Annotated in this window: 53 protein-coding genes and 1 pseudogene (2 of these 54 only partly in view); 29 read left to right on the plus strand and 25 right to left on the minus strand. The window is 63.1% G+C overall.

Translation table 11 applies throughout. From position 1 onward, the window contains the following. On the minus strand, window positions 1-389 hold the 5' portion of the coding sequence (locus tag FQ746_RS05865) for a cytochrome ubiquinol oxidase subunit I (protein ID WP_144107988.1). 1,024 nt of this gene lie to the left of the window's left edge; only the first 389 of its 1,413 coding nucleotides appear in the window; the start codon lies at window positions 387-389; the stop codon falls past the left edge of the window. A 315-nt stretch (window positions 390-704) separates the two neighbouring features. Beyond that, a pseudogene (locus tag FQ746_RS05870) lies at window positions 705-872 on the minus strand (helix-turn-helix domain-containing protein); the annotation flags it as partial. Window positions 873-1,239: 367 nt separating this feature from the next. Here FQ746_RS05870 and FQ746_RS05875 point away from each other — a divergent pair. From FQ746_RS05875 to FQ746_RS05885, 3 genes are all read left to right on the plus strand, one after another. Further along, on the plus strand, window positions 1,240-2,127 hold the full coding sequence (locus FQ746_RS05875) for an NAD-dependent epimerase/dehydratase family protein (RefSeq protein WP_144107990.1): 888 nt from the start codon (window positions 1,240-1,242) through the stop codon (window positions 2,125-2,127). A 29-nt stretch (window positions 2,128-2,156) separates the two neighbouring features. Then, window positions 2,157-3,455 (plus strand): MFS transporter, encoded by a 1,299-nt coding sequence (locus tag FQ746_RS05880; protein WP_144107991.1) that lies wholly within the window; start codon window positions 2,157-2,159, stop codon window positions 3,453-3,455. A 90-nt stretch (window positions 3,456-3,545) separates the two neighbouring features. Continuing rightward, entirely contained in the window at window positions 3,546-5,129 is a 1,584-nt protein-coding gene (locus tag FQ746_RS05885; RefSeq protein ID WP_144107992.1) for an aldehyde dehydrogenase (NADP(+)), read from the plus strand. Window positions 5,130-5,230: 101 nt separating this feature from the next. Here FQ746_RS05885 and FQ746_RS05890 read toward each other — a convergent pair whose 3' ends face one another. The 3 genes from FQ746_RS05890 to kdgD form a co-directional block, all read right to left on the minus strand. After that, on the minus strand, window positions 5,231-5,974 hold the full coding sequence (locus tag FQ746_RS05890) for a FadR/GntR family transcriptional regulator (protein WP_144107993.1): 744 nt from the start codon (window positions 5,972-5,974) through the stop codon (window positions 5,231-5,233). Between the two features lie 124 nt (window positions 5,975-6,098). Then, window positions 6,099-7,463, minus strand: a complete 1,365-nt coding sequence (locus FQ746_RS05895) for an MFS transporter (RefSeq protein ID WP_144107994.1) — start codon at window positions 7,461-7,463, stop codon at window positions 6,099-6,101. A gap of 146 nt (window positions 7,464-7,609) precedes the next feature. After that, window positions 7,610-8,527, minus strand: a complete 918-nt coding sequence (kdgD, locus tag FQ746_RS05900) for a 5-dehydro-4-deoxyglucarate dehydratase (protein WP_144107995.1) — start codon at window positions 8,525-8,527, stop codon at window positions 7,610-7,612. A gap of 256 nt (window positions 8,528-8,783) precedes the next feature. On the opposite strand from kdgD, the gene garD reads away from it, so the two are divergent. From garD to FQ746_RS05935, 7 genes are all read left to right on the plus strand, one after another. Continuing rightward, on the plus strand, window positions 8,784-10,373 hold the full coding sequence (gene garD / locus FQ746_RS05905; RefSeq protein ID WP_144107996.1) for a galactarate dehydratase: 1,590 nt from the start codon (window positions 8,784-8,786) through the stop codon (window positions 10,371-10,373). 56 nt (window positions 10,374-10,429) lie between these two features. Then, entirely contained in the window at window positions 10,430-11,272 is an 843-nt protein-coding gene (locus FQ746_RS05910) for an NAD-dependent epimerase/dehydratase family protein (RefSeq protein ID WP_144107997.1), read from the plus strand. Between the two features lie 53 nt (window positions 11,273-11,325). Then, on the plus strand, window positions 11,326-12,204 hold the full coding sequence (locus FQ746_RS05915) for an SMP-30/gluconolactonase/LRE family protein (protein ID WP_144108102.1): 879 nt from the start codon (window positions 11,326-11,328) through the stop codon (window positions 12,202-12,204). Window positions 12,205-12,693: 489 nt separating this feature from the next. Then, window positions 12,694-13,689, plus strand: coding sequence for a TRAP transporter substrate-binding protein (locus tag FQ746_RS05920; RefSeq protein WP_144107998.1), 996 nt, complete (start codon window positions 12,694-12,696; stop codon window positions 13,687-13,689). Between the two features lie 70 nt (window positions 13,690-13,759). Further along, window positions 13,760-14,239 (plus strand): TRAP transporter small permease, encoded by a 480-nt coding sequence (locus FQ746_RS05925; protein ID WP_144107999.1) that lies wholly within the window; start codon window positions 13,760-13,762, stop codon window positions 14,237-14,239. Between the two features lie 7 nt (window positions 14,240-14,246). Next, the gene (locus FQ746_RS05930) at window positions 14,247-15,599 is read left to right on the plus strand and encodes a TRAP transporter large permease (protein WP_144108000.1); all 1,353 of its coding nucleotides are present in this window, start codon (window positions 14,247-14,249) and stop codon (window positions 15,597-15,599) included. Window positions 15,600-15,642: 43 nt separating this feature from the next. Then, on the plus strand, window positions 15,643-16,842 hold the full coding sequence (locus FQ746_RS05935; RefSeq protein WP_144108001.1) for a porin: 1,200 nt from the start codon (window positions 15,643-15,645) through the stop codon (window positions 16,840-16,842). Here the strand turns inward: FQ746_RS05935 and FQ746_RS05940 are convergent. Continuing rightward, complete coding sequence (locus tag FQ746_RS05940; RefSeq protein ID WP_144108002.1) at window positions 16,830-17,747, minus strand: urea transporter; 918 nt, start codon at window positions 17,745-17,747, stop codon at window positions 16,830-16,832. The two genes, FQ746_RS05935 and FQ746_RS05940, sit on opposite strands and share 13 nt — an antisense overlap. Window positions 17,748-17,957: 210 nt before the next feature. Here FQ746_RS05940 and FQ746_RS05945 point away from each other — a divergent pair, with 210 nt between their 5' ends. After that, window positions 17,958-18,512 carry a putative glycolipid-binding domain-containing protein gene (locus FQ746_RS05945; protein WP_144108003.1) on the plus strand — a complete coding sequence of 185 codons (555 nt, stop codon included), beginning with the start codon at window positions 17,958-17,960 and terminating at the stop codon, window positions 18,510-18,512. On the opposite strand, the gene FQ746_RS05950 is transcribed toward FQ746_RS05945, so the two are convergent. From FQ746_RS05950 to FQ746_RS05965, 4 genes are all read right to left on the minus strand, one after another. Continuing rightward, a complete protein-coding gene (locus tag FQ746_RS05950) occupies window positions 18,487-19,455 on the minus strand; it encodes an alpha/beta fold hydrolase (protein ID WP_144108004.1) in 969 nt (322 codons plus the stop codon). The two genes, FQ746_RS05945 and FQ746_RS05950, sit on opposite strands and share 26 nt — an antisense overlap. Next, complete coding sequence (locus FQ746_RS05955) at window positions 19,452-20,333, minus strand: metal-dependent hydrolase (protein WP_144108005.1); 882 nt, start codon at window positions 20,331-20,333, stop codon at window positions 19,452-19,454. Before FQ746_RS05955 ends, FQ746_RS05950 begins: the two co-directional genes overlap by 4 nt. A gap of 103 nt (window positions 20,334-20,436) precedes the next feature. Further along, complete coding sequence (locus FQ746_RS05960; protein ID WP_144108006.1) at window positions 20,437-21,348, minus strand: SDR family NAD(P)-dependent oxidoreductase; 912 nt, start codon at window positions 21,346-21,348, stop codon at window positions 20,437-20,439. Continuing rightward, the gene (locus FQ746_RS05965; protein ID WP_144108007.1) at window positions 21,345-22,949 is read right to left on the minus strand and encodes a flavin-containing monooxygenase; all 1,605 of its coding nucleotides are present in this window, start codon (window positions 22,947-22,949) and stop codon (window positions 21,345-21,347) included. Before FQ746_RS05965 ends, FQ746_RS05960 begins: the two co-directional genes overlap by 4 nt. 264 nt (window positions 22,950-23,213) lie before the next feature. Here FQ746_RS05965 and FQ746_RS05970 point away from each other — a divergent pair, with 264 nt between their 5' ends. Both FQ746_RS05970 and FQ746_RS05975 read left to right on the plus strand, forming a co-directional pair. Continuing rightward, on the plus strand, window positions 23,214-23,504 hold the full coding sequence (locus FQ746_RS05970) for a hypothetical protein (protein WP_144108008.1): 291 nt from the start codon (window positions 23,214-23,216) through the stop codon (window positions 23,502-23,504). 15 nt (window positions 23,505-23,519) lie between these two features. Further along, a complete protein-coding gene (locus FQ746_RS05975) occupies window positions 23,520-23,831 on the plus strand; it encodes a hypothetical protein (protein ID WP_144108009.1) in 312 nt (103 codons plus the stop codon). Between the two features lie 40 nt (window positions 23,832-23,871). Here the strand turns inward: FQ746_RS05975 and FQ746_RS05980 are convergent, their stop codons facing one another. The 4 genes from FQ746_RS05980 to FQ746_RS05995 form a co-directional block, all read right to left on the minus strand. Continuing rightward, window positions 23,872-24,756 carry a MerR family transcriptional regulator gene (locus tag FQ746_RS05980; RefSeq protein ID WP_144108010.1) on the minus strand — a complete coding sequence of 295 codons (885 nt, stop codon included), beginning with the start codon at window positions 24,754-24,756 and terminating at the stop codon, window positions 23,872-23,874. A 30-nt stretch (window positions 24,757-24,786) separates the two neighbouring features. Continuing rightward, window positions 24,787-25,377: an N-acetyltransferase family protein gene (locus tag FQ746_RS05985; RefSeq protein WP_409932370.1), complete on the minus strand. Its 591-nt coding sequence runs from the start codon at window positions 25,375-25,377 to the stop codon at window positions 24,787-24,789. Window positions 25,378-25,479: 102 nt separating this feature from the next. After that, window positions 25,480-25,704: a hypothetical protein gene (locus FQ746_RS05990; RefSeq protein ID WP_144108012.1), complete on the minus strand. Its 225-nt coding sequence runs from the start codon at window positions 25,702-25,704 to the stop codon at window positions 25,480-25,482. Between the two features lie 97 nt (window positions 25,705-25,801). After that, complete coding sequence (locus FQ746_RS05995; protein WP_144108013.1) at window positions 25,802-26,692, minus strand: DMT family transporter; 891 nt, start codon at window positions 26,690-26,692, stop codon at window positions 25,802-25,804. A 114-nt stretch (window positions 26,693-26,806) separates the two neighbouring features. On the opposite strand from FQ746_RS05995, the gene FQ746_RS06000 reads away from it, so the two are divergent. Beyond that, the gene (locus tag FQ746_RS06000; RefSeq protein WP_260853910.1) at window positions 26,807-28,249 is read left to right on the plus strand and encodes a PLP-dependent aminotransferase family protein; all 1,443 of its coding nucleotides are present in this window, start codon (window positions 26,807-26,809) and stop codon (window positions 28,247-28,249) included. A 40-nt stretch (window positions 28,250-28,289) separates the two neighbouring features. Here FQ746_RS06000 and FQ746_RS06005 read toward each other — a convergent pair whose 3' ends face one another. The 3 genes from FQ746_RS06005 to FQ746_RS06015 form a co-directional block, all read right to left on the minus strand. Beyond that, a complete protein-coding gene (locus FQ746_RS06005; protein ID WP_144108014.1) occupies window positions 28,290-29,378 on the minus strand; it encodes a TAXI family TRAP transporter solute-binding subunit in 1,089 nt (362 codons plus the stop codon). An 88-nt stretch (window positions 29,379-29,466) separates the two neighbouring features. Beyond that, entirely contained in the window at window positions 29,467-30,633 is a 1,167-nt protein-coding gene (locus FQ746_RS06010) for a hypothetical protein (RefSeq protein ID WP_260853911.1), read from the minus strand. A 432-nt stretch (window positions 30,634-31,065) separates the two neighbouring features. Beyond that, window positions 31,066-32,607, minus strand: coding sequence for an MDR family MFS transporter (locus FQ746_RS06015; protein WP_186310653.1), 1,542 nt, complete (start codon window positions 32,605-32,607; stop codon window positions 31,066-31,068). 68 nt (window positions 32,608-32,675) lie between these two features. On the opposite strand from FQ746_RS06015, the gene FQ746_RS06020 reads away from it, so the two are divergent. Then, the gene (locus FQ746_RS06020) at window positions 32,676-33,395 is read left to right on the plus strand and encodes a TetR/AcrR family transcriptional regulator (RefSeq protein WP_144108105.1); all 720 of its coding nucleotides are present in this window, start codon (window positions 32,676-32,678) and stop codon (window positions 33,393-33,395) included. Window positions 33,396-33,683: 288 nt separating this feature from the next. Continuing rightward, complete coding sequence (locus tag FQ746_RS06025) at window positions 33,684-34,196, plus strand: response regulator (protein ID WP_144108016.1); 513 nt, start codon at window positions 33,684-33,686, stop codon at window positions 34,194-34,196. A 51-nt stretch (window positions 34,197-34,247) separates the two neighbouring features. Here FQ746_RS06025 and FQ746_RS06030 read toward each other — a convergent pair whose 3' ends face one another. Further along, window positions 34,248-34,877: a Fur family transcriptional regulator gene (locus tag FQ746_RS06030; protein ID WP_144108017.1), complete on the minus strand. Its 630-nt coding sequence runs from the start codon at window positions 34,875-34,877 to the stop codon at window positions 34,248-34,250. Window positions 34,878-34,927: 50 nt separating this feature from the next. After that, on the minus strand, window positions 34,928-35,554 hold the full coding sequence (locus FQ746_RS06035; RefSeq protein WP_144108018.1) for a glutathione S-transferase family protein: 627 nt from the start codon (window positions 35,552-35,554) through the stop codon (window positions 34,928-34,930). Between the two features lie 235 nt (window positions 35,555-35,789). On the opposite strand from FQ746_RS06035, the gene FQ746_RS06040 reads away from it, so the two are divergent. Continuing rightward, window positions 35,790-37,493, plus strand: coding sequence for an ATP-binding domain-containing protein (locus FQ746_RS06040; RefSeq protein WP_144108019.1), 1,704 nt, complete (start codon window positions 35,790-35,792; stop codon window positions 37,491-37,493). A gap of 22 nt (window positions 37,494-37,515) precedes the next feature. Here the strand turns inward: FQ746_RS06040 and FQ746_RS06045 are convergent, their stop codons facing one another. Beyond that, on the minus strand, window positions 37,516-38,463 hold the full coding sequence (locus FQ746_RS06045; protein WP_144108020.1) for a phosphoribosyltransferase: 948 nt from the start codon (window positions 38,461-38,463) through the stop codon (window positions 37,516-37,518). A gap of 141 nt (window positions 38,464-38,604) precedes the next feature. Between FQ746_RS06045 and FQ746_RS06050 the strand changes: the two genes are divergently transcribed. Next, on the plus strand, window positions 38,605-39,183 hold the full coding sequence (locus FQ746_RS06050; RefSeq protein WP_144108021.1) for a molybdopterin-dependent oxidoreductase: 579 nt from the start codon (window positions 38,605-38,607) through the stop codon (window positions 39,181-39,183). Further along, window positions 39,153-41,012 carry a hybrid sensor histidine kinase/response regulator gene (locus FQ746_RS06055; protein WP_144108022.1) on the plus strand — a complete coding sequence of 620 codons (1,860 nt, stop codon included), beginning with the start codon at window positions 39,153-39,155 and terminating at the stop codon, window positions 41,010-41,012. The genes FQ746_RS06050 and FQ746_RS06055 overlap by 31 nt, the downstream gene beginning before the upstream one ends. 154 nt (window positions 41,013-41,166) lie before the next feature. On the opposite strand, the gene FQ746_RS06060 is transcribed toward FQ746_RS06055, so the two are convergent. Continuing rightward, window positions 41,167-42,021 carry a helix-turn-helix domain-containing protein gene (locus FQ746_RS06060; protein ID WP_144108023.1) on the minus strand — a complete coding sequence of 285 codons (855 nt, stop codon included), beginning with the start codon at window positions 42,019-42,021 and terminating at the stop codon, window positions 41,167-41,169. A gap of 498 nt (window positions 42,022-42,519) precedes the next feature. Further along, a complete protein-coding gene (locus tag FQ746_RS06065) occupies window positions 42,520-42,837 on the minus strand; it encodes a hypothetical protein (protein WP_144108024.1) in 318 nt (105 codons plus the stop codon). An 18-nt stretch (window positions 42,838-42,855) separates the two neighbouring features. On the opposite strand from FQ746_RS06065, the gene FQ746_RS06070 reads away from it, so the two are divergent. From FQ746_RS06070 to zwf, 3 genes are all read left to right on the plus strand, one after another. Further along, a complete protein-coding gene (locus FQ746_RS06070; RefSeq protein WP_144108025.1) occupies window positions 42,856-44,196 on the plus strand; it encodes an NAD(P)/FAD-dependent oxidoreductase in 1,341 nt (446 codons plus the stop codon). Between the two features lie 86 nt (window positions 44,197-44,282). Continuing rightward, window positions 44,283-44,531, plus strand: coding sequence for a hypothetical protein (locus tag FQ746_RS06075; RefSeq protein ID WP_144108026.1), 249 nt, complete (start codon window positions 44,283-44,285; stop codon window positions 44,529-44,531). Between the two features lie 265 nt (window positions 44,532-44,796). Beyond that, a complete protein-coding gene (gene zwf / locus FQ746_RS06080) occupies window positions 44,797-46,278 on the plus strand; it encodes a glucose-6-phosphate dehydrogenase (protein WP_144108027.1) in 1,482 nt (493 codons plus the stop codon). An 86-nt stretch (window positions 46,279-46,364) separates the two neighbouring features. Here zwf and icmH read toward each other — a convergent pair whose 3' ends face one another. From icmH to tssJ, 3 genes are all read right to left on the minus strand, one after another. After that, window positions 46,365-47,150, minus strand: coding sequence for a type IVB secretion system protein IcmH/DotU (gene icmH / locus FQ746_RS06085; protein ID WP_144108028.1), 786 nt, complete (start codon window positions 47,148-47,150; stop codon window positions 46,365-46,367). Then, window positions 47,147-48,493: a type VI secretion system baseplate subunit TssK gene (gene tssK / locus FQ746_RS06090; RefSeq protein WP_144108029.1), complete on the minus strand. Its 1,347-nt coding sequence runs from the start codon at window positions 48,491-48,493 to the stop codon at window positions 47,147-47,149. Before tssK ends, icmH begins: the two co-directional genes overlap by 4 nt. Before the next feature lie 109 nt (window positions 48,494-48,602). After that, window positions 48,603-49,193 (minus strand): type VI secretion system lipoprotein TssJ, encoded by a 591-nt coding sequence (gene tssJ, locus FQ746_RS06095; RefSeq protein WP_409932373.1) that lies wholly within the window; start codon window positions 49,191-49,193, stop codon window positions 48,603-48,605. A gap of 431 nt (window positions 49,194-49,624) precedes the next feature. On the opposite strand from tssJ, the gene FQ746_RS06100 reads away from it, so the two are divergent. The 7 genes from FQ746_RS06100 to tssG form a co-directional block, all read left to right on the plus strand. Continuing rightward, window positions 49,625-50,314, plus strand: coding sequence for a tetratricopeptide repeat protein (locus FQ746_RS06100; protein ID WP_144108031.1), 690 nt, complete (start codon window positions 49,625-49,627; stop codon window positions 50,312-50,314). 37 nt (window positions 50,315-50,351) lie between these two features. Beyond that, window positions 50,352-50,900 (plus strand): type VI secretion system contractile sheath small subunit, encoded by a 549-nt coding sequence (gene tssB / locus FQ746_RS06105; RefSeq protein ID WP_144108032.1) that lies wholly within the window; start codon window positions 50,352-50,354, stop codon window positions 50,898-50,900. A 14-nt stretch (window positions 50,901-50,914) separates the two neighbouring features. Then, window positions 50,915-52,405 carry a type VI secretion system contractile sheath large subunit gene (tssC, locus tag FQ746_RS06110; protein ID WP_144108033.1) on the plus strand — a complete coding sequence of 497 codons (1,491 nt, stop codon included), beginning with the start codon at window positions 50,915-50,917 and terminating at the stop codon, window positions 52,403-52,405. Between the two features lie 70 nt (window positions 52,406-52,475). Then, a complete protein-coding gene (locus FQ746_RS06115) occupies window positions 52,476-52,979 on the plus strand; it encodes an Hcp family type VI secretion system effector (protein ID WP_144108034.1) in 504 nt (167 codons plus the stop codon). A 90-nt stretch (window positions 52,980-53,069) separates the two neighbouring features. Further along, a complete protein-coding gene (tssE, locus tag FQ746_RS06120; protein WP_144108035.1) occupies window positions 53,070-53,549 on the plus strand; it encodes a type VI secretion system baseplate subunit TssE in 480 nt (159 codons plus the stop codon). 100 nt (window positions 53,550-53,649) lie between these two features. Further along, entirely contained in the window at window positions 53,650-55,488 is a 1,839-nt protein-coding gene (tssF, locus tag FQ746_RS06125; protein WP_144108036.1) for a type VI secretion system baseplate subunit TssF, read from the plus strand. Next, window positions 55,452-55,925, plus strand: the 5' portion of a protein-coding gene (gene tssG, locus FQ746_RS06130) for a type VI secretion system baseplate subunit TssG (RefSeq protein WP_144108037.1). Its footprint extends 630 nt past the window's final position; the window shows 474 of its 1,104 coding nt (coding positions 1-474); it begins with the start codon at window positions 55,452-55,454; the stop codon falls past the right edge of the window. The genes tssF and tssG overlap by 37 nt, the downstream gene beginning before the upstream one ends.

Here is a 55,925-nt window from a genome sequence, read left to right on the forward strand (position 1 = left end):
AAGTGCGCGCGCGGACCGACGCGCTGCCAGCCGAACAGCATGATGCCGAGAAAACCCGCTTCGAGGAAAAACGCGGTCATGACTTCGTACATCAGCAACGGACCGGTGATGGGCCCCGCGAAGCTGGAGAAGCCGGACCAGTTGGTGCCGAATTCGTAGCTCATGACGACGCCGGAGACGACACCCATGCCGAAGGCGACTGCGAAGATTTTCGACCAGAACAGGCAAAGATCTTTGTAGTAGGCCTTGCCGGTTTTCAGCCAGCGCCATTCGAGCACGGCGATGAAACTGGCGAGACCGATGCTGAGCGCCGGAAATACGATGTGGAATGAAACGGTGAACGCAAACTGGATGCGGGCGAGATCGAATGCCGAGATGTCGGAGGTCATGAGCGTGAGGTGCGTGATGCCCAGGAGGGCAAACTACGCGCGTCGACCGGTGTCGGTGCGCACTGCGCTGGGCAGGTGGCGCAAGAGTAGGGGATGACCGGGATTTCTGCTGCGACGCGGCATGCGTCAAAAAACCGCCTTGTTTTTGCGCCTGATCGCGCAATTTGGCGGCAAAGCCTTGATGGGTATCAAGTTTTCCTGACGGTTTGGCCGCGCCGCGTTCGTCTGTGGGCCGCGAAGCTGCGGCAATCCACCGCGCTGCGTCATGACGCGCTTTGCGGGATGGCGCAGGGCGAGGCTGGCCTCGTGCGTTTGTCAGGTGATGGAAATGATCAGTTGCTTGCCGCACGCGGCGGCGTAGCGGCGCAGCGTGTCGATAGATGGCGAGTGCTGTCCCGATGCAAGCGCGCGTTCGAGCCTGGTGATGGCGGGTCCTTTGGTGCCCATGCGTTCGGCGACCTGCGCTTGCGTCAAACCGGCGTCAAGTGTTTGCTACGGGTACTGCCCGTCTATAAATAATTACAAGGGTGGTTTGACGCGCTGGTGGGCAGCTTGGGGATTCAGGGCCCGCGACTGCATGCCGGTAGCTTCGTGCACCGCGGCTTTACATCCGCCGAACGGCTAGTCAGTCGGGGAAGAGTAATAGCAAAATTCGTTGATAGTTATACGACATCACATAAATACCAAAACCCTAAGCCACTGTTTCAAAAGCCCTTCAATCCCACACTGAGAGCCGAATACGGGTAAATGCCTAGTTGAAATCCCGCGTCGCATCATGGATAGTACGTCGTCGTACAACATATAAGATTCAACCTCGTCCATGTCGAGCGCGCACGCAGTGAAGAAACCCATGAAGAAAATCGCCCTGAGTGGTGCCGGTGGTCAACTCGGCTCGGTCGTCCGGGCCGCGTTCGTCGCGCGGGGCACGCCGGTGCGCTCGGCCGCGGGATCGAAGGCGCTGACGCCGCTGGTGGACGGCGAAGACGTCATGCACGGCGATCTGCGCGACCCCGCCGTCGTGGACCGGTTGCTGGCGGACGTGGACGTACTGATCCACTTTGCCGGGACCAGCGTGGAGCGTCCGCTGCCCGAAATCATCGAAAACAATCTGCGCGCGCTCGTCGAAGTCTATGAAGGCGCGCGTCGGCAAGGTGTCCGCCGCGTAGTGTTTGCGAGTTCGAATCACGCCATTGGCATGTATCCGGTCACCGAACATCTCGCGCTCGACTGCGCATTGCGCCCGGACGGTTTCTACGGGCTCAGCAAGGTGTGGGGCGAAGCGCTCGCCCGCATGTATTGGGACAAGCACGGCATCGAGAGCATTTGCGTGCGCATCGGCAGTTGCCTCGAGCGGCCGACCGAGCAGCGTCATTTGAGCACCTGGTTCGGTCATCGCGATCTGCTGCATTTCCTCGACCGCTGTATCGAAGCGGAGTCGGTCGGCTTCATGACCGTGTGGGGCGTGTCGGCCAACCGGCGTAGCTGGTGGGACAACAGCGGCGCCGCCGCGCTGGGCTATGTGCCGACGCAGGACGCCGAAGACTACGCCGCCGACATTCTTGCCAGCCCGAATCCGCTCGATGAACTGGGTCAGCGCTTTCAGGGCGGCGGTTTCGTCGGCATCGATTATTCGCGCAAGGAACAGGGTTCCGCAGGCACGACAGCGGCAAATACAGCAACAAACTCAGCCACGAGCACAGAACTCAAAGCAGAAACCCAGGCAGCACGATCTGTCTGAGCAGCCCGGATATACGAGGAGACGCAAGCATGAAAATCAAAGGCATTCGCTGGTGGATGGTCAGCCTGGTCGCGGCCGGGCTCATCATCAATTATCTCGCGCGCAATACGCTCTCCGTGGCGGCGCCGACCTTGATGAAGGACCTCGACATCAGCACCGCGCAGTATGCGCACGTCGTGGTCGCGTGGCAGCTTTGCTATGCGTTCATGCAGCCGGTGGCCGGCTATGTGCTCGACACCGTCGGCACCAAGGTCGGCTTCGCGGCATTCGCGCTGGCGTGGTCGCTGGCTTGCGCCGCGGCGGCGTGGTCGACGGGCTGGCGCAGTCTCGCGTTTTTCCGCGGCTTGCTGGGTATTGCCGAAGCCGCTGGCATTCCCGCCGGCGTCAAGGCGACCAGCGAGTGGTTCCCGGCCAAAGAGCGGTCGGTGGCGATCGGCTGGTTCAACATCGGCTCGTCGATCGGCGCGCTGCTCGCGCCGCCGCTGGTGGTCTGGGCGCTGTTGCGCGGCGAGTGGCAACTGGCCTTCGTGATCGTCGGTGTTGCGGGCATCGTGTGGAGCGTCCTGTGGATGGTCATGTACAAGCATCCGCGCAAACAGAAGCTGCTCGGCGATGCGGAGCGCGACTACATCCTCAGCGGTCAGGAAGCCAAACACAACGACAACGAAGCGGTCACGGTCAAGCGTAGCCGCTTCGCCATGCTCGGCAGCCGCGACTTCTGGGCGATCGGCATTCCGCGCATTCTGTCCGAGCCGGCCTGGCAGACCTTCAATGCATGGATTCCGCTGTACATGATGACCGAGCGTCACATGAATCTGAAGCAGGTCGCGCTGTATGCGTGGATGCCGTTTCTCGCTGCCGACATCGGCTGCGTGCTCGGCGGCTATCTGAGCCCGCTGTTCCACAAGTACGCGAAGGTCTCGCTGTTCACGTCGCGCAAGCTGGTGTTCGTGGTGGGCGCGCTGTGCATGATCGGGCCGGCTTGCGTCGGGCTGGTCGCAAGTCCTTTCGCAGCGGTCGCGCTGTTGTGCGTCGGCGGCTTCGCGCACCAGACCCTGTCGGGTGCTCTATACGCGATCACGTCGGACATGTTCGGCAAGAACGAAGTCGCCACCGCGACCGGCATGGGCGGCATGGCCGGCTATCTGGGCGCCGCGGCGTTCACCGCGCTGTTCGGCGTGCTGGTGACGCAGATCGGCTACAGCCCGCTGTTCGTGGTACTGGCGGTGTTCGACATCATCGCGGCGGGCGTGGTGTGTCTGCTGGCGCGAAGCACGGACCGCACGCCGGAGCCGCGCTGGAACAACGCGAGCGCCGTGGTCGAGTAAAGACCGTGGCGCCGGTCGCACCGCTTTAACGAGGCCGCCGCAGTCCGGGCGGCCTGTGTATTTTTCATCTGATCATCCAAGGAAAGCGAAATGTCCATGACTGGCGAAATGCTGATCGGCCGTCAAGCCGTGCGCGGCGACGATACCGCGCTGCGCGCGTTCAATCCGGCCACCGGTGCCGAAATCGCCGAGCCGGTGTTCGGCGGCGGGTCTGCGGCGCATGTCGAGCGCGCCTGCAAACTGGCCGGCGAAGCTTTCGATCCGTATCGACAACTTCCGCTGACAGTGCGTGCCGATTTTCTCGAGCGGATTGCCGACGGCATCACCGCACTGGGCGACGCGCTGATCGAACGCGCGCAGCAGGAATCCGGTTTGCCGAAGGCGCGTCTGGAAGGCGAGCGCGGCCGCACCACGGGCCAGCTCAAACTGTTCGCGCAGGTCGTGCGCGCCGGGCAATGGCTCGACGCCACGCTGGATTCGGCGCTGCCGGAACGCAAGCCGCTGCCGCGCTCCGATCTGCGCATGCAGAAGATTCCGCTCGGCCCGGTCGCGGTATTCGGCGCCAGCAACTTTCCGCTCGCGTTTTCGGTAGCGGGCGGCGATACCGCCGCCGCGCTGGCAGCGGGTTGCCCGGTGGTGGTGAAGGCGCACGGCGCGCATCTGGGGACCTCCGAGCTGGTCGGCCGCGTGATCCAGCAGGTCGCGCGCGAGATGGATCTGCCCGAAGGCGTGTTCTCGCTCGTGGTGGGCGCGGGCAATGCGATCGGCGAGGCGCTGGTTGCGCATCCGGCGATCAAGGCGGTCGGCTTCACCGGTTCGCGCGCGGGCGGCCTCGCACTGGTGCGAGTCGCGGCGGCGCGTGCCGAGCCGATTCCGGTGTACGCCGAGATGAGCAGCATCAACCCGGTGTTCCTACTGTCGAATGCGCTGGCGCAACGCGGCGAAAGCATCGCGCGCGGTTTCGTCGATTCGCTGGCGCTGGGTGCGGGTCAGTTCTGTACGAATCCGGGGCTGGCAATTGCCATCGACAGTCCGGCGCTCGACAGCTTCGTCGAGACGGCCTCCGCGGCGCTGACCGGCAAGCCGGCTCAGACGATGCTCACTGCCGGCATTCACGCGGCGTACGAAGCGGGCGAAGGCAAGCTCAAGAAGACCGACGGCGTGCAGACAGTGGCGTGCGGTATCGAAGCGAATGGACCGACTCAGGCTCGCGCCGCGTTGTTCGTGACCGATGCGCAGACTTTCCTCGCCACGCCGGCACTCGAAGACGAAGTGTTCGGCCCGGTGTCGACCATCGTGCGTTGCAAGGACGAGCAGCAGATGCGCGAGGTCGCCGGGCATATCGCCGGGCAATTGACCGCCACGTTGCAGATCGACGGCGACGATCTGCCGGCCGCTCACGCACTGCTGCCGATTCTCGAACGCAAGGCGGGCCGGATTCTGGTGAATGGCTTCCCGACCGGCGTCGAGGTATCGCACGCGATGGTGCACGGCGGCCCGTTCCCGGCGACGTCGGATAGCCGCGGCACGTCGGTCGGCACGACCGCGATCGAACGCTTTCTGCGGCCGGTGTGTTATCAGGACTTCCCGGCGGCGTTGTTGCCGCAGTCGCTGGCGGATGGCAATCCGCTGAACCTGTGGCGTCGTCGTGACGGCGAAATCACGCGTAGTTAAGCGAGTTGACGTAGCGCCGTTTTCGGTTGCATCAGGAAGGCGGCGCTGAAAAAAAATGGCCGGGAATTCGCATTCCCGGCCATTCTTTTTTTCACCGCATTTCAGTTATTCGCTTCGGCCGCTTCGTTGGCGCGCCGCAGCCGCTCGCGGCTATTCGACAGATGCATGCGCATGGCCGCACGCGCGCCGTCGGCGTCGTGCCGCGTGATGGCTTCGAGAATGCTCTCGTGTTCCAGATTGACGAGCGACAGATACGCATCCGGCGCGGCACGCGCAATACCGGCCGAGTCGAGCCGGTTGCGCGGAATCAGCGCGCTGCCCATTTGCGTGAGGATGTCGACGAAGTAGCGGTTGCCCGTGGCGCGCGCCACCGAGATATGAAATTGCAGATCGGCGTCGACGCTATCCAGTCCGTTGTGACGGGTGGCTTCGATCGCGTCGAGCGCCTGACGCATATGCGCGAGATCGTCGGGATTGGCGCGTTGCGCCGCGAGTCCCGCGCACTCGGTTTCGAGGCTGATGCGCAATTCGAGGATCGACAGCACGTCGCGCAGGGTCGTTGCCGGCACCATCTCGATGCCGAGTTTGTCGCGTTGCGGTTCCAGCACGAAGCTGCCGATGCCGTGCCGTGTCTCGATGACCTTGCCTGCCTGCAGGCGCGAAATGGCTTCGCGAATGACCGTGCGGCTGACACTCAGCGTGACCATCAATTGCGATTCGGTGGGCAGTTTGTCGCCCGGCTTGAGCGCATTGGACGCAATTTGTTCGGTGACGTAGCTGACGACAAACTCGGCGAGATTGCGTGCGCGCCGCGGCGGTGCCGTGGATGTCAGTGGTGTAGCCATCGAAAAGGCCCCTTGAATCAGATAGTTGCAGGTACTGCGTGGGTCGCATTATACCTGTCGTCTGACGACTGATTATATAAACTCCGGATCGTTCCGGCGCGCGCCGCGCGGCCCGCGAGCCTTGTCAGGCGCGCAGTTCCACGCGTTTGATGTCCTTGACGATCACGAGGTAGCTGAACACGGTGAGCAGCGCATTCAATCCGACGAACACCAGCGCGCCGTTGAACGAGCCGGTTTTCGCGACCAGATAGCCGATCACGATGGGCGTGACGATGCCGGCCACGTTGCCGAACATGTTGAAGATGGCGCCCGACAGACCGAGCGCCTGTTTCGGCGAGGTATCCGCCACCACCGCCCAGCCCAGCGCACCGATCCCCTTGCCGAAGAACGCGAGCGACATGAGCGCGACGACGACCCAGTCGGTCGACACGTAATTGCAGCCGATGATGGAGACCGACAGCAGCATGCCGCCGACGATCGGCAGCTTGCGTGCGAGCGTGAGCGAGTAGCCGCGCCGGATCAGTCCATCCGAGAGGACGCCGCCGAGCACGCCACCCGAGAAGCCGCAGATCGCGGGCAGCGACGCGACCAGACCGGCGTGCAGAATCGTCATGCCGCGCGCCTGCACCAGGTAGATCGGAAACCACGTCAGGAAGAAGTAGGTCAGCACGTTGATGCAGTACTGCGCGAGATAGACGCCGAGCAGCATGCGGTTGGTCAGCAGTTGCCGCACGAGCGACCAGCCGCCGGCGTGGGCGATATCCTGCGGCGGACGGCTGGCAGGAACCGTGGCCTGGCTCGCCGTATTCGCCACACCGCCGCCTTGCTGGATGTAGTCGAGTTCGGCGCGCGACACCCGCGGGTGATCCGCGGGATTTTTCATCACCTTCAGCCAGGTCAGCGCGAGCAATAGTCCGGTTACGCCCATCACGAGATAAACCATGTGCCAGCCGAACGCATGCGTGAGCCAGGCCATCAGCGGCGTGAACACGACGGCCGCGAAATATTGCGCGGCGTTGAAAATTGCGGATGCGGTGCCGCGTTCGTGAGTCGGAAACCAGCTGGCGACGACTTTGGCGTTGGCCGGAAAGGCGGGCGACTCGGCCGCGCCCATCAGGAAGCGCAGCACGAACAGCCCGGTGATCGCGGCGGCCGCGCTACCCAGCAAGCCAATCGAGCTTTGCAGCAGCGTGAACACCGACCACAGGAAAATACTCGCCGCATAGACACGCCGCGCGCCGAAACGGTCGAGCAGCCAGCCGGCCGGCAACTGCGACAGCACATAGGCCCAACTGAACGCGGAGAAAATGTAGCCCATGCGGATCGCGTCGAGCCCGAACTCGTCGCGCATCGCGGAGCCGGTCACGGAAAGCGTCGCGCGGTCCGCGTAGTTGAACGTGGTGATCAGAAAGATCAGCAACAGGATCGCGTAGCGGACATTGGTGCGTTTCGCGACGTGCGCGGCGCTGGCCGTGCGGCTGGTGTTCATGCGATATCTCCGGAGTCTTATGATCGCGGGCAGTCCGAACCCGCCAGCAAAAACGCCCGGCGACGTTGCCGTGCCGGGCGCCTCGCGATGTCTGGCGTCACCTGTGTGGTCTGATCGAACGACCTGGGGCGGCGCCGTTCGCCGTCTTACTGCGGTCCGAGCTTCTTGATGAGCGCGTCCAGCTGGCCCAGTTCCTCTTCGGTCAGATCCGTCAGCGGTGCGCGCACCGGACCGGCGCTGTGACCGACCAGCTTCGCACCCGCCTTCACGATGCTGACCGCGTAGCCCGCGCGACGATTGCGGATTGCCAGATACGGCAGGAAGAATTCGTCGATCAGCTTGCCGACCGTGGCGTGGTCGTCCGAGGCGATCGCGTGGTAGAAATCCATCGCCGTCTTCGGAATGAAGTTGAACACCGCCGACGAATACACCGGCACGCCCAGCGCCTTGTACGCGGCTGCGTAGACTTCCGCGGTCGGCAGGCCGCCGAGATACGAGAAGCGCTCGCCGAGGCGGCGGCGGATCGTCACCATGTTTTCGATTTCGCCCACGCCGTCCTTGAAACCGATCAGGTTCGGGCAGCTGTCGGCCAGACGTTCGAGCATGTCGGCGTTGAGCTTGGAGTTGGCGCGGTTGTAAATGATCACGCCCATGTTCGGCACCGACTTGCAGACCTCTTCGGCGTGCGCCGCGATCCCTTCCTGGCTGGCTTCGGTGAGATAGTGCGGCATCAGCAGAATGCCGTTCGCGCCATGACGCTCGGCTTCCTTCGCGTAGGCAATCGCTACACGGGTCGGGCCGCCCGCGCCCGCCAGAATCGGCACCTTGCCTTTGCAGACTTCGGTGGCCGTACGCACGACGTTCGAGTAATCGTCATGCGTGAGCGAGAAGAATTCGCCCGTGCCGCCGGCTACGAACAGCGCCGACGCACCATAGGGAGCAAGCCATTCGAGGCGCTCTGCATACGTGTCGGCGCGGAAGTCGCCTTGTTCGTCGAAGTCGGTAACGGGGAAGGACAGAAGGCCTTGCGAAACGATCTGCTTGAGTTCCTGCGGTGTCGTCATGATGAATATCCAGGGGCGTCGGTTGGTCTGGGGCGGAGGCCGGTGGGTCTCCTAAGGCCTTGAATCAGGCTTGAATCAGGAAATAGAGATTTCTTATACGTCATCGTACAACAAGATATCGGGCAACTCAACGGGGTTTTCACGGCATAATGCTGGCCCTAGGGTAAATACGGAACGTCTGCACCTAATTCCATGTTGTAGGATGACGTATGAATAGCTGGCGCAGTACGCGTGCAGCGCCACAAGGATCGACGCAATGCAACTCACACCCCTCTATATACGCGTGCACCCCAACGACAATGTCGCGATCGTCGTCAACGACGGCGGTCTGGGTGAGGGCGCGGTGTTTCCCGATGGTCTGGTCCTGCGCGAGCGTGTGCCGCAAGGGCATAAGGTCGCGCTGGCCGACCTGGCCGAAGGCGACGAGGTCATCCGCTATAACGTGGTGATCGGGTATGCGCAGAAGGCGCTGCCGAAGGGAAGCTGGATCAACGAACACGTCATCCGTATGCCGAGCCCGCCCGGACTCGAAGACCTGCCGATCGCCACCATCAAGGGCCCGGACATGCCGCCGCTCGAAGGCTTCACGTTCGAGGGTTATCGCAATGCGGACGGCTCGGTCGGCTCGCGCAACATCCTGGCCATCACGACCACCGTGCAGTGCGTGGCCGACGTGGTCCAGCACGCAGTCACGCGCATCAAGGCCGAACTGCTGCCGCACTATCCGAATGTCGACGACGTGGTGAGCCTCGGCCATACGTATGGTTGCGGCGTGGCGATCGACGCGCCCGACGCGATGGTGCCGATCCGCACGGTCCGCAATATCAGCCTGAATCCGAATTTCGGCGGCGAAGTGATGATGGTGAGCCTCGGCTGCGAGAAGCTGCAGCCGGAACGCCTGATGCCGCCCGGCACGATCCCGATCGCGGCGGCCGCGAACGTGGCCGAGGTCGCGGACATCGGCGATATCACCGCCGACCAGAACGGCGGCGTGGTCGTGTTGCAGGACGACGCGCACGTCGGTTTCCAGTCGATGATCGAATCGATCATGAGAATGGCCGACGGCCACCTGCAGCGTTTGAACAACCGGCGTCGCGAAACCTGCCCGGCCGCCGATCTCGTGATCGGCGTGCAATGCGGCGGCAGCGACGCGTTTTCGGGACTCACGGCGAACCCCGCCGTCGGCTTCGCGACCGATCTGCTGGTACGCGCCGGCGCCACCGTGATGTTCTCCGAAGTCACCGAAGTGCGCGACGGCGTGGATCAGCTCACGGCGCGCGCGGCAAATCCGGAAGTCGCCGCGGCGATCATCCGCGAGATGCAGTGGTACGACGATTATCTGAAGCGCGGCGGCGCGGACCGCAGCGCCAACACCACGCCGGGCAACAAGAAGGGCGGCTTGTCGAACATCGTCGAGAAGGCGATGGGCTCGATCATCAAGTCGGGCAATTCGCCGATCTCGGGCGTCCTCTCGCCCGGCGAGAAGGTCAAACAGAAGGGCCTGATTTACGCGGCTACGCCGGCCAGCGATTTCATCTGCGGCACGTTGCAACTGGCCGCGGGGATCAACCTGCATGTATTCACGACTGGGCGCGGCACGCCGTATAGCCTTGCCGAAGTCCCGGTGATCAAGGTCGCGACCCGCTCCGATCTCGCGCGCCGCTGGCACGATTTGATGGATATCGATGCGGGCACCATCGCGACGGGCGCGGCGACGATCGAAGACGTGGGTTGGGAGTTGTTCCGCCTGATGCTCGACGTCGCCAGCGGACGCAAGGAAACCTGCGCCGAAAAACTCAAACTGCACAATGCGTTGACGCTGTTCAACCCGGCGCCGGTGACCTGACGCGGGCGATTTAGCCCGAGGGCCTTCGCCGACCGCCACATTCCATCGATAAAGACATGACCGACTCGACGCTCGAGCGCCCCACGGCGCACAAACCCTTTCGCCGTCTGCTGCTCACGGGCGCGGCCGGCAACCTCGGCAAACAGATGCGCGGCGCGCTCGGCGCGTGGGCGGACACGGTCCGTGTGAGTGATATCGCGCCGCTCGGTGAACTGGCCGAACACGAAGAAGCCGCAATCGTCGATCTCGCCGACGAAGCCGCGGTGCACGCACTGCTCGAAGGCGTGGATGCGGTGATCCACCTCGGCGGCATCTCCGTCGAAGCGCCATTCGAAGATCTGCTCGAAGCGAATATTCGCGGCCTGTACAACCTGTATTCTGCAGCGCAGAAGCAGGGCGTGAAGCGCATCGTCTACGCGAGTTCGAATCATGCGGTGGGTTTCCATCCAACCACTTCGGTGGTCGATATCGACGCGCCGCTGCGGCCCGACAGTCTGTATGGCGTGACCAAGTGTTTCGGCGAATCGCTGTCGCGCTACTACTTCGACCGTTTCGGTCTGGAGACGGTGTGCTTGCGCATCGGCTCGTCGTTCGAGCAGCCAAAGAACCCGCGCATGCTCGTCACCTATCTGAGTTATCGCGACTTCATCGAACTGGTGCGCTGCTCGCTGTTCACGAACCGCGTCGGTCACGCAATCGTGTATGGCGTGTCGGATAACCGCATCAAATGGGTGGACAACACGAAGGCCGCGTTCCTCGGTTTTCGTCCGCAGGACAGCTCGGCGCAATTCGAACATCTGTTCCCGGTGGCGGCGCCGAGCGCCGAACTCGACGATCCCACGCAGCAGTTCCAGGGCGGCGCGTTCGTGCTGGCCGGCCCGATGGAACCGAAGCGGTGAGCGGCGCGACGCCGCGAGTCGAGCGTGTCGAAGCGGCAGGCCAGGCGCCCGCGATGGTCGGCGAGAGCCCGGTCTGGCGCGCGGGCGAGCAGGCGCTTTATTGGGTCGATATTCCCGCGCAGAAAATCGTGCGTTTGCGGATCGAAACCGGTGCGCGCGCCGAGTGGCGTTTGCCCGAGAAGGTGGCGTGCATCGCGTTCGATCACGAGGGCAAGGTATTGGCGGGGTGCGAGAGCGGACTCTTCGCGCTGACCCTGCCCGAGCCTGACGGCAACGACACGTCGCAGGACGTGACCGGCCGCAGACTCGCGGCGCCATCGTTTGCGTGCGACGACATGCGTTTTAACGACGGTCGCTGCGACCGGCAAGGCCGCTTCTGGGCCGGCACGATGGTGCAGGACATGGCGGCCGCGAATCCGGCGGGCGCGCTGTACCGTTTCGACGCACGCGGCGTGCTGTCCGCGCCCATCGTCGATGCACTCATTACGCAGAACGGTCTTGGCTGGTCGCCCGACGGCGCGACGATGTATCTGTCGGACTCGCATCCGTCACGCCGCCTGATCTGGGCGTTCGATTACGACGTCGATGCGGGCGAGCCGCGCAATCGCCGGGTGTTCGCCGATCTGCACAAGTATGCGGGGCGCCCGGATGGCGCCGCCGTGGATGCCGACGGTTGCTACTGGATCTGCGCCAACGACGCGGGCTTGCTGCTGCGCTTCACACCGCAAGGCAAGCTCGACCGGCAGATTGCCGTCCCGCCGAGCAAGCCGGCCATGTGCGCGTTCGGTGGCCACGATCTGACGACGCTGTACGTCACGTCGATCCGTCCCGGCGCCAATGCGACCGAACACGATGGACATCTTTTCGCCGTGCGTCCCGGTGTGAGCGGGCTACCGGAACCCGAGTTCGCGGGAAAGCTTCAGGAACGATGATCTTCGACTCACGCCCGGTACGTCACATCTCGAATAGATTCATCGCTTGTCGTACAACATAATTACTGAAACACCCCACTTTAGTCTCGTTTCGCCAACAATTCGAAGGACGTGCGGCCGTTTGTCCGCGCGTTCTTCGCGTCGCCTTTATCTCTCACATCCCTATGCCCCGTGCGATTCATGCCGATCTGGCGTGCGGGTAAATACCGTCTGTACAAGCTAAAACACCTTTTATAGACTTCGTATGTCGTCGTACAACGTATGAGCCCAAACAAACGGCTTTCTGTTGTAGGAAGAGTAAGAGAAGTGATCTGACAAGGAGCGCCGGGATCGTGCTGAACACAGCACACGGCCCGGCAACGCACGCCGTGCCGCCTGCCCTGTGCGGCGCGTGTGCCTGGAGACGCATCACCACACTGTCGATTCCACGAGCGGCCCAGGCCGGCCGCTCCGTGAGCGGCTGGATGACTATTAAAAAGGAATGTCACGATGAACCCGAAGTTTGCCTCCTCCCGTGTGTCGCTCATCGCCGCTGCCGCCGCCGTTCTCGCATTCAGCACGGTATCGGCCGAAGCGCGCGTGTTCCGCGTATCGGACGTGCATGGCGATACCTATCCGACCAACATGGCCGTCAAGCACATGGGCGAGGAAATCAGCAAGGCAACCGGCGGCAAGGATTCCGTGAAGGTATTCGGCAATAGCGCATTGGGCTCCGAGAACGACACGCTCGACCAGGTGCGTATCGGCGCGCTCGACATGGCGCGTGCGAATGGAGCGGCGTTCAACGAGATCGTGCCGGAATCGATGATCCCGTCGTTGCCGTTCCTGTTTCGGGACATCGACCATTTCCGCAAGGTGATGTACGGCCCCGAAGGCCAGAAGATTCTCGATGCGTTCAAGGCCAAAGGCATGATCGCGCTGACCTTCTACGAGAGCGGCGCACGCTCGATGTATGCGAAGAAGGCGATCCATTCGCCGGCCGACATGAAAGGCCTCAAGGTGCGCGTGCAACCGTCGGATCTGATGGTCGACGAAATCAAGGCAATGGGCGGCACGCCGACGCCGATGCCGTTCGCCGAGGTGTACACGGGCCTGAAAACAGGTCTCGTGGATGGCGCGGAAAACAATCTGCCGTCGTACGAAGAAACCAAGCACTTCGAAGTCGCGCAGGTGTACTCGGAAACCCAGCACTCGATGACGCCGGAAGTGCTGGTGTTCTCCAAGAAGGTCTGGGACACGTTGACGCCGCAGGAACAGGACATCATCAAGAAGGCCGCCGTCAACTCGGTGCCTTACTACCAGCAGTTGTGGACCGCGCGTGAAGCCGATGCCGCGAAGACGGTGACCAAGGGCGGCGCGACCATCGTGCCGGCCTCGCAGATCGATCGTGCGGCATTCGTGAAGGCCATGCAGCCGGTCTGGGCGAAGTACGAAAAGACCCCGCAAATGAAGCAGCTGGTCGACGAGATTCAGGCTGTCAAATAAGCGGCGCTCCAGCGGCTGGACAGATTCCGAAGAGCAAATAAAAAGTCCGTTGCAAGCAAGGATGGGATCAATGAGATTCATAAAGCGCCCGAACGATGTCCTGTTCCAGTTGCTGGTGATCGTCGCGTCGGTGAGCCTTGCCTCACTGAGTCTGCTGGTGATTTACAGCGTCGTGATGCGCTATGTCTTCAACGACGCGCCCGACTTCGTCGAGCCGATCGCACTGCTTCTGGTGATCGTGATCGCGATGTTCGGCGCGGCGCTCAAGGTACGCGAGGGCGGTCATATCGGGCTCGACTCGCTGGTCAAGAAATTGCCGCCGAAGGGGCAGACGGCGGCCCATGCATTCCAGCATCTTTGTCTGATTGCACTGGCGGTGGCGATTTTCTTCGGCTGCCTGCAGATGGCCGATACGACGATGGACGACAAGATTCCGATTCTGGGCTTGCCCGAAGCGCTGCGTTATCTGATCCCGGTGATCGCCAGCGTGTGCATCGCATTGTTCTCTTTAGAGAACCTGTTAGGGCTTTTCGCTCAGAAACAAAACTAGAAGAACCATGGAACTCGCCATCCTCTCTGTCAGTTTTCTCGTTTTCCTGCTGTTCGGTGTGCCGGTTTCATTTGCGTTGGGACTGTCGTGCGTCCTGACGTATCTCTACGAGGGACTGCCGGCAGCGACCGCCATGCAGTCGATGATCTCGGGAATGAACGCGTTCTCGTTTCTCGCGGTGCCGTTCTTTATTTTCTCCGGCGAACTGATGCTGCACGGCGGTATCGCGGACCGCATCCTGCGCTTCGCGCAAGCCACGGTAGGCCACTTTCGCGGCGGACTCGGCATGGCCAACGTGGTTGCGTGCACGCTGTTCGGCGGCGTATCCGGCTCGCCTACCGCAGACACCTCGGCGATGGGCGGCGTGGTCATTCCGCTGATGAAGCGCGAAGGCTATAGCGCGGCCTATGCGGTCAACGTGACGACGCACTCGTCGCTCGCCGGCGCGTTGATGCCGACGTCGACCAACATGATCATCTACGCGTTCGCGGCGCAAGGCATTACGGGCACGCTGAACGGCCACGCGATGAGCGGCGTGTCGATCGGCGACCTGCTGTTCTCCGGTCTGCTGCCGGTGTTGTGGGTAATGGGTTTCGTGCTGATCGCGGCTTACTGGCAGGCGGTGCGTTACGGCTACCCGCGTCGCCCGGACGGTTCGACGGAACTGCAGCGCTTTCCCGGCTGGCTCGCGGTGTTTCGCACGTTCCTCGGCGCATTGCCGGGCTTGATGGTGATCGCGATCATTCTGGTGTGCGTGGCCAAAGGCATTGCGACGGCGACGGAAGCGGCTGCGATTGCGGTGTTCTATTCGCTCGTGCTGACCATCGTCGTGTATCGCACGATGACGATGAAGAAGCTGTTCTTCGCGCTCTCCAAAGCGGCTAAAACCACCGGCGTCGTGTTGCTGCTGATCGGCGTGTCGAACATGCTGCGCTACCAGATGGCGTATCTCGAGATTCCCGACGCGATCGAGCACATGCTCGACGGCGCGACCAGCATGCCGTGGCTGATGCTGCTGTACATCAACCTCATCCAGATTTTCCTCGGTACCTTCGTGGATATGGCGGCGCACATCCTGATCACCACGCCGCTGTTCCTGCCGATGGCGATGCATAGCGGGGTCGGCCCGGTGCAGTTCGGCATCATGATTCTGCTCAATTGCGCATTGGGTCTCGTGCATCCGCCGATCGGCTCGGTGCAGTTCATCGGCTGTGCGATCGGCAACGTGTCGATCGGCGAGACCACCAAGGTGGCGTGGCCGTATTACCTCGCGATTTTCAGCGCGATCAACATCGTCACCTACGTCCCGATGTTTTCGACGTGGCTGCCCAGCATCATCAACGGGCACCCCGTTTATTGATTTGTAACACCGATAAAAAACAGGTTTCTACAGAGGAGAAGCAATGAAAAAGGTCATCGCAACTTCAGCCCTCGGGCTGGTCGCCATCGGCGCGCATGCTCAAAGCAGCGTGACGCTGTATGGGATCGTCGATACCGGGATTGGCTACCAGAGCAGCCAGACTTCGCTGGGCTCGACGACCGGGGGTCACTCGGTCGTGAAGATGGTCAACGGCATCTGGGCCGGTAGCCGTTTCGGCCTCAAGGGCGCAGAAGATCTGGGCGGCGGCACGCGCGCCATTTTCCAGTTGGAAGAGGGCTACAACAGCGCGACCGGCGCGCAATCCACCTCGGGTCTCGCGTTCAATCGCCAGGCTTACGTGGGTATCGCCAACGCCACTTACGGTACGTTGACGGCCGGTCGTCAATACACGCCGTATTACACGCTGCTCGCACCGTATAGCCCGACGACGTGGCTGACGGGCGCCTACGGCGCGCATCCGGGCGATCTCGACTCGATGGACACGCTGTATCGCGCGAACAATTCGCTGGTGTACACGTCGCCGAGTATGTACGGTCTGACGGTCAGCGGTTCGTATTCGGTGGGCGGAGTGGCGGGCAGTTTGAATGCGGGTTCGACGTGGAGCGCGGCGTTGCAATACCTGAACGGCCCGTTCGGCATCGCGGCCGGTTTCCAGCGCGTCAACAACTCGACGCCCGGCGGCGGCGCATGGGGTACCGACTCGACGATGTCGAACGCAGGCGCAGAAGCCGGCGTGTCGGGTATCAACAACGGCTATCAGACGGCCCAGGCGCAGCAGCGCGTCGCGGTGACCGGCGGCTATACGTTCAGCCCGCAGTGGGACGTGTCGTTCTCGTACTCGAACGTGCAATACATTCCGGGCGTGAACTCGAAGTTCCGCAGCCAGGCCACCTTCAACACCGCCGGCGCCGTGCTGCACTTCAAGGCAGTGACGGCGCTCGACCTGGCCGCGGGCTACAGCTACACGCGCGCGACCGAGTCGAACGGCATCCAGAGTTCGGCGCGTTATCAGCAATTCAATCTGTCGCAGTACTACAGCCTGTCCAAGCGTACGGGACTGTATGCGGTGGAAGCGTATCAACGCGCGAGCGGCCAGACGATCGGCACGAACGGCACCAGCATCATCGACGCGACCGCGGATATCGGCGACGGCCAGAACAGCGCGCCGTCTTCGTCACGCAGTCAGTTTGCGGCGGGTGTGGGCATCATTCACCGCTTCTGACCGGATAGCGGTGCGATGCAATCGGGCGGCAGCGTAGCAATACGCTGCCGCCCGATCCATTTGACGGTCCAGACCGCGAGCACGAAGGGCGCGGTCATGGCGGCCAGGCCCAAGTGCGAGGCCAACGTCTGGAGTAGCACGGTTACCGCTATGCCGGCTAGCGTGCGAGCCAGGCCGCAATCGGCGAGTGCAAGGGCGGCGAGCGCGCCGTTGAAACCCAGCATGCCGGCATCGAACGAGTGACCGCTTGCGCCCAGCAACAGCTGGGCACTGCTGGCGAGCGCAGCGCCAGTCAGTGCCCACCACGCGTGTCTTCGCGATGCGGCGGCAATGCCCGCCAGCACGATCAGTCCCGACACGGCGCCCGAAGCGAACGCCGTTTGCGCAAGACTCGCGAGCAGGCCGTGGCCCATTTCCCATGCGCCGGGCAAATGCGTCACGGTCTCGCGCGCATGACCGGCCCGGCTCGCGACGCACGGCAACCAGCACCATGTGACGATCAGGCAAGGGCTGGAAAACACGCCCGCTTCGGTTAACCGCACCCATCGCAGCCATTGCGACCATGGCGCCAGCAGCCATGCGGTGGCGGTTGCGGCGAGAATCGCCACGGCGGCGGCGGTCGTGTTGTCGGCGATGAAGCTGAAGGCGGCCAGGCCCGCGAGCGCGCCGTTGAAGCCATGTAAGCCCACTCGCGTATCGTCTTCGCGATAGCCCGCCAGCATCGCGCTGACGTTGGCCGCGACCGCGCCCATCGACGCGGCGCAAGCGAGCCGCGGATCGTAGACGAGCCACGCGACGAGCAGGCAGCCACCGGTGATGGCGTTGGCCTGCAGCACGATCTGGCCGAGGCTGCGCAGCAGCGTGCGCAAGGCGGTGCAGTCTGCATCGAGCGTGGTGGCGTGCACGGAGTTCGGCCGGTGGCGGAGACCGGTGGCGGGGGACCGGTGGCGGGGAAAACCGCGAGCATAGGGCAGCTTTCACGAAACGGCGATGGGCATGGGGCGATAGTCACTATTTGCGCCCGGCTAGCGTTTGCTACGATAGCCGCCGGGTCGCACGTCGCGACTTGCGAGCTGTCAGCCGGCACCCTTCACCCGTCACGAGGAGAGAAACCGATGCGCGAATTCAGATGGACTTCCGAAGAAGGCGAGGGTATCGAACACTTCACGTGCAAGCTCGATGCAGACGGTTTTTCCGCCGAGAGCGTGGTCGTGGGACAGCGCGACGGCAGGGCTTATGGGCTGCACTATCGGGTGCGCGGTGACGTGCATTGGCATACCCGCTATGCGTGGTTGAAGATAGTCGGCGGTGCGGAGCTGGAATTGCACGGCGACGGCGCCGGTCATTGGCACGACGGCGAGGGCGTCGCGCTGGGCGCGCTCGCCGGTTGCATCGATATCGATATTGCCGCCACGCCGTTCACGAATACGCTGCCTGTCCGTCGTTTGCAACTCGCCGAGGGTGAGCGCCGGGCCATCGCGGTGGCCTACATCTCGACGCCCGACTTGCAGGTGACGCGCGCGGAGCAAGCGTATGTGTGCTTGAAGCTGCACCGCGAATATCGCTACGAAGGACGCTTTCGCGCTTTCACGGCGGACCTGAGCGTGGATGACGACGGTTTCGTGATCGACTATCCAACGCTGTTCACACGCCTGCCGCGCGTGGAGTGACCGGTGCGGCACCAGGATCTGTGTCGTCGTATCCGCTTGCATGTTGTTCGACGAACTCCGCGATGCCAGCCGCGACGCGCTCGGGATCGCGCAGCACGACCCAATGGCTCGCATCCACTTCGGTACGTCGATAAGTGCCGAGCCAGCGCTCGAGTCCGAGCGACAATTCCGGCCCAACGTAGCGGTCGCGCAGCGGCACGATGAACTGCACGGGCGCGTGCGCATGACGCGCGCGCGGACGGCGCAAGGTCCGAATGAAATTCGCGCGATACAGATTCAGCCCGTTGATCGCATTGCGTAGCTGGTCCGGATCGCGCGCGGGGCGCACGCGTTCGGTCAGCCGCAGCCAGAGCGGCCACAGACGTGCGCCGCCCGCGCGCCACACGAATTCCGGCAGCCACGGCAAGTGGAAAAACACGATGTACCAGGACTTGAGCATTTGCCGCAGGCTGCTGCCGAACGGGCGAGACCTGGAACGCTTTGCAGTTTCACCCGGCGTCGCGCTACCGCCTTCGGTCTGGCCGCGCAATTCCGCGGCCGCGTGATCGAGGCACGGACCGGAGATCGACGTATAAGACGCAATGCGTCCTTTGAACGCAGGATCGGTGACGGCTTCCCAACTTTGAATCGAACCCCAGTCGTGACCGACCAGATGAAACGGACGCTTCCCGCAAGTCGCGTCCGCCACTGCCGCGAGATCGGCGGCGAGGCGTTCGAGCCGGTAAGCACTGCGCCCGGCCGGCGCCCCCGAAGCGCCCGCGCCGCGCACGTCGTAAGCGATCACGCGATAGCGCGCATCGAGTTGCGCGCGCACCGCTTCCCACACTGTCGCCGAGTCCGGATAACCGTGCACCAGCACGATGGGTGTTGCGTCGCGCGGTCCGCTCACGTAGACCGCGAGCCGCACGTCGCCGGCGTCGACCGACAGCGTGTCGCGTATCACGCAGCCGCCTGCACGCCGCGACGCGCGGCTTGACGCGAGGCCGGCGCGCTGGCATTGGCGGCATCGACTGCCGCGACGAGGCCGTCGATGCGCTCCAGTTGCGCGCGATTGTCGAAGTCCCATGGATGGAAACCCGGCCGGAAGAAGCTCAGCCATTCGCCGGCAATCCGCGGAAAAACGCCGTGCCGCGGGCTATACAGATACTTCACGACCCGCCACATGCCGCGCAGATGACCGCCGCGCTTGCGGTCGGCGATCAGCAGACGCACGTGGAAATCGAACACGATGGCCCAGAAGGTGACCGTCACGGCGAGCATGGTGCCGGTGCGCAGCAGATAGCGGCCGAGTCCGGGTTTGAGCACGGTGTTCCACACGTCGTAGGACACCGCCTTGTGCTCGGTTTCTTCGAGCGCGTGCCACGTCCACATCTGCGCATAGCCTTCCACCGAACCGCCGATGCGCGACGCGTCTTCGAGCAGCAGACCGGCGAGCATCGCGGTGTAGTGCTCGAGGCACACCGTCACCGCGAGTTGATAAGAATGCGGCAGGATCTTGCGGCCAAAGTTGAGAATGGCCCACAGGCGTTTGTCGAGTTTGTGCGCGGGCAGACCGGCGTCCTGCAGCAAGTCGTTGTATTCGACGTGCTCGCGCGTGTGCATCGCTTCCTGACCGATGAAGCCGAGCACCTGCTTCTTCAGCACCGGGTCGTCGATCCGGTCGCGGTAGTTGCGCACGCTGTCCATGAAGAAGCGCTCGCCTGCGGGGAACAGCAGCGACAACGCGTTGAAGAAGTGCGTGACATGCGAGCCTTGCGCATGCCAGTCGCAGGCGCGTTCCTGCGGCAGATTGAAACGTAGATCGCGGCGAACCGGCATCATGGCCTTTCTCCTTGTGTTTCCTGAATGGCAGCGCACGGGGTGAATGAGCGTGCTGCCCGAATCGTTCGTTGTCCGGGTGAAGTGGAGCAGGGAGCTCGCCGCATCACGCGCGTTTGCCCTGCTGTCCCTGCGCGGCCCGCCGCGCGCGTTTTTCGCCGATGCGTTTCATGCGGCGGGTCTGCATCACGACGAGCGCCTGATAAGCCGCCGGCAACGTGCGCGCCAGCCAGTCGGCAGCGCGTGCATCGCGGCCGATCAGCACGCGGCGCTTGTTCTTGCGCACGCCGTCGAGAATCACCCGAGCCGCTTCGTCGGCGGTGGTGATGAAAAATTTCTCGAAGTCGTCCTTGCCCTGCTGTTCGTTCTCCAGCATGAAGCCGACCATGTTCGGCGCAATCCGGCTCGACTGTGCGATGGCCGTGCGAATGCCGCCCGGATGCACGCAGGTCGCCGAGACACCGCATTTCATCAGATCGAGTTCCTGGCGCAAGGCCTCGGTGAAGCCGCGCACCGCGAATTTGGTGGCGTTGTAGCCGCTCATGCCCGGCTGCGCGAACAGGCCGAACACGCTCGACGTGTTGACGATATGTCCCGCGCCCGAGGCCTTGATATACGGCAGAAACGCTTTGGTCCCGTGCACTACGCCCCAGAAGTTGATCCCGACGATCCACTCCAGATCGGCGTAATCCATGCCTTCGATGGTGCTCGACAGCGCGACGCCGGCGTTGTTGAACACCAGGTTCACACGTTCGTGCTGCGCGGCCGTGTCGGCGGCCCAGTCGAACATGGCGGTGCGGTCCGATACGTCGAGTACGCGCGTCGTAATGCGCAGCGGCGCGCCGACGGTTTGCCGCGCGGCGGCGCGCGCCAGTTGTTCGGTTTCGGCGAGGCTCGTTGCATTGCGATCGGCCAGCGCGAGGTGGCAACCTTCGCTCGCCAGCTGGATCGCCAGCGACCGGCCCATGCCCGAACCCGCGCCGGTGATCGCGGCCACTCTGTCGGTGAAGTTCTTCATTGCGTTATCTCCTGTGCTCTCTGAACGGTTCTCACGGATGCCGTTTCGTTTTGAATGCCGTGTTCCGCCCGTTCGCCGGCCGGCTTCGCGGGGGCATAGGCGAGATAGTCGTCCATGCTGAAGGTGCTGGTCGCCTGCCGGAATTTGTACGCGAATCCCGGCCACAGCGTGGTGTTCCTGCCCGTCTTCGGATCGAGATACCAGCTCTTGCAACCGCCCGTCGACCAGATTGCGCGGCCGAGTTTCTGCTGGATCTGCTCGTTGTACGCGCGTTCGACCTGAGGGCGCACCTCGATGGCGTCGGTGCGTTCCGACTTCATCGTCTTCAGCGCGTTGAGGATGTAGTCCACTTGCGACTCGATCATGAACACCATCGAGTTGTGACCCAGGCCGGTATTCGGGCCGACGATCATGAAGAAGTTCGGATAGCCGGGCAGTGTCGTGCCCAGATACGCATGCGCACCGTCGCGCCACGTATCGACGATATCCACGCCGCCGCGGCCACGCACTACGCCCGGCGGAAACGGATCGGCCACCTGAAAACCGGTGCCGAAGATCAGGCAGTCGACCGGGTGACGCACGCCGTCGGTGGTGACCACGGCGTCCGCTTCGACGCGCGCGATGCCGGTGGTGTTCACCGCAACGTTCGGACGCGACACGGCGGGGAAGTAGTCGTTGGAAATCAGAATGCGCTTGCAGCCCATCGTGTAGTCCGGCGTGAGCGTGGCGCGCAGTTGCGGATCGCGAACCTGTTTGCGCAGATGCCGCTCGGCCACTTTCTGCGCGGCCTTCATCAGCGAGGGGTGAATCGCAAAACCGAACGCGCGCGATTCGAGCATGCAGTACAGCGCCGAGCGCATGATTTTTTGCGTGAACGGCAGATGCCTGAATAACCACTGTTCCACCGGCTTCACGGGGCGGTCGGCTTTCGGCATGATCCACGGCGGCGTGCGCTGGAACAGATCGAGATGCGCGACGCGCGGCGCGATCTGCGGCACGAACTGGATGGCGCTGGCGCCCGTGCCGATTACCGCGACGCGTTTGCCTTCGAGCGGATACGCGTGGTCCCAGTGCTGCGAGTGGAACGCCTTGCCCTGGAAGTTTTCGATGCCGGGAGTAGTCGGCATGGCCGCGCGCGACAGGCCGCCCATCCCGGAGATCAGCACGCGCGCCGACCAGCGCCGGCCGTTGGCGAACACGAGTTGCCAACGCTGCGCGGTTTCGTCGTAAGTGGCGCTCGCGAGTTCATGACCGAAGCGCAGATAGCGCTGCACGCCGAAGCGCTGCGTGCAGTCTTCGAGGTAAGCGCGGATTTCCGGTTGGCGCGCGAACATGCGCGTCCAGCGGGGATTGGGGGCGAAGGAGAACGAATAGACGTGCGACTGGACATCGCAGGCGCAACCGGGATAGTGGTTGTCGCGCCAGGTGCCGCCGACCGAGTCGGCCTTTTCGGCGACCAGGAAGTCGGTCATGCCGGCTTGCTGAAGGCGGATCGCCATGCCGAGGCCGGCAAAACCCGAGCCGATGATGGCAATGTCCGTAGTGATGGGCGTGGACGCGTCGGGCGCCGCGTCGTCGAAGGGCATCATGCGTGCGTTCATCCGATCCGTCTCCTTGTTGTTCAGTCTTAACTGTTACATTGATGGATGTAACAATAGAGGGTGGTAACGGATCGCGCAAGCCGGTAGCTAGATGGGCGGCTCTAGCGGGAGCAGCATTTTTTCATGATGTGAAAAATGGGCTTGAAGGGAGCCCGACAGAATTTGATACGGCGTTTATATCGCCAGCCACGTTCTATTCACGCCGTTTATCGGAAACATCGGATATTGATCGCGTTATCCACTCCGGTTTGCGATCGACCCTTCATGTCACTTGCCATCAGAACCTCCTGCCTCGACCTCCCTTTACCCGCCAGCGACGACCGGACGGTCACGCTGGAACTCTGCATCGACTCGACGCAAGCGCTCGCGACGCAGCGCTCGCTGCGCAATGCGTTGAGCGACGAGACGCGCATCGTCACGGTCTCGGTGGATTACAAACGGAATCGAAGCCGGTTCGCCATCTCGGCGCGGCGGGATGCGATCGATACGGTTCTGACTGCGGTGATGCAGGCGTTGCCCGAAGGTGAGTTGGGCATCATCCGCTCGCATAGATAAAACCGGAGACGCGAAATGATCCAGACACTTTTGCGAGAGTTCGCGCTTCAGGACACGAGCGTGCAGGACGACTCTCAACGGCTCGTCGTGTCCGCCGCCGTCGAAGGCTCAACCGGTGAAACGTCGAAAGAACAGATACGGAGCCTGTTTCACTCTCCGGTCGGCGTGTACGTGAGCCACGTTCGGCGCGAACGCGACTGCCTGCGGCTGGAGTTCGATATCGCCGCAAGCGATCTCGACTTCACGCTTCGCACGCTGCATGCGGTGTTGCCGGAAGCGGCAATCGACGCGGTTCGCCGGCGGGTCTTCCAGCATCAGAAGCATTGAGGCCGGGGCGGGGCGCGGTGGGTTCGCGCGCCGCACGGCGCTATTTCCGCGTCTTGTCCTGCCGTCCCGCGGCGCGCTCGCCCGGTGCGACGGCGGGCGCGTGCCCGAGTTTCTTCTCCATGATCGCGGCGACGCGGTCGCCGAAATAGTCGCCCGAGGCTTCTTCCAGGGCGCGGTTCATTTCGCTTTCGACCAGCACCATCGCGAGCGGCCGCACGCGCCAGATCGCCTCGATCAGCGCGGGCACGTCCGCGGGCGGCGGCAGTGCGTCGGCGTCGTAGCGGTCGAGTTGCCGCACCACCAGATCGACCATGGCCTTGGCGACCGCGTTGAAATGCGGCCGCGCGATGTTCACCGCGTCGAGCAGGTCGGCGAGCGGAATGCCTTCTTTCGCCATGGTCGCGCCCGCGGCCAGCGCCGAGGGACTGCCGGACACGAACGAGAGCCCGCTGCGTTCGAGCAGACCGAGTTCGACGGCCTTGCCGAGGGCGCTCGGCGAGGCCTTGTCGCCGAACATCTGCAGCAATTCGAGCAGCGAGTATTTCTTCGGACGCTCGCGTGACCAGCGTCCGCCGATCGCGCTTTCGAGGCCGAGAATCGAGCGCAGATCGTGGCCTTCGTCGACGGCCTTGATCAGATCCTGGATGTTGGCGAGCGTATAGCCGCGCGTGAGCAGATGGTTGATCAGCTTCAGACGCGAGACGTGCGTGTCGTCGTACACGCCGACGCGGCCGCGTTTCTCGGGCGGCGCGAGCAGACCGCGGTCCTGATACGCGCGCACGTTGCGCACGGTGGTGTCGGTGACGCGCGCGAGTTCGTCGACGGTGTATTCGGCGCGCGACGTGTCGTTGCCGCCGGCATGGGCATCCCCGTGGCGATTTGCGTCGGCAGCGGAGGGCAAAGCGGGTGGCGGCTTATTGGACATGGGCGGGCGTGGAGGGCATGGCGGAGGATTTTAACGCGCCACGTCACCCGGCAAGGCCGAATCGCCCCGGCCGAGCGAACGCTGCATCAACGTGCTGTCGATCCATCGTCCGTGTTTAAAGCCCACGGCCTTGAACGTGCCGGTGAGTTCGAAACCCAGTTGCGTATGCAACGACAGCGATCCGCCACGGCCGCCGTCGGCGATCACGGCAATCATCTGGCGCCACGGTCCCGCTTCGCAGCGCTCGATCAGCGCCTGCAGCAGGATCCTGCCGAGGCCGCGTCCGCGATACGCTTCGTTCACGTAAATCGAATCTTCGATGGTGTGCCGATACGCGGCGCGCGGCCGGTAGAGCGTGGCATAACAGTAGCCCGCGACCTCGCCGCCGATCTCCGCGACCATATACGGCAAACCATGGCTGCGCACCGAGGCGAGCCGCGTGCGCAGTTCGTCGACGGAAGGCGGAATTTCTTCGAACGACGCGACACCGTGCAGCACGTGGTGCGCGTAGATGGCCTGGATGGCGGGCAGGTCGGCTTCGGTCGCGTCGCGAACGACGGGCGCGTCGGCCGCCGTTGGCGCAGCGGGCACCGGACGCGGCTCGGAGTGGGCAGAACTCATACGTGTTGGTCTGGGCGAGTCTGAACAGGTTTTACTATGCACGCGCCGCGCGCGAATATGAAGCGGCTCAAAAATCGGCGCGGGCATGGCCGGCATGCCGGACTAGTTGTGCGAATACTTGTCCGGCTGGCTCACGTGCGAACCGTGCGGGCGTGCGTGAGCTGGCTTGTGTTTCGGGTGGGGTTTTGCCGGCGTCGAGTGGGCCGGTGCAGATTTATCCGACTTATCCGACGACAGCGAGCTTTGACCTTCGCCGAAGTGGAAGGTCTGCGCGAACGCGGTGGTGGAGAGTGTCAGTGCGGCCAGTGCGAGGTAAACCGGTTTCATGCGTGCTCCTTTCTGAACGAGCCGCCGAGCATACCGCAACGCGGCATGCCCGGCCCTCGACTCGTACAGTTCGGCCCCATTATCCGCACCAGATCCGTCAGCGCGCCGGTTGCGCTGACGGCGCGGCCCGCGAGAATCGCCGCGCACCCGCGACGCAGGCGACGACCACGACGGTGACGGCGATCATCGAAAGGGGTATCTGTTCGTGCAACAGCCATCCGGCAAGTAGTAAACCGAAGAACGGCTGCAACAACTGCAACTGACCGACGCCCGCGATGCCGCCCAATGCGAGCCCGCGATACCAGAACACGAAGCCGATCAGCATGCTGAAGAGCGACACGTACGCGAGGCCCGACAGCGCGGCGTGACTGACGCCGTCGAACGACGCGGGCCGCGACCACCATGCGAGCGGCAGCATCAACGGCAACGACAGCACGAGCGCCCACGAAATCACCTGCCAGCCGCCGAGGTGACGCGACAGCCGCGCGCCTTCCGCATAACCGAGCCCGCATACGACGATGGCGCCGAGCATCAGCGCGTCGCCCAGCGGCGACGCGTTCAGACCGTTGCGCAGCGCGAAGGCGACCACCGCGCCGCTGCCGAGCGCCGAGAAGATCCAGAATGCGGGTTGCGGACGTTCGCCGCCGCGCAGCACGCCGAACAACGCGGTGGACAGCGGCAGCAGGCCGACGAACACCACGGCGTGCGCCGAATTCACATGCTGCAGCGCGAGCGCCGTGAGCAGCGGAAAGCCAACCACGACCCCGAGCGCGACGACCACCAGCGGCAACAGATCGCGCCGCGCCGGCCGTGCCTCGCGAAACGCGGTGAGCAGCGCCAGTCCGAGCAGCGCGGCGATGGTGGCGCGCGCCGCAGTCAGGAACAGCGGGTCGAGCCCCTGCACCGCGAGTCGCGTGGCCGGCAGCGAACCGCTGAAAATCAACACGCCGATCATGCCGCTCACCCAGCCGTTGGTGGTCTTGTCCATGAGTACGTCCCTGCAAAGGAATAGCGAGCCCGTAGCATCCACTAGCTGGTGAAAAACGATAAGCTACACATCAGTACAATTTATTCAAACTGTACTTGGAAGGAATCAGTACAGATGGCGGAAACTTCAATGAAGCGGGCGGCTTTGAGCACGAGCAGGGTAACAGGCGGGGGCACGCGCGTCGGCACGGTCATGGACCATGTGCGCGAGCGCATTGCGAGCCGCTCTTTAATGCCGGGCGCGCGGGTGCCCTCTATTCGCGCGATGACCGGAACGCTCGACGTGTCGAAGTCGACCGTGGTGGAGGCTTACGAGCGACTGGTCGCGGAAGGCGTGATCGTCGCGCGGCGCGGTTCGGGTTTTTTCGTGTCGGGTCATGCGCCGCCGCTCGCGCTCGCCGATCTCGGGCCGCGTCTCGACCGGGAAGTCGATCCGCTCTGGCTTACGCGGCAGTCGCTCGAGACCGGCGCCAAAGTGCTGAAACCCGGCTGCGGCTGGATGCCGTCGACCTGGCTGCCGGAAGACGGCGTGCGCCGCGCGTTGCGCGCGGTGGCGCGCGATGCGCAGTCGCCGCTTGCGGAGTACGCGAGCCCGTATGGGCTGCCCGCGCTGCGTCAGCAGCTCACCTGGCGGCTCGCGCAGCATGGCGTGGACGCGCCGCCGGAGCAGATCGTCCTGACCGACGGCGGCACGCATGCGCTCGATCTGGTGTGCCGGTTTCTGCTCGAACCGGGCGACACCGTGCTGATCGACGATCCCTGCTATTTCAACTTTCAGGCTTTGTTGCGCGCGCATCGGGCGCGGATGGTGGGGGTGCCGTACACGCCGTCGGGTCCCGATCTGGCCGCTTTCGAGCGCGCGCTCGTCGAGCACCGTCCGCGTCTATACGTGACGAACTCGGCGATCCACAATCCGACCGGCGCGACGCTCGCACCCGCTGTCGCGCATCGGCTGCTGAAACTCGCAGGCGAACACGATCTGCTGATCATCGAGGACGATATTTTTGCCGACTTCGAAGACGAAGCCGCACCGCGTCTCGCCGCGTTCGACGGCTTGTCGCGCGTGGTGTCGATCGGCAGTTTTTCGAAGACCCTGTCCGCGGCAGTACGCTGCGGCTATATCGCCGCGCGGCCATCATGGGTCGAACCGCTGATCGATCTGAAACTGGCTACCTCGTTCGGTAACGGGCAACTGGCGGCGAGCGTCGTGCACCGCCTGCTGATCGACGGTACGTATCGCCGCCATCTCGAAGCGATGCGCGCCAGGCTTGCCGATGCAATGGGCGATACGGTGCGGCGGCTCGGTCATGCGGGGCTCGACATCTGGACCCGGCCGCGTGCCGGCATGTTCGTCTGGGCAAGCCTGCCGGACGGACTGGATGCCGCTGCGATCGCGCGTCATGCGCTCGCGGAAGGAGTCGTGTTCGCGCCGGGGAACGTGTTCAGCGCATCGCAGAGCGCGGCGAGTTTTCTACGCTTTAACGCGTCGCAATGTAATCGACCGAAGGTGTACGACGCGTTGCAACGGGCAATGGAGGCATGCGCCGTCGGGCGCTGAGCTTTTCGTCTGCGCAACTATCGCGCGTGACCGGCTGGACTCATCGGCACAACAACAGCAGGCGCTCCTGACTCGAACAGTTCGAGCGCGGTTTTTGCGCGGTCTGAGCGGCGGTGGTCGTCGTCGTGGCCGCGGCGGCGTTGCGCGTCGCCAGACAGGCGCGCAGACGCTTTTCAACCGGCGGATAGTATTTCCAGCCGCGCACGAGCGTCGGCAATTCGAGCTTCACCTGTTTCCATTTCGGATGACCGTGTTCCTGCAGATTGTCGAAGTTCGTGCACAGCGCATCGGCGAAGCGGTTCAGATTGCCGACCGTATCGCGCAAACCGTAATCGTAGGTGACGAGAAAAGCTTTGACGGTCAGCGTTGGCACGTCTTCTTTCAGCCAGGACGGATAGCTGCCCGCGCGAATCGTCGCCGGAAAGTACACCTGTTTGGCGCGAGCGGTTTCCGGCGCGGCAGGGTCGACTTTGAGCAGGCGGATCTGTTGCTGCAGATCGGGGTTCATGTCGTTGAACAGCTTCGCGGGCTGACCGACCACGATGATCGCCACGTCCACTTTCTTCACGATCAGCGCGGCGATCGCATCTTCGTTGCTCAGGTGCTGCACGTTCTGCTCGGGAATCGGCTGGCCGAACATCAGCCGGTATAGCGTCGTCGCCGACTGCGCGGTGCCGCTGCCGATCAGGCCCACGCTAATGCTTTTGTCCTTGATGTCGGCGAAGGTTTTAAGCGGCGAGTCGGCTCGCACCACGACGTTGATCTCCTCGTCGTAGAGCGGCATGATGAGCCGCAGCGGGCGGATCGCCGTGCCGGCGTCGGCATTGCCGCTGTTGGCCATGTCGAGGTAAGCCTGATACACGTCGGACTGCACCAGCGCGAGTTTCACGCCGGACTCGTAGCGCATGCGCTGCACGTTTTCGGCCGACCCTTTGGACGCCATCACGTCGAGGTCGAAGCCGGCCGCCGGCGCGACCCATTTCGACAAATCCTGGCCGAACTGAATGTAAGTCCCGCGTTCCGGGCCCGTCACGATCTTGTAGTGCGCGGGCTCCGCCCAGACGCTGGCGGTCCACAAGCACAGGATCGTCAACAGCAGCGCCAGCCATCCCGTTAGATGTCTCTTCATGGTTTTTCTGCCTTGCTTTCAGGGTTGGAGAGCCGCTCGCGTCGGCTACCTGGCGGGTTGAATCAGCGTGTCGTTCCCGGCACGGACGTCATGGTGCGGACGACGCTGCACCAGCTTTCGCGCTACCTGTACCTGCGGCTGGACGGCTCCAGCCGGAGTTGCGGATGGTGTTTTCTCGCGCCTCGACGCTATTCGCGTCAGCCGTGCCCGTTGCGGCGCCGACTGCGGGACGTGGCTGCGCTGCCGGCGTCGGGCCGGTCGCTGGATTCTTGGGCTGTAGCGCGGCTGGCGCTGGAGAGGGGGCCGTGCGGGGCGTCGGGTTGACAGCGGGCGCGGTGGTCGCTGCCGTGGCCGCCACGGTCGTTGCCACGGTCGTTGCCGCGGTTGGTGCCGTACGGGCATCGAGCGGCGCCCAGCCCGTCTCGCGAATGACGCGTTCAAGCAGGGCTTTGGCCGTCTCGTTGCCGCTGTCGATGACCAGTGCCTCGTTCGCGTGTTGACGCGCGCAACTCCACGATTGCTGCGCCACGCAACTCTGCGCCGCTTGCAACGCGGCGTCGCGTCGTGCCGCTGCCGGCTTGAGTTGTTGCGACAGACTCTGCGCATCGGCATTGCCGGGTTGCATGGCCTGCACGGCGGCGACCGCCGCTTGGGCGGTCGACAGGTCGCTGGCGCGCAGCGCGAGCCGGGCCGTTTGCACGGCTTGCGCGACATCGCGGAACTGCGGGACGACCGGTTTGACGGGCGCTACGCTGGCGAGCGCCATGATTGGCGTAGGCGGAATGGCGGGCGCGGGTTGGTCGACGGGAAGCGAGGGTAGAGCGGGAAGCGTGACTTGAGGCGTGGTGATCATCCGCGTCGCAGCACGCTGTGTCTGCGTGGAGAGTGCGGATTGCGCAATCGTGCCGGTCGTCGTTCGGGCATCCTGAATAGTGTCGGTAGTGGAGTCGTCGACGCTGACCTGCGTGTCCCCGCTGTCTCCGAACAACGCGTAGGCGCCATAAGCGACGCCAATGCCGAGCACGACGCCGAGTGCGAGCAGCATGGTGCGGACCGACTGCGCTTTCCGTTTGATCGCATACGGGGGCTCGACAAAACCCGGTTCCGCCAGCAGGGCGCCGCCTGCCGCGAGTAAGCCTGTCTGTCCGGTTCGCTCCATCGCCGATGCACCACGCACTGCGCCAAGCCGCGACTCGAAGCCCGCTTGCTCCAGTGAGGCAGGAGCGGAACCGGAAGCCGGCGCGAGGCCGTTCATCTCCGGTGACCTGCCGGGTGTGCCCGACCGGTTGGGAGGAATGGCGGCGTGCCATTGCGGAGTCGGTTCGAGCGGATGCACTGCGCCGCAATACGGGCAGTATTCGACATGACGATAAATGGCCCCGCCACACTTTTTACAAGGTGTCGGAAAATTCTCGTCGATTGTGGTCGGGGTGGACATGCTGGAACCCAACGGTGGAAACAACGTCTTGACGGCATGGTCCGGATAGCGAGCCTGGGCTCGCGCTACCGCTGGTGCCAATATGTGGTGCGCCGCTGGGCACGTCAATCGCCGTTCGCCCTATTCTGTGTGCGTTAGCGCACATTGCCAGGTAATACGAAATTCCGGCGTGACACGTGTGATGAAATGCGATCGCTCAAAAAGAAACGAGGCCGGCTGGCCTCGTCGTATAGCAGTTCGAGAAAAGAGTTACTGCTTGCGTAGCGGGTGATCCCTGATCAGCCATGCGAGGGCGAACGCCAGCAACACGACGCACGCGGCCGACAGATAGACCATATGCAACGCGCCGGCAAACGCCTGCAGATAGTCGTCGCGCAAGGCCGCCGGCAACTGATGGATCGCGCTGGGTCCGAGCGTATGGGGCAACTCGGTGTCGGCTGGAACCAGCTTCTCGAGCCGTGCTGCGAGGCCATTCGAGAACACGGCCCCGAAGGCCGCCACGCCGATCGAACCACCGATCGAACGGAACAGCGTAGCGCCGGAAGTGGCCACGCCCATGTGCCGGAATTCGACGGTGTTCTGTACGGCCAGGATCAGCACCTGCATTACCATGCCGAGCCCGCAGCCGAGAATGCCCATGTCGAGATACATCACATGAATCGGCGTATCGATGCGCAGACGGGCAAGCAGCAACATGGCGATCGACACGAGCAAGGTGCCCGCAATCGGGAACATCCGGTATTTGCCGATTCTGCTGATGACCCGGCCGGTCACCATCGACATGACGAACAGGCCGCCCATCATCGGCAGCATCTGCATGCCGGCCTGCGTGGGCGTGGAGCCTTTGACCACTTGCAGATACAGCGGCAGGAACGTGACCGAGCCAAACAGCGACACGCCGATGATGAAACCGATCAGGCTGCTCAGCAGGAACGTGCGCTGCCGGAAGAGTTCGAGCGGCATGATCGGCTCGACGGCGGTGCGTTCTTCGTGAATGAAACCCCAGATCGCGATCAGTCCCATGGCCAGCGTGAACCACAGTTGCGGCGACGACCACGGCAGTATCGTGCCGCCCTGACTCGTGAACAGGATGATGCAGGTGAGCGCGCCGGCGAGGAAGGCGGCGCCCATATAGTCGATGGTGTGTTTGACATGGCGCACGTGCGGTTTGAAGACGGCGCCGATGACGATCAACGCGAGCACGCCGAGCGGCAGGTTGATGTAAAAAATCCAGCGCCACGACAGATGTTCGACGAGAAAGCCGCCGAGCAGCGGGCCGATGACCGTCGCGAGTCCGAACACGCCGCCGAACACGCCCTGATACCGGCCGCGCTCGGCGGGCGGAATGACGTCGCCGATCGCCGCCATCGTGACGACCAGCAGGCCGCCGCCGCCGAGTCCTTGCAACGCGCGTAACACGATCAACTGGGTCATGTCCTGCGCGACACCGCAAAGCGCCGAGCCGACCAGAAAGACGATGATCGCCGTTTGCAGCACGATCTTGCGTCCGAACAGATCGCCGAATTTGCCGTACAGCGGCACGACGATGGTCGAACTGAGCAGGTACGCGGTCACGACCCACGAGAGATTGCTGAGGCCGCCCAGTTCGCCGACGATGGTCGGCAGCGCAGTGGAGACGATGGTCTGGTCGAGTGCAGCGAGCAGCATGACCAGCAATAACGCAGGGAACAGCAGCCGGATAGGGGGATGACGGCTGGCTTGCGGCGCGGCTGTCACATCGACATCGTCGTGCGGCGACTCGCCATCGCGAGGTGTAGTCGAGGAGTTCATGGCAGGGGGCGTTGAAATTAATTAATGTGGCGATTAATATATGCGACGTCTCGTCACTAGTCAAATTGATTGCAATGGCAACGATCTCATCCGCGGGTAGCAAACCGCTCGAAGCATCGTCCGAACCGGTGTCCAGTCCCGAGCCGGCACGGCGTCCCGGCCGTCCCACGGGCGCACAACGTGGCCCGGAACAACGCAGCCGTTTGCTCGATGCCGCGCTTACTTTGTTCGCGAAGCAAGGCATCGTCGATACGTCGCTCGGCGAGATTGCCCGCGAAGCGGGTTTCACCCCGGCGATGGTTCATTACTACTTCAAGACGCGCGATCAACTGCTGGATGTGCTGATCGACGAGCGCTTCGCGCCGTTGCGCACGAGTCTCGGTATGCCGTTCCAGGAAAACCCCGACGACCCGGTGGCGGCCATCACGCAACTGACCCGACGCATCGTGCAGGCGGCCGTCGACCATCCCTGGTTTCCCTCGATGTGGGTGCGGGAAGTCATCAGCGACAGCGGTTTGCTGCGGCAGCGGATGCAGGAGCGCTTCGGCAACGCGCATCAGAAGGCGTCGCTGTCGACCATCGCTCGCTGGCAGCAGGAGGGACGTCTCAACGCGGACCTCGAACCGGCACTGGTGTTCATCACGCTGCTCGGACTGACCATCCTGCCGTTGGCCACCTCGAATCTGTGGCGCGACGATCCGCTGCGACGCGATATCGGCGGCGACGAAATTGCCCGCCATGCCGTCGCACTACTCGTGCAGGGCATCGGCCCGAAAAAAAACGTTTGACCCGGACTCTCCGTCCACTGGCTTTTTTCGCTCTTGATGGGCGCTTGACGTTTGGCCGAGGCACGCGGTGTGCTACCGCTGGGATGAAAGTCGACACCATGCCGGGAATGTGCGACTGCACGGTGAATCGGATAACGGGTACCGGCTTCGTTTGCCACGGGGTGGCGCGAAAACCGGGTTTTCATCGGCGTGCCTCGCAGGCGCGCTAGTGTGCGCGAGTGGCGCTGGCGTCATGTTTTACAATGTCGGGCCTGCTTGAAACTCGACGCGCAAAATCGAGTCGGAATCATGGACAGCAATATCGCAGCCGCGCAAACCGGCGGCACGCAACAAGGCGAAACATTGGCCACGTCGGATGGCCTAACCGGTTTTTTAGAGCAACAACAGACAATGAACGGAGTATTGAGACTCGATCAGGCCACGATCGTGCTCGTTGAAGACGACCCGGATAGCCGGGAATCGCTGACCTTGTTACTCGAAGCAGAAGGGGCGCACGTCGTCGCGGTAGCAGATGCGGAAGAGGGCGTGGAAGCCGCGCTGCGACTGTTACCCGACGCGGTAGTTTGCGATCTGGAACTGCCGGCCATGGACGGCTTCTATCTGATCCAGCGCTTGCGGGACCATGAGATTCGTGGCGATCACGCACCCTCGGTTGCCGTCGCACTGACCGGACATACTGACGACACCTATCGCCTGCGTAGTATCGGTGAAGGCTTCCAGCACTTCATGACCAAACCCGCGTTGCCGGAAGATCTCGTGACCCTGTTGCACGACGCGATCGACGCGCGCGCGGCAGGTTGAGCGGGGCGGTCGAATCGAATCCGGGGCTTTGCCTCGTTTTCGCTCGCGACGTTATCTGCCAGCAGCCGCTGCGGGTTTCAAACCCGCGCCGGCATTCGCCTTGCCGCCCGCGGAAGACGTGGCCAGCGCCGCCGCTTCCGCTGCCTGACACGCGGAACACAGCCCTTTCAACTCGATTTCGTCGCTCGCGAGCCGGTAGCCCGCGTGCTCGATTTGCGCCACCAGCGACTGACGCAATTTAGGCTCGTGCAATTCGGTCACGCTGCCGCATTGCTGGCAGACCACCAGAATGCCGTGCCGGCAATGCGTCAGATCGTGGCAAACCGTAAATGCGTTGATCGATTCGATGCGATGCACGAGCCCCGCCGCCAGCAGGAAGTCCAGTGCGCGATAAACCGTCGGCGGCGCGGAGCCTGGATGGATCTGCCGCATCTCGTCGAGTAGCGAATACGCCTTGGTGGCACGCCCTGAATTGAGCAGCAGTTCCAGCACCTTGCGGCGGATCGGCGTGAGCTTCTCGCCGCGTTCCCGGCAATAGTCTTCGGCGAGAATTAGCGCGGCTTCGTGCGAGTCGCCATGCGCGTGGTCCGGCCCGTGGGCATGAGCCGACGCGTCGGCTTGCACGGAATCGGCGGAATGGGCGGTTGCGGCGGGCTTGGCGGCAGGTTTGACGGTCTTCATGCGTCGATTATAAAGGGCATCGCGCCTTGCACGCCGCGACCGGTATCGCGTCAGGTCAACGCAAAGTCGACATATTTCTTGAAGCCCGTGCGGGTGGCGATTCGCGAGTACCAGCGCTCGAGGTTGGGCAGCGGCGGCCGCTCGGGTCCATTCACGCCGAACCAGCGTTTCGCGTAAGCGCCGAGCACGATATCGGCGAGCGTGAATGTCTCGCCTTCCATGAAGAAGCGTCCCTGCAGATGCGCGTCGAGCATGCGCCAAAGCACGGCGACCGCGCTGAAATCGGTCGCGAGTTTGGCGTTGTCGCGCGCGTCGGCGGGCGTGCGCACCAGCGCCCAGAACACCGGACGTTCGGCGGGTTGCAACGTGGACAGTGTCCAGTCCAGCCAGCGGTCGACGCTCGCGCGCAGCTTCGGCTCGGACGGGTAGAGCAGGCTCGCTTCGCCGTATTGCATGACCAGATAACGCAGAATGGAATTCGATTCCCACAGCACGAAGTCGCCGTCGACCAGCGTCGGAATCTTGCCGGTCGGGTTCATCGCGAGGTAATCGGCTTCGTTGTTGCGGCCGAATTGCAGGCCGGCATCGATGCGGTCGTACGGCAACACCAGTTCGTCGCAACACCACAAGACTTTCTGAACGTTGACGGAGTTGGTGCGTCCCCAGAGTGTGATCATCCGGTCGATCCTTTCTCACGGTTGCAGTTGGCAAGCCGCGCGCGATGCGCGGCGTTCAGCCCGGTACGATACACGATACGGCGTCGAGCCAGTCATCCGGCGCCTCGGCGATAACCCGCATGCGATGCGTACAATGAGCGCACTTCGGCGCGCAGCCCGGATACCGCAAGCAGGGCACGCACGCAAACCCCTACAAACTGCAGCACATTCACGCGAACTCACCGAAAGGCACCGCATGGCCCGCATTGTTCCCGACGACTGGAAGAGCCTCGCCGCCACCGGCGCGGCGGCGCGCGAGCGCGAGACGCTCGCGTTGCTCGAACAGGCGCTCCCCGACGATTACACCGTGTATCACGGTGTGCACTGGACGCGCCTCAACCAGAATTTCTCGGTGTTCGGCGAGGCCGATTTCGTGGTGGTGAGTCCGGCCGGCCGCGTGATGATCGTCGAACAGAAAACCGGCTTCCTGCGTGAAACACCGAAGGGTCTCGTCAAGGTGCATCTGCAAACCGAACGCAACGTGGCGATTGCGCTCGCGCACACGGTCGAAGGATTGCATCGGCGTCTGACCGCCGCGTTCGGCGCCGGCACCTATTTCGTCGAGGAACTGCTGTACTGTCCCGACCACGTCGTCAAGGATGCGGGCATCGCCGGTGTGAACCCGGCGCGCATCGTCGACGCCACCCGCAAGGCGCGGCTCGCAGCCGTCATTCGCGAGGCGTTGCCGGCCGACGAACCACGCCTCGCCTGCGCGCCGAAAATCCATCACTTCCTTGCCGACGAACTTGCGCTGACTCCCGACACCAGCGCGCTGGTCGGTCAGGCCGGCACGCTTGTCACACGTCTGGCCGGCGGGCTCGCGACGTGGGCGCGGCGGCTCGAGTTCACGCCGTTCCGCCTGCGGGTGATCGGCACGGCCGGCTCCGGCAAGACGCAACTCGCGGTGCAGGTGATGAAAGACGCGGTGGCGCGCGGTCAACGGCCCTTGTACGTGTGCTTCAACCGGCCGCTGGCCGATCATATTTCGATGGTCGCGCCGCCCGAAGCGAAGGTCGCGAACTATCACCAGCTCTGCGACTGGATCGCACGCGACGCCGGTCGCGAGCCGGATTTCGAAGCGGCCGAGGTATCCGCGCAAGGCACGTCGTTCATCGCGTTCGACGAGCTCGAAGTGATTTTCGCCGAGACGCCCATCGACGCGCGCTGGCAGTTCGACGTGTTGATCGTCGACGAAGGTCAGGACTTCCAGCCGCCGTGGGTGGCGGCGCTCGAACGCCTGCTGTTGCCGGGCGGCGCGTGGTGGTGGCTCGAAGACCCGCTGCAGAATCTGTATATGCGCGAGCCCGTCGATCTGCCGGGCTGGACGACGTTGAAGGAAACCACCAACTACCGCAGTCCGCGCGACATTCTCGATTACGTGCGCGAAGTGGTGGGCGCGAAGGTGCCGATGGCGGCCACGCTGAGTTCGGGCAGTCCGTTCGACGGTTCCGATATCTCGCTGTCCGTCTACGACGAAGCGAACGCCGCCGAAAGCAGTATCGACGCAACCAAGCGCGCGATTACCCAGGCGCTGTCGCTCGGCTTTCGCAAACAGGACATCGTGGTGCTGTCGTTTCACGGCCGCCAGTCTTCGGCGATGACCGGCGAGGATCATCTCGGCCCGCATAAGCTGCGCAGTTTTACCGGTAAATACGATCTGTTCGGCAACCCGGAGTATCGCGAAGGCGACGTGCTGTTCGAATCGATCTACCGCTTCAAGGGACAGGCGGCGCCGTGCGTGATTGTCACGGAGATCGACTTCGAGACGCTCGACGAGCGCAGCGCCCGCAAGCTGTTCGTCGGGGCGACCCGCGCCACGATGAAACTGATTCTGGTCGCCTCACAGCGGGCTGCCCGGCAACTGCATCTGCGCGATCCGAAAGAGGCGAAGGAAAGCTAGCCGGCAGCCGCAAGGACGTGGCTCAACGCCACGCTCTTGCATCCACCAGCGTGCCGGTCCGCGTCGGCGCATCCCACCAGATGACGCGCAATAACGGCGCGGCTCGCGCAATCAGCAGCGCCTGCAGCGGATCGCTTTCGACGAAATGCGTGACGCCCTCGCGCAACGCGGCCGCGGCTTTATGCGCCGCGGCGCCTGCCGAACTCTCATCGTGCGAGTGCGGCGCGCGCATGACCAGCGACAGATGCCCGAAGCCGTGCCGCGCGAGCCAGACCTCGGTGCGCGCGCGATCCAGTTCCGGCCGGCCCGTGATGATCGTGCGCACGCGTTGCAGATCGATTCCCGGCAACACGTCGAACGGCAACAGCGCGTCGCGCTCGGCGAGCGCGGCGGCGAGATCTTCGTCGTAGCGCGCGAGCGGCACGTCGGGCAGCAGAATGCCGTCGAGATCGATCGCGTACGTCGCGTATTCGTGATCCTCGGCGAGCGCGGTGGACTGGCCCGCTTCGACTTGCGCCCAGTCGTCCCGGTAACGCGCCGTATAAGCCTGACGCTCCCACGGAAACAGGGCGAAATAACCACGCGCGTCGATCGCGTAGTCGGGTTGCAGGCGGCTCAACTCGTCCACCGCGCCGGTCAGTGTGGTGACCGCGAGGCCATGCTGTTCGAGAAACGCGACGCAATCGGTCAGTGTCAGTCCGCGTCCCGCGATGTCTTCGCACAGAAGCACTTTCGTTCCGGCCGGCGGGATTGGCAGCGTCGAATCCCAGGCTACGCTGCGTGACTGACGGTCGTAGCGCAGAAACGCGACCGGGACGCCGATGGCATGCGACACCATCAGCGCAAGCGGCGCACCGCCGCGCAGAATCCCGATCGACATCGTGAAATTTTGCGCCAGCAGATCGGGTCGCAGCGACTCGATCCAGTGATCGAGGTGTTCGTAAGTCAGGGGCAAAACCGGTTTGTTCATGACTCAGGGGTACCGATTCTCGCTTTTGAGACAAAGAATTTTGGCGATATTATGCATGCGGTTCAAAGATCGCGCGTCGGGGTCGACGCGCAGAGCCGGCGAGCCGTGCGCAGTCACGCCGCTATAACGGAAAAAAAATTAATGACCAAGGTAAGCGCATTGACGTGGGTAGGCGCAAGCGCGGCGGAAAGCGCGGCGGCCGGCGCGGCTGCAGGTATTCATGGACTTCGAAGCTGGGCCATCGGCCTCACGCTGGCTGTCTGCGCGTGCAGCGCGCACGCGGAACCAAACGCGCGGCCGCTTTCGCTCGACGTGAAGGGCAAAATCAGCAAGACTACCGACGCGGCGCATCAGCTGTATCACTTCGGCGAGGCGGAGCTGCTCGCCTTGCCGGTCCATTCGATCACCACCGCGACGACGTGGACGCCGCGCTCCACCTTCACGGGTCCGTTGCTCGACGATATCCTCAAGACCGTCGGCGCACGCGGCAGCGAAATCGAAGTGCGTACGCTCGACGATTACACCTACACGATTCCGGTGTCGGACGGCGCGCGCTACGGCGTGGTGATGGCGTACAGCATGAACGGCCAGCGCCTGAAGATCAGCGACTTCGGGCCGCTGTTTCTCATTTACCCGCGCGATGCGTTCCCTGACGAACTCGTGGGCACCGTCGGCGATTCGAAATTCGTATGGCAGATCAAGGCCCTCATCGTGAAATAGCGCGCCATCCGTGGCGGCGTCTGCTGTACGTGCTGATCTGGTTGACCGCGCTGGCGGCGCCGGCCGGCGCGATCGGCTATCTGCTGTACGCCAATCTGCTGAACTCGCGCGCGACCGAGCCGCTCACCGGTTCCTACGACGGCTTCTACTGGGACGCGGCGCAACTGCAAATCGCCTATGCGCGTTTCGAGAACCAGTTGCTGCTCTATCAGTCGGGTGTGGACGACGATTACCAGCGGCTGATGCTGCGCTACGCGCTTTTGCAATCGAAGCTGCATGTGATTGCCGGCTCGACGCAGCGGCTGACCACGCAGATCGCGCTGATGCAACGGCAACTCGACGAGATCAAATCGCTCGACGAACTGCTCGGCAGCATCCAGCCCGAAGTCGATGCGCTGGCGCGCGATCGCACGGGCGTCACGCCGATCGTGCAACAGATGCGGCATCACTGGAACGAAGTCAACGACCTCGCGCTGAGCCGCCGTTTCGCCGATGTCGCCGACCGCGAAGCAATGAACCGCGACTTCATCGACAAGCGCCGCATGCTGTTCGCGGGCGGTTTGCTGCTGCTGTTGCTGTCGGCTGCCGCGACCATGCTGCTGGTGCTCAATGGCCGGCGCCGTACGCGTCTGATGGAGCAGCAGCACGTGGCGCTCGAAGCCGAGCATCAGGCGAGCCGCGCGGCACACGAGGCGAGCCTCGCCAAGGACGCGTTCCTCGGCATGATCAGCCACGAACTGCGCACGCCCTTGCACGCCATCGTCTCGTCGATCGAACTGCTCGGGCTGAACTACCACTCGGAAGCCGACCGCAAGGTCATCCAGCGTCTGGACACGGCCGCGCGCCATCTCGAAGCGCAGATGAAGGACCTGACCGACTACGCGCGCCTCGGGGCGGGCAAGCTCGAATTGCGTCACGAGCATTTCGATCCGCGTGAGTTGCTCGCTTCGATCGTCGACGAACACGCCATGTCGGCGGCCGCGCGCGGTCTCGAACTGGTGAGCGAGGCGGGCGGCGTGAGCGGACTGGTCGACTCCGATCCGCACCGCATCCGCCAGATCGTCAACAACCTGGTGACCAACGCGATCCGCTACACCGAGACCGGTTCGGTGCGCGTACAGCTTCGGCAACGGCCCGAGGTGTTGAGCTTCGTCGTCAGCGATACGGGGCCGGGTGTGCCGCAGGCGCAGATCCCGCTGATCTTCCAGGAGTTCACGCAACTGGACGCGTCGCGCACGCGCCGCTTCGAAGGCGCGGGCATGGGGCTCACCATCGTGCAGGGACTGGTCAAGCTGTTCGGCGGCACGGTCGAGGTCACCAGTACCGTGGGCAAGGGGACCGCGTTCACGGTGACGATTCCGGTCACTTCGGTCGCGGCCGCGGCGCCGGCCGGCGTCAGCGCACGCACACCGGCCGACGGCGCGCGCGCCTGCGTGCTGATCGTCGACGACAACCGGCTGGTGCGCGAATCGTTCAGCGAGATGATCGCGCACATGGATTTCGACGCCCACGCGGTCGCCGATGCCGACGCGGCGTTGGCGTGGCTCGCGGCGCGGCGTTGCGACGTGGTGCTGCTCGACCTGCACATGCCGGAGCGCGACGGCTACACCTTGCTCGCCGAACTGGCCGCGCGCGGCGGACCGTCCGCGACGGTGCCGGTGATCGTGGTGAGCGCCTATGTGCCGGACGCCGAGTTTCTGGCAAAGGTAGGGACGGGCAGCGACGTCGGCGGCGCGCCGCCATTCTTCGAAGTCTTGTTGAAGCCGGTTCATTACGGCGAACTGCGCAGCGCGCTGCAACGTGCTCTGGCCGTGCGGCCGGACGTGTGATGCGGTGATGGATCGCTTCGAGGTCTGGGCGACGCTCGCTGGCAGTTGGACGCAGGGGAGCTGGAAAACCGGAGAAGAGGCACGGAGAAGAGGCACGGAGAAGGGGCACGGTGGGCTCAACCTGAGCACGCACCTGCAAGCGCGACGCGGCGGGTTACGGCCGGTTCAGGCGCTTGGAAAGATCGGCGACCAGAATCGCCATACGCGCGGGCTTCTCATAGCACGCGACGTCGTAATTGCGGATGATCTCGCTGATTTCCGATTCGCTGGCCTTGCCGGTCAGCAGTTCGCCGGTCAGCACGAAGATCGGCGCGTCCGGGTTTTCCGAAGAGCGCACGGCGCGAATCGCCGCTGCCGAGGTCTGCGAACCGAACAGCCAGTCGATCACCACGCCGTCGAACACCTGGGTTTGCAACTGTTCGTTGAAAGCCGTCAGACCGTAAATCGCCACGGCGGCAAAGCCGCTGCGCTCCAGATAGTCGCGCAGGTTGTCGGCGCTCGCCTGGTCGTCGTCCACGACCGCGATGGTCGGCTTGTCGGCCTCGGCGCGGCGCGGATAAATCTCGATCTTGTGGACCTCGTACGCGCTTTGATAAAGCGTGCCGTCGTGTCGCGTCACGCGCCACTGGCCGAGCTTCGAATACGCGACGAACTCGGGTCGCGCCCCCGCTTCGAGCGCCGCGCCGACCCAGGCGGTGCAACTCAGTTCGATGGCGCCGATGGCGAAGACCGCTTCCTGGGCAATGGCGCCGACCATGCCCGGATCGAGGGATTGCGCGCCGAAAAGTTGTGCGGCCGGTTCGCCGAAAACCTCGGCGACCTTCTTGATCTGCGAGAGGGTCCACGGACTGTTGCCGCGGAGTTTGCGGTGTCCCTGGGAAAAACTGAGATCGAGAATGCGACACAACTCCGTGGTTTGCTGGCGCTTGCCGATGCCGTGCCGGCTCATCAACTCGCGCACGCGTTCGGCGACTGCGATGGAGTCAGGGGAGAGTGTTTCGTTAGCCATACTGCTTTGAGAAATCCGCCGTCTTGAGGGTGGCTATGAAAGAACCGATACGCGTCGAAACGCCCGCTGCATAATCAGATTGCATGAGCGTGCCAACGCAGGGGACAGCCAATGTACAGTAAAAATTGTTGCGATTCGGGTTTTTATGTGGCGGCCGTCGTGGCCCGACGATCCGACATACGCAAGGCCATGCACGGCTTCTTTTTATGCATTGAGCATCATTTCTATTTTACCGATGAACGGCCCGTTCGCGGGGGACAAATCTCGTCTATCGACGTCGGCGCATGGACTTCGGGGAGAATCGGCAAGCGCCGCATTCGAGCGGCGGAGGCAGGCGGGGTAAGGCTTTGCCGGGCGCCGGGCGGGACATTCAGCGGACGCCGGCGAGCCTGTCGTATCGGCGATCCGTAAGGTTTGGTAAGCCAATCGTGATCGGCGGAAAGCCGGCCGCCGGCAATTAGCGGCGCATACGGATTTTTAAAGCGCGCGTTTGCCCACTTACGCGGCTGGCATGGCGCGAAGTTTTGCCGCAGCCGTTTTCAGCCCGTCGAAAATCCGTTCGGCGACGCGGGCCGGGAATCGACTGGTTCGGCCCGCTGCCATCGACTGGCCAGATTTGTCAAATATGCGCGAGACGAATAAACGCCAGATATCTGTGATAGACATAATTTGCTGCGATCCGGCGACGAAGCCCAAACCGCTCCCGCACCCGCCGTCATTGCACACAACTGAACCGCCTGCGAAGATGACGCCCATTTTGTTGTCCGCTCTGTAGCTGTTGCTGTTGCCCGCTTTATTTCCCACTTCGTCGCCCATTTCCCCGCTTCCCCTCCGATGACCACGACCTACCCGCTCCACGCCAGCTTCTCTCCCGCCGATCAGGCGTTCCCGACTCGCGCCGACGTGGTGATCGCCGGCGCCGGCATCATGGGCTGCGCGGCGGCCTATTACCTGGCGCGTCGCGGCCTGTCGGTGGTGGTGCTCGACAAGTCCCGCATTGCCGGACAGCAGTCGTCGCGCGCTTGGGGTTTCGTGCGCCAGCAGGGCCGCGAGTCCGCCGAGGTGCCGCTGATGATGGCGGGTATCCCACTCTGGCAGGAACTCGAACGCGAACTGGATTTCGACCTCGAATGGCGTCAGGGCGGCTGTCTGTACGTCGCGACCGACGAGGAAGACTGGAGTTCGTTCCAGCAATGGATGGACGTTGCGCGTCAACACGGCCTCGACACCCGCACGCTGGATCGCAAGCAGATCGATTCCATCGTGACCGGCATGCAGGGCCCGGCGCTCGGTGGCCTGTATACCCCGAGCGACGGTCAGGCGGAACCGCGCCGCGCCGCGGCCGCTTACGCGGCGCGGGCCGCGCAAGCCGGTGCGCTGTTCTTCGAAGGCTGCGGCGTGACGGGCGTCGAACGGGCGGCCGGCGCGATAACCGGCGTCGTCACCGAGCGCGGGACCGTGCGCACCTCGCGTTTCATTTGCGCGGCGGGCGCCAGCAGCTGGCGCCTGCTCGCAACGCTCGGGCTCGAGTTGCCGCAGCAAGCGGTGCGCGGCACCTGCATGCGCACCAATCCCTTGCCGCGCATCACGGCGTCCACGTTCTGGGGACATGGCCTGGGCGTACGGCAACGCGCAAACGGCGCAATCAATCTCGCGGACGACATGCAGGTCGATGTCGACATGACGCTCGGTCATTTCCGCGCGCTCAAATGGTTTTTGCCGGAGTTGTGGAGCCAGCGCGAGAAATTCAGCTTCCATCTGAACGGCGCGTGTCTACGGGATCTGCGTGAACGCTTGGGCCGCGGCGTGCCGGATGACGAGCGCGTGCTGCATCCGCGCGACCCGCATCCGCAGCCGAACGTGAGCCACGCGCCGCGTGCGTTGAAAAAACTGCGCGCGCTATTTCCCGCCTTGAAGGACGCGCAAGTGGTCGAATCGTGGGCGGGTCTGATCGACGTGCTGCCCGACGGCATTCCGGTCATCGATGCGCCGCCGCAGGTGCCTGGCCTCAGTATCGCCACCGGTTTTTGCGGTCATGGCTTTGCGATGGGGCCGATCGTCGGCAAGCTGCTCGCCGAAATCAACGATGGCGGCGAGCCCTCGCTGAATCTTTCCGCGTTCCGACTGCAGCGTTTCTTCGACGGCACGATGCAGCGACCGCGCAGCATGCTGTAAGGGCTTCATGGTCGGGCGCGTTTTCTGCTGAGGAATGCGGAATCGAATTTGCATTTCACTTTTTTGCACTCGTCAGCGGATCCGCCATGAATAAACTGCACACCTTCCTTGCCGCCACTCTGGTTGCGATCAGCGCCGTCAATGCCGCGCACGCCGCCACCGAAGAAGAGCAGGCCAAAGCCTGCCGCGGCGACGCGATGCACTTCTGCGCGTCGGAGATTCCGGACAAGGAAAAAATCACGGTCTGCATGAAACAGCATGTGCAGGAACTCAGCCCGGCTTGCCGCGCGATGTTCAAGGGCGGCAAGAAAGGATCGGGAAAGAGCGGCTCCTGAGCGCATAGGGAAGCTCGCATCGACGACTCACGCGTAATCGTCCGTCGAGCGCGTGTCACGAAACTCGTCTAAAAAGTCCTGCAAAACAATTGCTTGGCGTGGCGGCTTGGCATATTGCGGCAAGCCGCGGCACACGTTGCCGTGCAAACAAATTCAAAACGTTGCACCATAGGCGTTTGCCAGAAAAAAGTGCCGGTCCGCCGGCACGCCTGCTGCGCCTTTTCCGACTTTTGACCGACGACTTTCACGACGGTGCGACCGCGCTATGACAAACCAATCCGCTTCAGCCACTCCCGACTTGCCGCTCGACATGATCATCTTCGGCGGCACCGGCGATCTGTCGTTCCGCAAGCTGCTGCCCGCGCTCTACATGGCGCATCTGCATTGCAATCTGCCGCCGGACACACGCATTCTGACAATCGGCCGCAAGCCCTGGTCGCGCGACGAGTACATCAGCGAATTCATGGAATTGAAGGCCAGGCCCTTCATCGAGAAGAAGGCTTTCGACGCCGCCGCGTGGGATAAATTTCTCGCGCTGTTCGAATACGTGCGCATGGACGTGGACTCGGCCGAGGACTACGCGCGACTCAAGGAGACCTCGCGGCCCGATGTACGGCGTGTGTTCTATCTCGCGACCTCGCCGGATCTGTTCACGAATATCTGCGAGCATCTCGCTTCGGCAGGACTCGTCGACGAGCATTCGCGCGTCGTTCTGGAAAAACCGCTAGGTCACGACCTGGCTTCGGCGCAGGCCATCAATACCGCGGTCGGCCAGCACTTCAACGAAGCGCAGATCTACCGCATCGACCACTACCTCGGCAAGGAGACCGTGCAGAACCTGATGGTGCTGCGTTTCGGTAATCCGATTTTCGGACCGTTGTGGCAGGCGCCGTATATCAAGAGCGTGCAGATCACGGTGGCGGAAACAGTGGGTGTCGGTACCCGCGCGGGCTTCTACGACAAAACCGGCGCGCTGCGCGACATGGTGCAGAACCACTTGCTGCAACTGTTGTGCATCGTCGCGATGGAGCCGCCGGTGTCGCTCGATCCCGATGCGGTGCGCGACGAAAAACTGAAGGTACTGCGCTCGCTGCGTCCGATGACGCCGGAAGATATCGTGCGCGATACGGTGCGTGGTCAATACACCGCGGGTGCGGTCAACGGCGAGGCCGTCAAAGGCTATCTCGAGGAAGAGAACGTGCCCACCGGCAGCCGGGCCGAGACCTTCGTGGCGTTGCGCGCGCATATCAACAACTGGCGCTGGGCGCACGTGCCGTTCTTCCTGCGTACCGGCAAGCGGATGCAGAAGAAAGTGTCGGAGATCGTCATCGAGTTTTCCGAGTTACCGTTCTCCATCATTCCGAGCGGTGGGCGCAACTTCGGCAATCGTCTCGTCATCCAGTTGCAGCCGGAAGAATCCATCCAGTTGCAGATGCTGGCCAAAGAGCCGGGCAGCGGCATGCACATGCTGCCGGTGAATCTGAATCTGGATTTGCAGCAGGCCTTCACCGAGCGTCGCGCGGAAGCCTACGAGCGTTTGCTGATCGACGTGATCCGCGGACGGCTCACGCACTTCATGCGTCGGGACGAACTGGAAGCGGCATGGGCGTGGGCCGAACCGATTCTCGAAGGCTGGGGTAAGTCGACCGACAAACCACGCGGCTACTCGGCGGGTACGTTCGGACCGGCGGCGTCGACGGCGCTGATGGCGCGTGAGAACGCGGTGTGGTCGGAAGAGTCGCAATAAGCGGCGAGCACGGTTTCGACCTGTAGCATCGTAAAACGCAAACGGCCCGCTTTTTAGCGGGCCGTTTGCGTTTCGAGCGTAAGCGGTTAAGGCAACGAAATCGTCAGGCTCGCCGACTGCGGCCCGAGTTTCACCACCTGCGAATACGGCGCCAACGTGCGCAAAGTCTGATCGCGCAAATACGTGTTCAGCCCCAGATACGCCAGTAGTCCGACCAGCGCGAACACCGCGCCGATTGCCCACAGCGGCACCTCGCGCTTGAGCCGGTGCGCGACCTGATCGGGCAGCGGCCAATGCGGCGCGAACGGCGCGCGCTTGCCTTTGAGTTGAGCGATTTCATCGCCGATACGTGCGGTGAGATAGGCGAGTTTCTCCGGTCCTTCGAGCAGATATTTGCCCTGAAAGCCGAGCAACAGACACATGTGAAACACCTCCAGCGACTGCAGCCGCGCGGCGCCTTGCGCGCGGCATTCCTCGAGATACTGGAAGAATTTTTCGCCCGCCAGTTGCTCGCCGAACAGGACCAGTTGCAGCGGCCGGCGCTCCCACTCCGTGCGAATCCGGAAGCTCGACGACAACACCGATTCGTCGATCGCCGCGCAGAACGCAAACTTCGACGCGTAGACGTCGTCGGCCGACGCGTTGAGTTTCTTCGCGCCGCGCTCGAAGTCGCCGAGAAACTGCTGGATGCGCTGACCGAACTCCTGCGCATCGCCGGGTTCGCGACCGTTCTTCAACAGGAACAGCATGAAGAAGCCGTCGTATAGCAGATCGAGCAGCGAGCGAACCTGGTAGGTCGGTTCGGTAGCGGGCGGGGCTGGCGTGGCGGAGGGCGTGTCGCTGCCGCCGAACAGGGAGGGCGCGTAGCTCATGAGGTCACCGCGATCAGTTCGAGTTGGAGATCGTTGATGCCCGACGGCGCGTAGATCATCGCCGATTGAGCCTGCAACATACGGTCATACAGCGCGCCGCGCGATTCGAACGAGAAATAGCACGCGCCCGGGCGCACCGGAATCGCGGGCGGCACTTGCGGCGTGTAGACGAGTCGCACGCCGGGCATGGCCGAGAGCACGAGCTTGTCGACGTCGTCGGGTGCGCCGACCTTGAAACGCGCGGGCACGGCATCGACGAGTTCGGCAGTGGGCATGTCCGCCGACACCGCGATGAAGAACTGCGTCTTGTCGTCGATCTTGCCCGAGTCGAGACGACCGGAATGGAACGACGGCCGGATCTCTTCGAGCGCAATCGCGAAGTAGCGCGTCGAGATCACCGTTTCGAGCAGGTCGCGCAGGATGGTGTCGAGACGCGCGAAGCCGGGCCCCGGATCGTCGTGCCGGTACGCGGGTAAATCGGCGAGCGCATAGCCTTTGGAAAATGTCATCAACTGACCGGCGAGGCGCAGCAGTTCCTGAAACAGCCGCTCCGGGTGCAGCGCGGCATGCTGGTACAGATGAGCGAGCGAAGCGAACGCGGCGCTTGCCGTGTGCAGCAGCCAGAACGACGCAATATCGCCCGACCGGAATTCGATGATGTTCTTGGTCGGTTCGCGATGAAAACCATAGAGCGCATTCACCTTGGCCTGCAATGCGTCGATCAGTTGGCGCAGGCGCTGATGCAAAATCGGTGATGCGTCGATGGCGAGACACGGCGGCACGAACGCATCGTCGAGTTCGAACCCGGAGGTCGCGGTACGGCGCACGCGCACCAGCGGCACGGACAGCAACTGATCGCGCGGCTCGCTATGGGCGATGAGTTTGACGCTGGTCTTGAGGAAGGTGATGTCGGCTTCGGCCGCGTCGGTGAAATGATCGGCCACCGGCGCCTGCTCGCTGACGTAACGCGACACGAAGCCGGCGTTGCCGTCCTGCGTGTAGTTCGCGCCGGTTTCGCGCAGCGGATGCAGCGCCAGATAAAACGTGAATTCGTTGATGCCGTCCGGCAACGTGTCCAGCGCGATGGGCGGCGGCAGGTCGTCGGCTTGCGGCGCGGAGTAGAGCGCGCCGTCCGGAAATACCAGCGACAACTCGCTCACGCGCAATACGTTGCTGCCGAGCGCGTCGCGGTCGACACGCGCCGAACGCACGCCCCAGTTATACGGCTGGATGGCCTGGATCGATTCGAACAGACGCGCTTCGTGATACGCGTCCTGACGCTGAAAATGCTGCGGCCTCAGAAACAGGCCTTCTCCCCAGAGCACTTTTGCGGAATAACTCATCTCAAACCTGTTATATGCGTTCAGCGTGTAGTGCGCCCGGAGATAACCGCTTCAAGGCGCCGAATTGTTAATTCTCTGGAAAATGTTAAATCGTATTTCAATGGCATCTTTAGCCGCAGCTAACCGAGGAAAGCATATTCAGCGGTTGCGCGGGCAATCCCTGTTCGGGCGGGATCACCGTGCCGTTTGTCACCGTCATTGCACAGTTATGCAGGCCGATCATTATGCCGGATTTCTCCGACTTCGCCGGATCGAAAGCGAATTTCCAGCGCTGCATTGCAGGATCGCGGAATAGCGCGACGATACCGAATGCCTGCGCTTCATGCGACACCTTTTCGGTTACGCCGTAGTGTTGACCGGGGATCAGTGTTACTTCGCGAACGCTCAGCAAATCCGCGCCGAGCGTGGTCTTTTCCTTCGCGGGATCGGTAAAGGTATCGAATGGCGCCTGCTGGAATGAAGTGGGGTCCTTCAATACATAAAGCCGCACTACCAGCGCCAATGGCCGTTTGTCATTCGCGGCATTAAGATTGGACGCCGCATATAACGTCAGCCCGACATTGCGGGGCGGTTTCTGGGCGTCGGGAACGTCCGGCTTGCCGAGGCCGCTCGCCTGCAAAGCGGCGTTGGCAGCCGCGCCGAGCACCGTCACACCGGCCGCGCAGCCGCCGAGCAGCGTGCACGCGGCCACGCCCGTCATCCACCGCGACGCCCGTCGGGCCACGCGCCGAACCAGAAACGAATTCATATACTTCGACCGGCTCCAAGGCCGTCCCCCGTCGAAACATCAATAACGATTTCACCGCGGCAATGCCAACGCTAACTCATGTCATATAGTGCGCGACACAATGCCCGTTTATGCGAAGCACATGAACCGCCGACTGCCGCTTCAAATGAGGCGGGTAGCGGGCCGGCGGAATTTTTTTCCACTATTTACTTTTTCGCATTTAAATCAGGAAACAATTTCTGCTGGTAACGTTTTAATCATCACGCGACTTTCTTTCTGTGCAATGCTTCTTCACACGAAAGTTGAATTATCGAAATTTGGCCTGTACTATACCCGCGCACTTCAAGCAAAGCAAAACTCCGGTTTCTCCCTGAAATAAAAAATTCTCACGTCGGTGAAAAACGATGAATGAGCGTCTCTTAGTAAAACTATCTGGGGTTGTGTTGGCATGCGGCGTAATGGCCGGCTGCGCGACACAAGGCAACAACGTCGCAACCACACCGGAGGCTTTTAATAAGCAACTCGCGGACGCCGATACCGCCGCTAAAGGCGGGGATCCGGATCGCGCGATTGCGCTTTATCAGCAGTTAGCCAAAACCGATCCCACGCGTGAAGAACCGTGGTCGCGCATTGCGCAAATCCAGTTCACGCAGGAGCATTACGGGCAGGCCATCGTCGCCGCCCAGGAAGCGCTGCAACGCGACCAGAGCGACCGCCAGGCGAAAAGCGTGCTGGCCGTCGCCGGACTGCGCGTCGCGACCCAGTCGCTGGGTGAATTGCGTCAGGATGCGTCGCTCGCGGGCGACGCCAAATCCGACGCACAGGCGCTTGCCAAACAGTTGCGCGACACGCTTGGCGAAGCCACGCTGTTCCCGCCCGATCCGAGCGACGTGAAGCCCGTACCGAAGAAGCGGCGCGTCGTGCGTCACGTGGTCAAGGGCAGGCCCGCCGACACCGCGGACGGCGGCCCCGCAGCCGCGCTCGCGGCTCCCGCAGCGCCGGCCGCACCGGCCGTTGCCGCGCCGGCGCCGGCGGCACCCTCGAAAGCCGCGCAGAGCAGCGGTGCGTCCGATCCGTTCAGCGCGCTGCGCTGATCCACACGCCTGATTCACCAGCCTCCGGGAGCCGTCGATGGCGAAGAAAGAAAGCATCCAGAAACGCTTGCAAAAAGTGCGGCCGCCGCGCGTTCAATTGACCTACGAGGTCGAGCGGGGCGACGCGATCGAGATCAAGGAGTTGCCGTTCGTGGTCGGCGTGGTCGCCGATCTGGCGGGGCAGTCCGAAGTCGAGCAGCCCAAACTGCGCGATCGCAAGTTCGTGAATATCGATCGCGATAACTTCGACGACGTGATGAAGGCGATCGAACCGCGCGCCGCGTTTCAGGTGGAAAACCGCCTGAGCGAAGCCGGCGGCAAATTCGCGGTCGACCTGCGTTTCAAATCGATGGCCGATTTCAATCCGGATGAAGTCGTGGCGCAAATCGAGCCGCTGCGACGCCTGCTCGACGCCCGTTCGAAGCTCGCCGATCTGCGCAACAAGCTGGCCGGCAACGACAAGCTCGAAGACCTGCTGAGCGAAGTGCTCAACAACACGCAGCAATTGCAGACCCTGGCGAAAGATCAGGGCAGTGCAGCGGAGCAGAACGCCGGCACGCCGGATCACGACAAGCAGGGCGAATAAGCACGGGGTGTGAGATGAACCAGCAAACGGCAGCAGCGCAACTCGCCACCGCGCAAGGCGGCACGGAATCCACGCTGCTCGACGAGATCGTCGAGAAAAGCCGCGTGGCCAAGTCCGATTCCGAGCATGCGCGCGCGAAAGACCTGATCGGCGAACTCGTGCACCAGGTGCTCGACGGCACGGTGGTGGTGTCCGACAACCTGTCGGCCACGATCGACGCGCGCGTCGCGGAACTCGACCGCCTGATCTCCGCGCAACTGAGCGCGGTGATGCATGCGCCGCAATTCCAGCGCATGGAAAGCACGTGGCGCGGCCTCGACTACCTGTGCAAGGAAAGCAATACCGGCGCGACCGTGAAGATCAAGGCGCTGCACGCGCCCAAACGGGATCTCGTGCGCGACTTCAAGACAGCGATTGAATTCGACCAGAGCGCGCTGTTCAAGAAGATCTACGAAGAAGAGTTCGGCACGTTCGGCGGCTCGCCGTTCGGCACGATCATTGGCGACTTCGAAGTCACGCGTCAGCCGGAAGACGTGTACTTCATCGAACAGATGTCGCACGTCGCGGCCGCGGCGCACGCGCCGTTCATTGCTTCGGCGTCGCCCGAATTGCTGGGCCTCGAAACCTTCGCCGATCTCGGCAAGCCGCGCGATCTCGGCAAGGTGTTCGACACGGTCGAATACGCGAAGTGGAAGTCGTTCCGCGATGCCGAAGATTCGCGTTACGTCGGCCTCACGCTGCCGCGCTTTCTCGGCCGCCTGCCGTTCAATCCGAAAGACGGCGCGACGGCGGAAGGGTTCAATTTCGTCGAGGACGTGGACGGTACGGACCACAGCAAGTATTTGTGGTGTAACGCGGCATGGGCATTCGCCGCGCGCCTGACGGCGGCTTTCGACGACTTCGGCTGGTGTGCGGCGATTCGCGGCGTGGAAGGTGGGGGTCTGGTGGAAGACCTGCCGACTCACACCTTCAAAACGGACGACGGTGAAGTCGCACTGAAGTGTCCGACCGAAATCGCCATTACCGACCGGCGCGAAAAAGAATTGAGCGACCTCGGCTTCATTCCGCTCGTGCACTGCAAGAACTCGGATTACGCCGCATTCTTCGCTGCGCAATCGGTGCAGAAGCCGAAGAAGTACAGCACCGACAGTGCGAATGCGAATGCCGTGTTGTCCGCGCAACTGCAGTACATCTTCTCGGTGTCGCGCGTCGCGCACTACCTGAAGGCGATGATGCGCGACAAGATCGGCAGTTTCGCGTCGGCGCAGAACGTCGAAGTATTCCTGAACCGCTGGATCTCGCAGTACGTGCTGCTCGACGACAACGCGACTCAGGAGCAGAAAGCGCAATTTCCGCTGCGTGAAGCGTCGATCCAGGTCGCGGAAGTTCCGGGCAAACCTGGTGTGTATCGTTCGGTCGCGTTTCTGCGTCCGCACTTCCAGTTGGACGAGTTGTCGATTTCTCTGCGGCTCGTCGCTGATCTGCCGAAACCGGCCAATTCATAAACCAGTCTGAAGGCCCGGGTTGGCTTCCCGGGCCGGCTGCTAAACCACCTCTTTGGGGAGTCGATGAGTTATGAAGGATATCTATTTAAAATTCGGCAATCCGGCGATCAAAGGCGAATCCGCCGATAAAGATCATGCTGGCTGGATTGAAATCGATTCGTGGAGTCATTCGATCACGCAACCGCGTTCGGCGACGGCGTCCACCGCCGGCGGTCATACGGCCGAGCGTTGCGAACACGGCGACATGCAGTTCACGAAAGATATCGACGTGGTCAGTCCGCTGATCTATCAACACGCGTCGGGCGGCACGACGTTCGACGAAGTCACGATCGACTTCATGCGTTCGGACGGCGAAGGCAACCGTATCAAGTATCTCGAGGTGAAACTCAAGTACGTGATCATTTCCAGCGCGACGCCGAGCGTGGTGGGCGAAGGCCTGCCGACCGAGCAGTTCTCGCTGAAGTACGCGGCCGTGCAATGGAAATATACGCAGCAGAAGATCGGCGGCAATCAGGGTGGCAATGCACAAGGCGCCTGGAGCCTGACGAAGAACGACAAGACCTACGCGGTGTGATGCAGGGGCGGGACCGGCACGTGCGGCGTCTGATCGGCAGCGCCGCGCGTGGCCGGGCACGCCGTGCGTCGCCGTTTCTTGCGGACACCGATGAAACGTTTTGAACCCAGTTTTCTCGACAAGCTGTTCGACGACGAACCGCATTTGCCGGCCGCGCCGGCTATGCGGCAGTTGTCGCTGGACGAATTGAAGAGCACGGTCGCCCGCGATGTCGAAGCGATTCTGAACACCCGCATCGCGCTGACCGAGCACGAACTGGCGGCGCTGCCGGAATGTCAGCGTTCGGTGCTGACGTACGGTCTGAACGATTTCGCGGGCCTGAGTCTCGCCAGTCATTACGACCGCACGTTCATCTGCAAGTCGATCCAGCAGGCCATTGCGCGGCACGAGCCGCGCCTGCAACAGGTGGCGGTGACGCTCGAACTGAACGAACAGTCGACCAACGCGCTGAACTTTGCAATTCAGGCGTTGCTGGTCGTGCATCCGGCGGAAGAACCGGTGAGTTTCGATGCGATGCTGCAGCCGTCCACGCTGCAATACTCGGTGACGCGCGCCCGCGCCAAACTGTAGTCGCTGTTTTTACTGCTTCAAAGTACCGCTTTGGCGTCACCGTTTCGCGCAACGGTGGTCAATCATCGAGCGGAGATCGTTCAGGTCCGGGGATAGATCGATGGAAGAATTGCTGCCGTATTACGAGCGCGAGTTGTCGTTTCTGCGGCGCTATTCGCGCGATTTCGCCGAGCGCTATCCGAAGATCGCGGCGCGTCTGGCCATGTCCGGCGAGCACTGCGAAGATCCGCACGTCGAGCGGATGATCGAATCGTTCGCGCTATTGGGCGCGCGCATCAACAAGAAACTCGACGACGATTACCCCGAATTCACCGAAGCGCTGCTCGAAGTGCTGTACCCGCACTATCTGCGGCCGTTTCCGTCGTGCTCGATCGCGCAGCTGGGCAGTTCCGCCGCGTTGAGCCATCTCACCGAACCGGTGCGGGTGGAACGCGGCACCGAACTCAAGTCGCGGCCGATACGCGGTGTGCAATGCCGGTTTCGTACCGCGTACGACGTCACGCTTGCGCCGATCCGCATTTCGGAGGCGAAGTACACTTCGGTGGCCATGGCCCCGAGCGCGACCGTATTGCCGGGCAACGCTACTGGCATCGTGTCGATCACTTTCGAATCGACCGCTGCGCAACTCGATCTGGCCTTGTTGAAAGTTGCCACGTTGCGCGCGCATCTGCATGGCGAGCAGTCGTTTATCGCGGCGCTGGCGGACTGCCTTTTCGTGAATGCGATGGCCACCTACGTGGAGCCGGACCGGCGCGGTGTGTGGACGCCGCTGCGCACGTCACCGTTGGTGCAGGCCGGCTTCGACGAAGACGATGCGCTGATCGACTATCCGGCCCGATCGCATCCGGCCTACCGGTTGCTGACCGAGTACTTCGCGTTTCCCGAGAAATTCAATTTCGCCGACTTCGATCTCGCCGCCATGACGCGTGCGAGCGGCCGTTGCCAACGCCTCACGTTGCATATCGTGCTGAAAGAAGTGCGCAGCGATTCGCACATTGCGCGCCTGCTCGATTCGTTGTCCGCGCATCATTTCAGGCTGTTCTGCACGCCCGTGGTGAATCTGTTCGAACAGCACGGCGAGCCGATCCGTATCAGTCACCAGGCGATCTCGTATCCAGTGATCGCCGAGGCGCGCCGCGCATTCGCTTATGAGGTCTATTCGATCGATTCGGTGAAACTCGTCAGGCAGCAGGCGCGCGACGAATCGGTCATCGAATTCCGGCCGTTTTATTCGTTGCATCACGGCGAGGCGGCGCGTGCGGGTCACTACTGGTTCGCGCGCCGCAACGACTGGGTCGCGCAGAAAAGCCCCGGCTACGAGACGGAGATATCGATCGTCGATATCGACTTCGAGCCCGCCGCACCGCAAACGGATACGCTGAGTCTGGAGCTGACCTGCACGAATCGGGACCTGCCGGCCGGATTGGCGGTCGGTCTCGAAGGCGGCGATCTGTTCCTGGAAGGCGGCTCGCTGACCGGCAGCATTGCGATGCTGCGCCGGCCGACACCGAGCGTGCGCTTCGAGCGTGGGCGCGCGTCGCACTGGCGGCTGATCTCGCATCTCGCGTTGAACCACGTGTCGCTCGCGAGCAGCGGCCTGTCGGCGCTCAAGGAAATGCTGGTGCTCTACGATTTGCGCCGCACGGCGGTGTCCGCGCGACATATCGACGGACTGGTCGGCATCGAGCAGCGCGCGGCAGTGCAATGGCTGCCGGGCAAACCGTTCGCCACCTTCGTGCGCGGCATCGAGATTCAACTGACGATCGACGAGGAGCATTTCGTCGGCACGAGTCTCGCGTCGTTCGTGCGCGTGATCGACACGTTTTTTGGGCTGTACGTGCATCTGAACAGCTTTGTGCAACTGGTCGTCGTGTCCAAACGCACCGGCGAGGAGATTCTGCGATGCAAACCGCGCAGCGGCGAATCGATCCTGGCGTAGTCGAACGACTTCTCGACGAACCGCATCGCTTCGAATTTTTTCAGGCGGTGCGGATTCTGGAAAAGTGGTTCGCGCAACACGCGCCATCTCATCAGGCCCATCAGGCACGTTCCGGCGATGTCGTCGCGCAGCGCATTGCGTTCCGCAACTCGCTGTCCATGTCGTTTCCGCCAAGTGAATTGCAAAGCGCTCAGTCGTTCGACGAAGCGGGTGTGGCGCTGAACGACAAAGCGCAACGCACGGCGGCGCTCGAAGACGGCTCGCTCGACAAGGTGCACCTGACGCCGGCCTTCTTCGGCCTGCTTGGCGGACAGGGTGCGTTGCCGTTGCATTACACCGAGCAGATCATCGCGCGCGAGCAGATCAAACGGGATCGGGCCGCGCGTGAATTCTTCGACGTGTTTTCGAACCGTGCCACCGCGCTGTTCTACGCGGCG

Origin of the sequence: Paraburkholderia sp. BCC1886 (genome assembly GCF_900996245.1) — a bacterium.
Classification (GTDB): Bacteria; Pseudomonadota; Gammaproteobacteria; order Burkholderiales; family Burkholderiaceae; genus Paraburkholderia.

Excerpts from the sequence above, each read along its gene's own strand:
- FQ746_RS05875 (WP_144107990.1), top strand. The coding sequence starts at position 1,240 with ATGAAGAAAATCGCCCTGAGTGGTGCCGGTGGTCAACTCGGCTCGGTC.
- FQ746_RS05880 (WP_144107991.1), top strand. The coding sequence starts at position 2,157 with ATGAAAATCAAAGGCATTCGCTGGTGGATGGTCAGCCTGGTCGCGGCC.
- FQ746_RS05885 (WP_144107992.1), top strand. The coding sequence starts at position 3,546 with ATGTCCATGACTGGCGAAATGCTGATCGGCCGTCAAGCCGTGCGCGGC.
- FQ746_RS05890 (WP_144107993.1), bottom strand. The coding sequence starts at position 5,974 with ATGGCTACACCACTGACATCCACGGCACCGCCGCGGCGCGCACGCAAT.
- FQ746_RS05895 (WP_144107994.1), bottom strand. The coding sequence starts at position 7,463 with ATGAACACCAGCCGCACGGCCAGCGCCGCGCACGTCGCGAAACGCACC.
- kdgD (WP_144107995.1), bottom strand. The coding sequence starts at position 8,527 with ATGACGACACCGCAGGAACTCAAGCAGATCGTTTCGCAAGGCCTTCTG.
- garD (WP_144107996.1), top strand. The coding sequence starts at position 8,784 with ATGCAACTCACACCCCTCTATATACGCGTGCACCCCAACGACAATGTC.
- FQ746_RS05910 (WP_144107997.1), top strand. The coding sequence starts at position 10,430 with ATGACCGACTCGACGCTCGAGCGCCCCACGGCGCACAAACCCTTTCGC.
- FQ746_RS05915 (WP_144108102.1), top strand. The coding sequence starts at position 11,326 with ATGGTCGGCGAGAGCCCGGTCTGGCGCGCGGGCGAGCAGGCGCTTTAT.
- FQ746_RS05920 (WP_144107998.1), top strand. The coding sequence starts at position 12,694 with ATGAACCCGAAGTTTGCCTCCTCCCGTGTGTCGCTCATCGCCGCTGCC.
- FQ746_RS05925 (WP_144107999.1), top strand. The coding sequence starts at position 13,760 with ATGAGATTCATAAAGCGCCCGAACGATGTCCTGTTCCAGTTGCTGGTG.
- FQ746_RS05930 (WP_144108000.1), top strand. The coding sequence starts at position 14,247 with ATGGAACTCGCCATCCTCTCTGTCAGTTTTCTCGTTTTCCTGCTGTTC.
- FQ746_RS05935 (WP_144108001.1), top strand. The coding sequence starts at position 15,643 with ATGAAAAAGGTCATCGCAACTTCAGCCCTCGGGCTGGTCGCCATCGGC.
- FQ746_RS05945 (WP_144108003.1), top strand. The coding sequence starts at position 17,958 with ATGCGCGAATTCAGATGGACTTCCGAAGAAGGCGAGGGTATCGAACAC.
- FQ746_RS05955 (WP_144108005.1), bottom strand. The coding sequence starts at position 20,333 with ATGATGCCGGTTCGCCGCGATCTACGTTTCAATCTGCCGCAGGAACGC.
- FQ746_RS05960 (WP_144108006.1), bottom strand. The coding sequence starts at position 21,348 with ATGAAGAACTTCACCGACAGAGTGGCCGCGATCACCGGCGCGGGTTCG.
- FQ746_RS05965 (WP_144108007.1), bottom strand. The coding sequence starts at position 22,949 with ATGAACGCACGCATGATGCCCTTCGACGACGCGGCGCCCGACGCGTCC.
- FQ746_RS05970 (WP_144108008.1), top strand. The coding sequence starts at position 23,214 with ATGTCACTTGCCATCAGAACCTCCTGCCTCGACCTCCCTTTACCCGCC.
- FQ746_RS05975 (WP_144108009.1), top strand. The coding sequence starts at position 23,520 with ATGATCCAGACACTTTTGCGAGAGTTCGCGCTTCAGGACACGAGCGTG.
- FQ746_RS05980 (WP_144108010.1), bottom strand. The coding sequence starts at position 24,756 with ATGTCCAATAAGCCGCCACCCGCTTTGCCCTCCGCTGCCGACGCAAAT.
- FQ746_RS05985 (WP_409932370.1), bottom strand. The coding sequence starts at position 25,377 with ATGAGTTCTGCCCACTCCGAGCCGCGTCCGGTGCCCGCTGCGCCAACG.
- FQ746_RS05990 (WP_144108012.1), bottom strand. The coding sequence starts at position 25,704 with ATGAAACCGGTTTACCTCGCACTGGCCGCACTGACACTCTCCACCACC.
- FQ746_RS05995 (WP_144108013.1), bottom strand. The coding sequence starts at position 26,692 with ATGGACAAGACCACCAACGGCTGGGTGAGCGGCATGATCGGCGTGTTG.
- FQ746_RS06000 (WP_260853910.1), top strand. The coding sequence starts at position 26,807 with ATGGCGGAAACTTCAATGAAGCGGGCGGCTTTGAGCACGAGCAGGGTA.
- FQ746_RS06005 (WP_144108014.1), bottom strand. The coding sequence starts at position 29,378 with ATGAAGAGACATCTAACGGGATGGCTGGCGCTGCTGTTGACGATCCTG.
- FQ746_RS06010 (WP_260853911.1), bottom strand. The coding sequence starts at position 30,633 with ATGAACGGCCTCGCGCCGGCTTCCGGTTCCGCTCCTGCCTCACTGGAG.
- FQ746_RS06015 (WP_186310653.1), bottom strand. The coding sequence starts at position 32,607 with ATGAACTCCTCGACTACACCTCGCGATGGCGAGTCGCCGCACGACGAT.
- FQ746_RS06025 (WP_144108016.1), top strand. The coding sequence starts at position 33,684 with ATGGACAGCAATATCGCAGCCGCGCAAACCGGCGGCACGCAACAAGGC.
- FQ746_RS06030 (WP_144108017.1), bottom strand. The coding sequence starts at position 34,877 with ATGAAGACCGTCAAACCTGCCGCCAAGCCCGCCGCAACCGCCCATTCC.
- FQ746_RS06035 (WP_144108018.1), bottom strand. The coding sequence starts at position 35,554 with ATGATCACACTCTGGGGACGCACCAACTCCGTCAACGTTCAGAAAGTC.
- FQ746_RS06040 (WP_144108019.1), top strand. The coding sequence starts at position 35,790 with ATGGCCCGCATTGTTCCCGACGACTGGAAGAGCCTCGCCGCCACCGGC.
- FQ746_RS06045 (WP_144108020.1), bottom strand. The coding sequence starts at position 38,463 with ATGAACAAACCGGTTTTGCCCCTGACTTACGAACACCTCGATCACTGG.
- FQ746_RS06050 (WP_144108021.1), top strand. The coding sequence starts at position 38,605 with ATGACCAAGGTAAGCGCATTGACGTGGGTAGGCGCAAGCGCGGCGGAA.
- FQ746_RS06055 (WP_144108022.1), top strand. The coding sequence starts at position 39,153 with ATGGCAGATCAAGGCCCTCATCGTGAAATAGCGCGCCATCCGTGGCGG.
- FQ746_RS06060 (WP_144108023.1), bottom strand. The coding sequence starts at position 42,021 with ATGGCTAACGAAACACTCTCCCCTGACTCCATCGCAGTCGCCGAACGC.
- FQ746_RS06065 (WP_144108024.1), bottom strand. The coding sequence starts at position 42,837 with ATGGGCGACGAAGTGGGAAATAAAGCGGGCAACAGCAACAGCTACAGA.
- FQ746_RS06070 (WP_144108025.1), top strand. The coding sequence starts at position 42,856 with ATGACCACGACCTACCCGCTCCACGCCAGCTTCTCTCCCGCCGATCAG.
- FQ746_RS06075 (WP_144108026.1), top strand. The coding sequence starts at position 44,283 with ATGAATAAACTGCACACCTTCCTTGCCGCCACTCTGGTTGCGATCAGC.
- zwf (WP_144108027.1), top strand. The coding sequence starts at position 44,797 with ATGACAAACCAATCCGCTTCAGCCACTCCCGACTTGCCGCTCGACATG.
- icmH (WP_144108028.1), bottom strand. The coding sequence starts at position 47,150 with ATGAGCTACGCGCCCTCCCTGTTCGGCGGCAGCGACACGCCCTCCGCC.
- tssK (WP_144108029.1), bottom strand. The coding sequence starts at position 48,493 with ATGAGTTATTCCGCAAAAGTGCTCTGGGGAGAAGGCCTGTTTCTGAGG.
- tssJ (WP_409932373.1), bottom strand. The coding sequence starts at position 49,193 with ATGACGGGCGTGGCCGCGTGCACGCTGCTCGGCGGCTGCGCGGCCGGT.
- FQ746_RS06100 (WP_144108031.1), top strand. The coding sequence starts at position 49,625 with ATGAATGAGCGTCTCTTAGTAAAACTATCTGGGGTTGTGTTGGCATGC.
- tssB (WP_144108032.1), top strand. The coding sequence starts at position 50,352 with ATGGCGAAGAAAGAAAGCATCCAGAAACGCTTGCAAAAAGTGCGGCCG.
- tssC (WP_144108033.1), top strand. The coding sequence starts at position 50,915 with ATGAACCAGCAAACGGCAGCAGCGCAACTCGCCACCGCGCAAGGCGGC.
- FQ746_RS06115 (WP_144108034.1), top strand. The coding sequence starts at position 52,476 with ATGAAGGATATCTATTTAAAATTCGGCAATCCGGCGATCAAAGGCGAA.
- tssE (WP_144108035.1), top strand. The coding sequence starts at position 53,070 with ATGAAACGTTTTGAACCCAGTTTTCTCGACAAGCTGTTCGACGACGAA.
- tssF (WP_144108036.1), top strand. The coding sequence starts at position 53,650 with ATGGAAGAATTGCTGCCGTATTACGAGCGCGAGTTGTCGTTTCTGCGG.